This is a genomic window from Olivibacter ginsenosidimutans (genome assembly GCF_039542865.1).
Classification (GTDB): domain Bacteria; phylum Bacteroidota; class Bacteroidia; order Sphingobacteriales; family Sphingobacteriaceae; genus Olivibacter; species Olivibacter ginsenosidimutans.
Window position 1 is genome coordinate 1 of record NZ_BAABIQ010000040.1, and the last position, 57,671, is coordinate 57,671.

38 protein-coding genes are annotated in these 57,671 nt (G+C 42.7%); 12 read left to right on the plus strand and 26 right to left on the minus strand.

Annotated elements, in window-relative coordinates; all coding sequences use genetic code 11:
• Window positions 1-95: 95 nt before the first annotated feature.
• The 7 genes from ABD930_RS15050 to ABD930_RS15080 all read right to left on the minus strand — a co-directional run bounded on the left by ABD930_RS15050 (window position 96) and on the right by ABD930_RS15080 (window position 12,945).
• Entirely contained in the window at window positions 96-3,404 is a 3,309-nt protein-coding gene (locus tag ABD930_RS15050) for a DUF6443 domain-containing protein (protein ID WP_345232567.1), read from the minus strand.
• 14 nt (window positions 3,405-3,418) lie between these two features.
• Window positions 3,419-7,054, minus strand: coding sequence for a hypothetical protein (locus ABD930_RS15055; protein WP_345232568.1), 3,636 nt, complete (start codon window positions 7,052-7,054; stop codon window positions 3,419-3,421).
• A 129-nt stretch (window positions 7,055-7,183) separates the two neighbouring features.
• Window positions 7,184-7,876: a hypothetical protein gene (locus tag ABD930_RS15060; protein WP_345232569.1), complete on the minus strand. Its 693-nt coding sequence runs from the start codon at window positions 7,874-7,876 to the stop codon at window positions 7,184-7,186.
• A 14-nt stretch (window positions 7,877-7,890) separates the two neighbouring features.
• Window positions 7,891-8,805 carry a hypothetical protein gene (locus tag ABD930_RS15065; RefSeq protein WP_345232570.1) on the minus strand — a complete coding sequence of 305 codons (915 nt, stop codon included), beginning with the start codon at window positions 8,803-8,805 and terminating at the stop codon, window positions 7,891-7,893.
• 34 nt (window positions 8,806-8,839) lie between these two features.
• On the minus strand, window positions 8,840-9,637 hold the full coding sequence (locus ABD930_RS15070) for a hypothetical protein (protein WP_345232571.1): 798 nt from the start codon (window positions 9,635-9,637) through the stop codon (window positions 8,840-8,842).
• A 326-nt stretch (window positions 9,638-9,963) separates the two neighbouring features.
• Window positions 9,964-11,535 carry a glycoside hydrolase family 172 protein gene (locus tag ABD930_RS15075; protein WP_345232572.1) on the minus strand — a complete coding sequence of 524 codons (1,572 nt, stop codon included), beginning with the start codon at window positions 11,533-11,535 and terminating at the stop codon, window positions 9,964-9,966.
• 570 nt (window positions 11,536-12,105) lie between these two features.
• On the minus strand, window positions 12,106-12,945 hold the full coding sequence (locus ABD930_RS15080) for a hypothetical protein (protein WP_345232573.1): 840 nt from the start codon (window positions 12,943-12,945) through the stop codon (window positions 12,106-12,108).
• 430 nt (window positions 12,946-13,375) lie between these two features.
• On the opposite strand from ABD930_RS15080, the gene ABD930_RS15085 reads away from it, so the two are divergent.
• Window positions 13,376-13,849, plus strand: coding sequence for a ribonuclease H-like YkuK family protein (locus ABD930_RS15085; protein ID WP_345232574.1), 474 nt, complete (start codon window positions 13,376-13,378; stop codon window positions 13,847-13,849).
• Between the two features lie 23 nt (window positions 13,850-13,872).
• Here ABD930_RS15085 and ABD930_RS15090 read toward each other — a convergent pair whose 3' ends face one another.
• The 9 genes from ABD930_RS15090 to ABD930_RS15130 form a co-directional block, all read right to left on the minus strand.
• Window positions 13,873-15,120: a fascin domain-containing protein gene (locus tag ABD930_RS15090; protein ID WP_345232575.1), complete on the minus strand. Its 1,248-nt coding sequence runs from the start codon at window positions 15,118-15,120 to the stop codon at window positions 13,873-13,875.
• A 48-nt stretch (window positions 15,121-15,168) separates the two neighbouring features.
• A complete protein-coding gene (locus ABD930_RS15095; RefSeq protein WP_345232576.1) occupies window positions 15,169-16,338 on the minus strand; it encodes a DUF4972 domain-containing protein in 1,170 nt (389 codons plus the stop codon).
• Between the two features lie 11 nt (window positions 16,339-16,349).
• A complete protein-coding gene (locus ABD930_RS15100) occupies window positions 16,350-17,486 on the minus strand; it encodes a DUF4972 domain-containing protein (protein WP_345232577.1) in 1,137 nt (378 codons plus the stop codon).
• Between the two features lie 34 nt (window positions 17,487-17,520).
• Window positions 17,521-19,497, minus strand: coding sequence for a hypothetical protein (locus ABD930_RS15105; RefSeq protein ID WP_345232578.1), 1,977 nt, complete (start codon window positions 19,495-19,497; stop codon window positions 17,521-17,523).
• Window positions 19,498-19,528: 31 nt separating this feature from the next.
• A complete protein-coding gene (locus ABD930_RS15110; protein ID WP_345232579.1) occupies window positions 19,529-21,433 on the minus strand; it encodes a GxGYxYP domain-containing protein in 1,905 nt (634 codons plus the stop codon).
• Window positions 21,434-21,445: 12 nt separating this feature from the next.
• The gene (locus ABD930_RS15115) at window positions 21,446-22,138 is read right to left on the minus strand and encodes a DUF3823 domain-containing protein (protein WP_345232580.1); all 693 of its coding nucleotides are present in this window, start codon (window positions 22,136-22,138) and stop codon (window positions 21,446-21,448) included.
• A gap of 13 nt (window positions 22,139-22,151) precedes the next feature.
• Window positions 22,152-24,086, minus strand: coding sequence for a RagB/SusD family nutrient uptake outer membrane protein (locus tag ABD930_RS15120; RefSeq protein WP_345232581.1), 1,935 nt, complete (start codon window positions 24,084-24,086; stop codon window positions 22,152-22,154).
• A 10-nt stretch (window positions 24,087-24,096) separates the two neighbouring features.
• Window positions 24,097-27,231, minus strand: coding sequence for a SusC/RagA family TonB-linked outer membrane protein (locus ABD930_RS15125; protein WP_345232582.1), 3,135 nt, complete (start codon window positions 27,229-27,231; stop codon window positions 24,097-24,099).
• Between the two features lie 224 nt (window positions 27,232-27,455).
• Window positions 27,456-30,044: a hypothetical protein gene (locus ABD930_RS15130; protein WP_345232583.1), complete on the minus strand. Its 2,589-nt coding sequence runs from the start codon at window positions 30,042-30,044 to the stop codon at window positions 27,456-27,458.
• A 397-nt stretch (window positions 30,045-30,441) separates the two neighbouring features.
• On the opposite strand from ABD930_RS15130, the gene ABD930_RS15135 reads away from it, so the two are divergent.
• The 6 genes from ABD930_RS15135 to ABD930_RS15160 all read left to right on the plus strand — a co-directional run bounded on the left by ABD930_RS15135 (window position 30,442) and on the right by ABD930_RS15160 (window position 39,716).
• Window positions 30,442-31,038: an RNA polymerase sigma factor gene (locus ABD930_RS15135; protein WP_345232584.1), complete on the plus strand. Its 597-nt coding sequence runs from the start codon at window positions 30,442-30,444 to the stop codon at window positions 31,036-31,038.
• Between the two features lie 75 nt (window positions 31,039-31,113).
• Window positions 31,114-32,301 (plus strand): FecR family protein, encoded by a 1,188-nt coding sequence (locus tag ABD930_RS15140; protein ID WP_345232585.1) that lies wholly within the window; start codon window positions 31,114-31,116, stop codon window positions 32,299-32,301.
• A gap of 166 nt (window positions 32,302-32,467) precedes the next feature.
• A complete protein-coding gene (locus tag ABD930_RS15145) occupies window positions 32,468-35,866 on the plus strand; it encodes a TonB-dependent receptor (RefSeq protein WP_345232586.1) in 3,399 nt (1,132 codons plus the stop codon).
• A gap of 18 nt (window positions 35,867-35,884) precedes the next feature.
• A complete protein-coding gene (locus tag ABD930_RS15150; protein ID WP_345232587.1) occupies window positions 35,885-37,465 on the plus strand; it encodes a RagB/SusD family nutrient uptake outer membrane protein in 1,581 nt (526 codons plus the stop codon).
• Window positions 37,466-37,523: 58 nt separating this feature from the next.
• Window positions 37,524-38,660 carry a glycoside hydrolase family 99 protein gene (locus ABD930_RS15155; protein ID WP_345232588.1) on the plus strand — a complete coding sequence of 379 codons (1,137 nt, stop codon included), beginning with the start codon at window positions 37,524-37,526 and terminating at the stop codon, window positions 38,658-38,660.
• 66 nt (window positions 38,661-38,726) lie between these two features.
• Entirely contained in the window at window positions 38,727-39,716 is a 990-nt protein-coding gene (locus ABD930_RS15160; protein WP_345232589.1) for a metallophosphoesterase family protein, read from the plus strand.
• Between the two features lie 113 nt (window positions 39,717-39,829).
• Here ABD930_RS15160 and ABD930_RS15165 read toward each other — a convergent pair whose 3' ends face one another.
• From ABD930_RS15165 to ABD930_RS15180, 4 genes are all read right to left on the minus strand, one after another.
• The gene (locus ABD930_RS15165; protein WP_345232590.1) at window positions 39,830-40,891 is read right to left on the minus strand and encodes an ABC transporter ATP-binding protein; all 1,062 of its coding nucleotides are present in this window, start codon (window positions 40,889-40,891) and stop codon (window positions 39,830-39,832) included.
• A gap of 165 nt (window positions 40,892-41,056) precedes the next feature.
• Entirely contained in the window at window positions 41,057-41,935 is an 879-nt protein-coding gene (locus ABD930_RS15170; RefSeq protein WP_345232591.1) for an outer membrane beta-barrel protein, read from the minus strand.
• A 143-nt stretch (window positions 41,936-42,078) separates the two neighbouring features.
• Window positions 42,079-42,825, minus strand: coding sequence for a hypothetical protein (locus ABD930_RS15175; RefSeq protein WP_345232592.1), 747 nt, complete (start codon window positions 42,823-42,825; stop codon window positions 42,079-42,081).
• A complete protein-coding gene (locus ABD930_RS15180; protein ID WP_345232593.1) occupies window positions 42,806-43,372 on the minus strand; it encodes an RNA polymerase sigma factor in 567 nt (188 codons plus the stop codon). The genes ABD930_RS15175 and ABD930_RS15180 overlap by 20 nt, the downstream gene beginning before the upstream one ends.
• A gap of 305 nt (window positions 43,373-43,677) precedes the next feature.
• On the opposite strand from ABD930_RS15180, the gene ABD930_RS15185 reads away from it, so the two are divergent.
• From ABD930_RS15185 to ABD930_RS15200, 4 genes are all read left to right on the plus strand, one after another.
• Window positions 43,678-44,766 (plus strand): Ldh family oxidoreductase, encoded by a 1,089-nt coding sequence (locus ABD930_RS15185; RefSeq protein WP_345232594.1) that lies wholly within the window; start codon window positions 43,678-43,680, stop codon window positions 44,764-44,766.
• 193 nt (window positions 44,767-44,959) lie between these two features.
• Entirely contained in the window at window positions 44,960-46,066 is a 1,107-nt protein-coding gene (locus ABD930_RS15190) for an efflux RND transporter periplasmic adaptor subunit (protein WP_345232595.1), read from the plus strand.
• 54 nt (window positions 46,067-46,120) lie between these two features.
• Window positions 46,121-49,282, plus strand: a complete 3,162-nt coding sequence (locus ABD930_RS15195; protein WP_345232596.1) for an efflux RND transporter permease subunit — start codon at window positions 46,121-46,123, stop codon at window positions 49,280-49,282.
• A 4-nt stretch (window positions 49,283-49,286) separates the two neighbouring features.
• Entirely contained in the window at window positions 49,287-50,750 is a 1,464-nt protein-coding gene (locus tag ABD930_RS15200) for an efflux transporter outer membrane subunit (protein ID WP_345232597.1), read from the plus strand.
• 119 nt (window positions 50,751-50,869) lie between these two features.
• Here the strand turns inward: ABD930_RS15200 and lepB are convergent, their stop codons facing one another.
• The 5 genes from lepB to ABD930_RS15225 all read right to left on the minus strand — a co-directional run bounded on the left by lepB (window position 50,870) and on the right by ABD930_RS15225 (window position 55,706).
• A complete protein-coding gene (gene lepB, locus ABD930_RS15205; protein ID WP_345232598.1) occupies window positions 50,870-52,300 on the minus strand; it encodes a signal peptidase I in 1,431 nt (476 codons plus the stop codon).
• A gap of 117 nt (window positions 52,301-52,417) precedes the next feature.
• Window positions 52,418-53,161, minus strand: coding sequence for a 4-hydroxy-tetrahydrodipicolinate reductase (dapB, locus tag ABD930_RS15210; protein ID WP_345232599.1), 744 nt, complete (start codon window positions 53,159-53,161; stop codon window positions 52,418-52,420).
• Between the two features lie 87 nt (window positions 53,162-53,248).
• Window positions 53,249-53,992, minus strand: a complete 744-nt coding sequence (locus ABD930_RS15215) for a DUF5683 domain-containing protein (RefSeq protein ID WP_345232600.1) — start codon at window positions 53,990-53,992, stop codon at window positions 53,249-53,251.
• Window positions 53,992-54,912, minus strand: a complete 921-nt coding sequence (locus ABD930_RS15220) for a ParB/RepB/Spo0J family partition protein (protein WP_345232601.1) — start codon at window positions 54,910-54,912, stop codon at window positions 53,992-53,994. The genes ABD930_RS15215 and ABD930_RS15220 overlap by 1 nt, the downstream gene beginning before the upstream one ends.
• Window positions 54,912-55,706, minus strand: coding sequence for a ParA family protein (locus ABD930_RS15225; protein ID WP_345232602.1), 795 nt, complete (start codon window positions 55,704-55,706; stop codon window positions 54,912-54,914). The genes ABD930_RS15220 and ABD930_RS15225 overlap by 1 nt, the downstream gene beginning before the upstream one ends.
• A 265-nt stretch (window positions 55,707-55,971) precedes the next feature.
• Here ABD930_RS15225 and ABD930_RS15230 point away from each other — a divergent pair, with 265 nt between their 5' ends.
• On the plus strand, window positions 55,972-56,493 hold the full coding sequence (locus ABD930_RS15230) for an NADPH-dependent FMN reductase (RefSeq protein WP_345232603.1): 522 nt from the start codon (window positions 55,972-55,974) through the stop codon (window positions 56,491-56,493).
• A gap of 44 nt (window positions 56,494-56,537) precedes the next feature.
• Here the strand turns inward: ABD930_RS15230 and ABD930_RS15235 are convergent, their stop codons facing one another.
• Window positions 56,538-57,305: a DeoR/GlpR family DNA-binding transcription regulator gene (locus ABD930_RS15235; protein ID WP_345232604.1), complete on the minus strand. Its 768-nt coding sequence runs from the start codon at window positions 57,303-57,305 to the stop codon at window positions 56,538-56,540.
• Between the last annotated feature and the right edge of the window lie 366 nt (window positions 57,306-57,671).

Here is a 57,671-nt window from a genome sequence, read left to right on the forward strand (position 1 = left end):
ACTTTTGTTCATACTTTTTTGTGTCGTAACTCAAAAGTATAAATCTCGGAGCAGTTCGATTAATTTCTACTGCTCCTTTTTATTTTTCCCGGACACTAGTGATAATATATATTAACATTGAATGAACCAACGAATTGTTCAATCGGATCCAATCCTGCCTTAAAAAATTGCTTTATACCAAAAGGAGCCCGAAAATTTGTAACAGAGGCATTCCTTAAGTCTTTAGCTCCTTTATATTTAGCATAAAAATATTCTCTAGCTTTAGAAATTCCATCTGAGTTTCTCATGGCATCTGAAATCTCATCATTTTCATATCTAGCATAATTTATCATTCCCAAGCCACCCGTTAGCCATCGACCAAACATTCCTACAGTGGTTTTAGCTTTTTTACCCCAATTGTCAAAATCGCCCCCTCTTTCATTTTTATTTTTCTTATTCGGATCATCTTGCTCACTGGCATTTGCTTCCTTTTCTTGTAGAAAATCAGCTATTTCAGTCGGATCAGAAGTTGACCACCTATCCTTACTTTCTACCCACATACCATTCGGATCCAGCTTGCTAATCGGGTCATTAAGGGCATAATTGTAAGGAGAGTATGAATGATAACTCTCCGCCAACGGATCTACACTACCCCATCTGCCTATAACAGGATCGTAAAAACGTGCTCCGTAGTCATAGGTACCCAGCCCATCTTGTAATTCCTTCCCGTTGTAAAGATAGTTATTTGCAGGTGAAGGATAAACACCCCCATAGTCTTTTCCGAAAGGGTAGTAATCCGCTTTGAACTGTTTATCCAGCGTGCCGTCACTCTTCACCATGAATCCTGCACGAGCATTGCCCAAGTGATCCTTCAGAAAATACTCGTAATTGAACTTGTTACCGTTCCATAATATCCGCCCCTCTTCCATATGGATCATTTCCAGAGCTCCCTCTTTCCATTCTGTACCCATTAGATATTCCCTAACGATACCAGCGTTTACCATACGCAACTTTGTTCCGTTTCCGTCATAGGTGTAGGTGACGTTCCGTGTACCTGTCACCGTCTGTGGCAGGTTCAGGTAGTTATATGCGATGGTATTACTGTTCCGCCCATCCCTCGTCATGTTACCACTGGTCGCATCATGTGTATAGGTATAAACTGTGGTGCCGAACTTGATGGTGGAAAGCTTGTTTCCGTTGTATTCGTACACCCACTTTGCTCCGGCATCACGCGTCAGTCCTTTGATATTGCCCATCACATCATATTCGATCAGCTCCCGTTTTCCATCAGCAGCCACACCATTGGTCAGGCGGTTCTGCTTATCATAGATATAATTGAAGCTTCCCGACATCGCGCCGTTACGACTCCATTCCTGTCGGCTGATATTCCCGTTGTATTGCGCGATGGTCCCAGCGGGGGTATCATTGTAACGCAACGTCTGGCTAAACAGCGGCGAACCGCCAGAGCTCAACCAGCCACGTGCGTTGTAGGTATAGTTTGCCGTTTCTTTGAAACTGCCACCCTTATCCGTACTGTGCAATGCTTTACTCCGCAGCTGTCCTATTTCGTTATAGCGGTTCCGTGCAACCAGAATCTCCGGATCCGTTACCGTTCCATTCTTTACCTGCTTCCGGGTATCGATCAGTCGTCCCCTGTGATCGTAGTCAAACGATGTCGTAACTATCAATGTTGGTGCTCCTGCCGTAACTAGCGTCTGTATCGTTTGTGTTGGCTGTCCGCTGAAATTATAAGTATACACTATGGTATTGGTATTACCCGATACCGTTCCTCCTTTGTAGTGCTGGCTCCACTCTTTGGCTACCCTGCCCAACGCATCGTAATAATATACCGTCCACAGATAAACATTGCTCGAACCAATTACTTTGGTCTTCTTCGCGGTAAGCAGTCCCTGAACCTGTGCGCTGTAACTGGCTGATTCATTATTGGGCAATGAGGGAATACCTGTATATCGGTCATAATAGTTCACCTCCATTACCTCATATTTAGCCGGTGTGGTTGCGGGAAGCATCGGCATGCTCCGGTTAGTATATCCTTCAACATTACCGCTGGCTGTTGACGGTGCTTCCCAATGATTGGGATAGTCCTGCCCGTTCGCTGCATGCTGAGTATCCCACCAGGGGAGATCGCCATTCTTCTGCGTCCCTTTCATCACCAATCTTCCCAGTGCATCATACTTGTAAAAGATATTATATATCGTCCCATCAGCGGCTTTGTTACCGTCCTGATGGATTATCATCTGATCCATTGCATTGTAAATCATTTTCTGCCAATAATTGCTTCCAGGCATCTTTTTTTGCGATAGCCGTTGCCGCATGTCATAACGGTATTGGTAAGCATATTTGGCTAGCTCTGTTGCCGCTATGGGACTTGAGGGGTCCCGGTCGGGAGCCAGTGCCGGTGGCAATACATAGCAAAGGTTTCCGAAATCATCGTATACATAATAAGTACTTAGCATCTCAGTGGTGGTTCCCTTTTTATTAAAAGTACGTTTCAGTACCACCTTTCCTTGCTTATTATTATATTCCTCTGTGGTACCCAGCCTGCCGCTGTCGGGCACCCAGTTTTCATCCTTAGTTACCGTAACATACAATTCTTTTGCGGGGTAAGGGGTATTAATTACCAATGTTGGGTCGCCGTATTGGTCATAACCAACCGTGTATCTGGCTACCCTTCTTGTGGTAGCCAACGTCCCGAAGGCCACTGCATTGTTGGCTGTATATTCCGTAACCATAGTCCGACCTGCAGTGTTGGTTCGAGATGCGGACGGCTGCCAGACGGCGCCCGGAAAGCCCTGCTCCAATACGCGGTTCAGTGGACTGGTTTCGTACACCGGTCTGGCAAAGGAAGGTGTGGTACCGTTGACAGCGGGAATCGGAACAACGCTGTTAGCCGTCCCATTGTTGTAGAAAGATGCCTGTTCTGTCACTACTGCCGAACGATATTTGCCATTGCTGCCCACAACTGCTACATAAGGCAAATAGATTCTGTCTTCCCGTCCGAAGTTATCGTAAGTTTGATGGGTGACGATGTCACGGTAGCTTGGGCTTGCCTTCCCCTGCACCGTTTGGGCCAGGCGTCCTAAACCATCGAAATACTGAACGTCCTGCATTCTGTCCACCGTGGCAGTGCCACCTGTCTCTGATAGGTATGAGGTGTGCAATATATAATTTTGCACGACATCCGGTTGCAAAATCATTTGTTCCCCTGTCACACGGATAAGTACCGTCTTCCCAGAAGGGATATGAAACCCAGGCTTTAATGTCACGCTCCGTGTAGCCTCAATGGTTGACTGGTTGCTATAAGTGCTCAGTACTAAATCTTGCTGAAGTTGGCCATATGTCGTATTCATTGCCGATATAAGGGCGGCAAGTATGGCAATATTCTTTTTTATTGTTCTTTTCATGTTGCCTGTCCTCCTTACTGGTTACGGTAATGATATTCATAAGTATCAGTTGTTTTACTCTGCGTATTCTTCGTTTCTTTCAGACGCCCGAAACCGTCATAATTATAATACGTAGTCCTTCCCGACGGATCCGTGCCACTGCTTATACCTACCAATGGTTTATAGGTATACCAGCTAACTGAAGCATCTGGAAGGGCAGTCCTGAGCGGGTCCAGCTTACTTCTAACCACTGCATCTGTTGGTTCAGATGCAGTGAAGGTACTTAATGCGGTAGCACCACCAAAAACGGTCTGTACCTGTGCAAACGTAGCGTTGCGGACTTCCGCCACGGGGTACTGTCCCCTATAACTCCAGAGATAAGTTGTTATTGCACCTGCTTTCTTCTGAGAACTCGTAAGTTTGCCATTACTGTAACTAAAAGTCTCTCTTTCATCATACTTACTATCAAGGGTCAAACTAACATTTGTATTAGATGATATAGAGAAGGCAGCATTTGCTTGAGGAAAGTCCAGCACTAATAATCCAGAGAGATACGGATAGCTATCGCTTCCTATATTAAAAAATCCGTATCGATTAAAAACGGAATTAGTCACTTTTCCATTTTTCCGAGTTGTTATTTCTAAAGGTGTATTAATAAATCGGTCATGCAAATCCCATATCGGTTTAAGCATATTGTCTGCATTTTGTTTATTACTTGCAAAAGTGGTTTTATACAAACTGTTTGGCTCGCTGAAATTATTCCTTCGATAGGTAATATACCTTTGTCTTGCTGCTGCTTTACATGCGCGCATCTCATGAAAAGATCTAAATGCACAATTCCAATCATTTCCGCATGCTGCTGTTCGCTGTTGATGTTGAATATCGCAGGTCTGACAGTCAGAAAGGTAAGTGGCCCAGCCATCAGATATGGCCTCTGCTTGAGGCATCCGGAAATCAAAGGCGTACTTATAATGAGTGATGGTTCGCCCTTCACTATTCTCTACACTACTTCTTGTCATCTGCCGATGGTAGGGACTATCAAAAAGGATAGTATCAACTGTCATTACACTCTCCCCTGTCCCCGATCCATTAATGGTTGTAATAGTTTCAATTCTTTTCTTAAAGTATCCTCGTAATGTATATTCGGTAAACAAATCGCGTTCTACCTTTAATGCTGGAGTAAATACTTTTGTACTATCATAAGAATAAAGATAGGTTATTGATTTCCTTAATTTGCCACTGCTATCAAAATGGTCTTCATCCTTCAACTCACCGCGCTGGAACTCAAACGGGATAGGTGCAGCAGGAAAGTTAGGGGCGAATGGATCACATTGACCTGAAAAGTCTGTATAAACATATTTTGTTGTTTCACGTTCCCACGAATTTACATTATAGAACCGATATATTGATTTCCCTTGAGCATTGTTGTTATAGGTCAAAGTTACTTCATCGTATCCAATATGATTGCCTTGGTAATTTGACATTGGAGTTATACTATAGGGTGCTATCATATGCGGAACTCCAAGATTAGGGCCTTCAACAGCGATGCAACCGTTTGGATGAGGATTAGGTATATAATCCGGTCCTTCTCCCGAGCGAAAACCATAGATTTTAACGATATCATTCCGAATACTTTGAATATAACGAGGCCTTTCATACAAATATCCGGTGGATCGACCATTTGTTTCATATGAGTAGGACTCTACCATATCAGGTGTACCATTTCCTGCCTTTTTGGTAATCATTTTTATCCGCAAACCACCTACAATAGGATCCTGAACATCAGTGGAAACGTATTTTGAAAAGGAGAGATATGCACCCGTACTCGAATTTCTGCTATCTCTAAACATATTCAGTGTATAGATACCTTCCGGTATATTGTTAGTATAAGTAGCGGTTTTACTGGCCTCCAGAGAAGCACTACTCACAATTTGCCCGGTTGCTTTATTTTTTAGATTGAAACTCGCAACCTGAGACCCTCCAACCCCTTCACTTGGGCCATTTGTAAAAACTAGTTGATATTTTTCATTTCCCGTGAACTGGATATTGTCCCATACTTTCGAATAACTTCCATCCATCCCTACGTGAAAGTTATCAAAATATTCCAAGCCATGCATTACTATGTTGAGATATGCCTTATTTGGTTCAAAATCGAATATAACAGAACCTCCAGTGGGGTATACAATCTCTTTAAGTGCGCCCTCTTTCATTTCTGGCCATTTTGGCTCCCGATTGGCACCCCGATAAAATTCCGTATAGATATCTTTTGTAATCGTTGGTATTAATGTGGAATTCGCCGTTTCAGCATTATAAAAGCCCCAGTGATCCTGAGCTAAAGACAACCTTCGTGAAAGGAAATTACTTTCATAATAAAATTTATAGGGAGCAGAACGCTCTCCCGCAGCCCCATATTCAACTAGACTATCTAACTTTAACCTTTTCTTATCTGATACAATAGTCGAACTAGTATATAAATTCAGTCCAGAACCTAATTGACCGAAAGGATCGTCGAAATAGCTTGTATAAAATTTAATTTTTTTCAGCAGCGCGTTACCTGTTCGGACTTCTATTTCATCCAAGGCCTTACCTTCCGTATTCGCAGACTCGTTAAAACCATAGCCACCCGAACTACTATTTCCGGATAAGTCTAAACGAGCAACGCTACTTGGTTTAAAAATCAATTCACCATGGCTAAATATAATATCAGCTAAGCGTATACCATCGAAATAATCCCTCACCAATTCATGGCCTTTTTGCATTGCAATCTGGTCAAGATTAAAAACAGGAAAAAGTCCAATGTTGTAAACACTATATTTTTCAGGCATATAATTCAACTCGATCCTGTTAAGCCCATCAAATGATTCAATTTTTGTTAAATACCAGCTGGAAAACACCACATCACTTGATAAACCATTATTCAAAGTATATCTTCTAGTAACCTCAATAGGATATACATAACCTGTTTTAGGTAAATCTGCAGAGTATTTTCCGAAATAATATTTCGTTCCATCCTTTGTGGTTACGGTAAAACCCTGAATATTTTGCTGCATACCTAATACACTACCATTATTTGGCAATCTGAAAGTGGATTCAATTTTCAAATCGTCATTGTTTTCTATAATGACGATTGTCCTGTCATCATTAAAGAAAAATTTTCCTGAGTAACCGTTAAAATTGAAAGTAAACAAATCCGGTTCCCCATCTCTTTCGCCCGTAGAAAAAAGATGATCGTATGTTCTTCCTCCTTCGCCTGTCAATGTAAGATAATTGCTATATCCATAATTAGCATAGTGCCCGTATTGGCCCTTCTGTGTATTAGCCGCTTCATCCGGAAGACCTCTTACCGTTCTGGTAATCATACCTCCCGCATTCAAGGCCCAGCCAGTTCCTACCCAACTGGCAGATTCAATTACTTTGATCCCTCCCGCGTGATAACTTAGCGAAATAGGAAGTGAGAGTACGCCATCAGAAATAGTGTAGAGAGGAATGTTAATCGAGGGTATTCCCGTATGTTTGTTGACGGGTATATCCGTAAACTTGCCCAGCGATGCTGAATTTGGAGACGAAATGCTCACTTTCGTATAGTCAAGCCCTTGTGCTAGGGAACTAAAACTAACAAGCATAACTATACCGCATAAAACCATGAGTTTATAATTGGCTCTAATCTTCATAATTAGTTGAGTAAATGATTGTATAAAATAACTTATTTTTACAGTTGGCTTCTAAGAGGTAGCCGCCTTACGATTTAAATCGTTATATAATTGCACGCTTCAATGGTGTATATTATAATGCTGTTTCGGTTAATGGTAAACAGCTTTTTTCAGACTTGTAAGTTCTCTTTCCATTGTTATCCAAGCTTTTCGCTCTTCAACCAAATGCAATGTCAACTCCTCCACCTTCTTCAACAAGAGTAAATTCATCTTCGCCAAATCCAGCCCTTCCTCACCGATTTCCTTTGCTGAGGGGATTTCCGGCAGATGTTTATGTTCCTTAACATAAGCCTCCACTTCGACTAAAGAAGGCAACTGGTAATATTTTTCGAACACATAATCCGGTACCGTGATATCGGTTTTCACCTTGATCTCCTTGGCCAAGATATTGCCATTAACGGCCAGTTTGGCTTGGGGGCTTGTAGTGCCGATACCTACATTCCCTCCCTTAATGATCAGGTAGGTACTGTTCCCGTTGCCCCACGACTGGATGTTGTTGTAGGGGTCGCGCTCCCACCAGGTACGGGAATCGACCATTGGCGTCAGAAAAGACGCATCGATACTGATCCCATCATGCAGGCGTGCCGTCAGCCAATCCGTGCCATCGGCATCCCGCACCAGCCAACGCTTGTTATAAAAGGTATTGGTTGATTTTCCATTGATCGAGTTGATCTCCAGATAATTCCCCTTGGTGCCGCCCAATACCTGGGCACGGCCCTTAAACTGCATGCCGCATACGGCTGCAACAATCCATAAAATGGTAATCTTTGTGATCTTATTCATATCCTGATATGGGGTTATTTCTTTTCCAGTGCCTCTACTTTTCTGTTCAGGTCGATGATGTGCAGCGTCAGCTCCTCTACCTTTTCCAGCAGCTTCCGGTTCATCTCCCCCAAGTCCACCCCATCGGCTGCTACTTCATCTTGGTTTGGTATACCCGGAAGGTGCTGATGGACTTTAATAAATGCCTCCGTCTCCTGCAGCGATGGCAATTGGTAGGTATCGGCAAACACATAATCCGGCCAATTCCCTGCATCGACCTTCACTTCCTTGGCATGTACCAATCCATTTACCTCTATCCCACCCTTATTGAATATGGCCTGCACGCCACCTGTGGCATAACCCCGGATGATCCAGGCCTGCGTACTGCCATTGTTATCGTACTGGCGCAGGTATTGCCCACTGGCATTCGAGGCCACTTCCGTATAGCTCGAAGCATTACCGCTCCACACCCCACGACCGGAAGCATTGACCGAATACACCTCTTCGTTCGCCGCATTTATCCAGCGGAATTTCATGGTGGATTTGTCGGTCTTGAAGACCAGGTCGGCATTGTTGTAGATCCGGGCAACACTGCTTTCATCCAATGTGGATAAACGAAGCATGCCCCCTGTGGTGGCACCTTTACCCCTGACGTCAACTATCCGGTACCCCGTGCCTCCCGTTACACTTGATTTACCGATGGCCACGCTGCCGTCGTTGGTGACCACAAAACGCAGGTTAGTCCCGGCTGTTGCCGTTTCGGACGACAAGCCCAGAATCGCATAGTTTGCCGAAACCTGGTTGATCAGCAGTGCTGCTCCGCCACCGTTCCGAACAAACTGGTTATATTCCGTATTGTCCAAGGGGGAGCGCCAGATACCCGTCTGTACCTGGGCTTCTGCTTTCCATAAAAAAAACATCATACAAAAGAGGATCAAGGACTGTTTCATGCGGTCTGTTGTTTAAGGTAAGAAAATAGGTTTATTATTGTTTTAAGCCTTCTATAGCGGCTTTCAGGTTATTTATGGTGACTATCTGGCTGTCCACTTTGCTTTCCAGTGCCTTCCGTTCTTTGCTTTCGCGTACCAGGAGCAGCGTCAATTCCTCCACCTTCTCCAGTAACTTCCGGTTCATCTCTCCCAGACCGATGCCCTCCTCGGCAGCCTGCCGCTTATCCGGTATGCCGGGCAAATGCCGGTGCGCTCGGACATAGGCCTCAATCTCGTTCAGCGTGGGCAAGGCATAACTCTCTTCAAAGACGTAGTCTGCCCAGTTGGCTGCCTCCACTTTGATCTCTTTGGCACGAATCGTCCCGTTCACGGCCAGTTTCTCCGCCGGTGTGCGGATACCGATTCCCACATTGCCATTGGTCAGGATGGTCATCCATCGGTAGTTTTCCAGTTGGCTATTATTTAGGGTATAGGAGGAGCCGGTAGAGCCCCTGCTGAAAAAACTGATGGTTCCCAAATTCTCCAAGCGCAGCAGACTGAAATCGGATGAGGTGCTTGAACCCGCGACCGACCAATTCTCATTGGTTACATCCCAGTGTATCCCCTGGGAAATGACGCCCCTTGTCCAACTGTTCAGCTCCTTTGCCGGATACTGCATGTATACCCGGCCACCGGTAGTGAAATAGTTGAAGCCTCCTACCAGCGCGTTCCCGCTGGATGGAAAGGAATTGGACTGGGCATGAACGGCCGTCATGGCCGACAGCAGTAGAATGATCAGGGAGAGCGGCCCGGCCGGTGCCAGGCTGTACGGATTAACGATTGATTGTTTCATCTTGATATGCTGTTTCTAGGGCAAAGACTGTTCTACCATCACCATAGATGGCGCAGCCAAACTATAAAGAATTTTCACAAGAAAACAATCCCGAATATTGCCATAGCCCACGGTTATATTTTTCATAACCCACAGTTATATTTTTCATAACCTGTGGTTATAAAAGTTATAACCACAGGTTATAATTTAAAAAATCTTTCGATTTAGGGCCATTTAAAGGCTTTTTATTTTTTTTAAAATATTTTATCCCATCAGACAGTTTTGTAACAACCTATAATTGGCACGATAAATGTTAGGTGGCACACACATAAAGAAAATAAGATAGGTCAGTGGCCTCTGGGAACGGTCTTTGCTCCTTTACTCCCATACCAATAGGTGGTAGCCGAAACATCAGCGGTACCGTTCTCCCAGCCGAGCATTTCTACGCTGAACCTAAAGTGCGTCTGAAAAGGAACAGCATCCAAGTTTCGGGTGCGGGTGAAGGTATTCTGTCCAAATGAATCAGCATTATCTGCTCTTGGCGCATTGGCAAAGGGGGTTTGGTATAACACAACAGGTGCCCACGAAGTATTGTAATAATCTTCCAATCCGGTACCGTATTCCGACGGAAATGTTTCTTTATCGACCCAAAGCTTTTGATCGCCTTCGCCATACCATTTATGCATATGGTTATTCACCGCCATGGTTTCACCAACAAATACTCCTTTTCCTTGGATCACGTTTAAATCCCATTCGATAGGGTGATCAGCTTCGGACTGTGCAATACGCACCTCACGTTCCGAGCGCCAATCGGCATGAAAATATAAACTCCTATGATCCCACTTCCAAGTGTCAAGCTGTACCTGCAAAGAGGCTGCTATGCTGCCGCCGCTCTTATTGACTAGCGAAATACTGGCACGACGGCGATAGGGCATAATCCAATAACAACTAAAATTTCCTCCTGGAATTACATTTCGATACCAACTGGCTATTGCGTGGTTACCGGCACCACTGCCAAAAAAATCGCTTACTGGGCAATAAATCGTTTCTTCACCGTCAAACGTGGCTTTAACGTATAATTGTCGTAATAGGCTATCGGTATAGTGCCGTTTATCTTTTAATTGAAGTACAATGGCTTGAACAGCTGCCGATCCTTTCGGAAGCGATAGAGCTAATGCACCACCCGCAGAAATTTTTCCCTGTTTAATCAGCTGTTTTCCGCTTCCAGCAGGTGATGGATGTAGTAACTCGTCATTAACACGATGAATCAGCTCCTTATTTGCCTGAAAAGAGTCCTCGCTAAACGTTTCTACTACAGTTCCTTTTTCATATTTTCTAAAATTCAGCTGATAATAACGTGGCTCTTTGATTGGGTCGTCTGCATCTTCCCAAGTCACTTTACAATGTTTCGCATAAGGCAAAGGAAGATACAAGGTACTCCCCCCTTTTTCCAAAGGCTCATAGCTGGAATGAGGAATTAAAAGCGCCTTACCCAAGGGATATGGAAACTTCATCAAGTCATAACCTGGTATCACGATCCGTGGATCAGCTTCGTTATCGAAATAAATACGGAATACACCGGGACGTTTAAAAGTGGTTTCCCAAAAGCGCACGATCACTCCGGGGCCTTCCTCGTCCATCAATATATATTCTTTTCTCCCCTTTATCATCTCCTCGCCTAAAAATTGGGAACGATCATCATTAGCAAACCAGCCTGCCTCATGGGGTGAAACAGCATGCCGATCATAACTGCTTACCTGCTTTAAAACATAGGCGGGTTCGGACAGCTGAGCTACCGACCTACGGTCAACTAGCTCGGATAAGAGAGACGATAGGGTAACTGTTTGTTGGGCAACGCTACAGTTAACCATGAACATGAACATCAAAAACAGGTATTGTGAGCGGATTGCTGATCGCATAAAATGATGGTTTATTTGTCAATAATCAGTTTGTCTTCAATGCTTAGCTATTGCAGACGGCTCAAATTTAATGTAAAAAACCGTTCACCCCTCCTAATGCTGTATCAAAAATCTTTGAAATCGTATTTTATTGCTTAACGGAAGTTGGCCAGACACACCGCTAATCAATACCTAAGCAAATTCGCCCTTTCTACTCCCGTTTATCGGGATGTGATCGTGATCCGATCGTGCACCGATCGGGATTTTCCCGATCAGGACATGATCTGCGCATGATCCAAAAACGATCGTTGGTAGAAGAAAGGCAGAAGTTAGTCCGAATAAAAGGGGTATATATTATCCACCCAACCTTCTTTCGAGTCCAGTTAAAGATGAATCCATGAAAAAAAGGTTAGCTACCGATTAACCATGAATAAAAGGTGAGTTAATGCTATTAAAATAGAACATTCATATCGGATCGAATACGTGGGAAAATCGAATAGGGAAAATTAGATTACGCTAAAATCACGCATAAAAAAATCCCGAACGTAATTGATGAACGTTCGGGATTTCAGATCTTGCCTGGTACCGCGACTACTCGCTTAACTTGACATCGCGGGTAATGGAGGTATTATCGCCTTTTAATTCATTACCGTCAGGACCAACCAATGTTAATTTTACTTTTAAATCGCCTTTCGGTGCTCCGGTAATTTGATAGGGGCCCCATTTATCCAGCGTAATGGTCGTATCACCAACATCTACTTTCACTTTATTGCCTGAAGCGGATAAATCGGTATTAACTAAATAGAAATCCAATAATAAGGCTTCCGTATCTTTACCTTTATATTCGCCTTTCGGACGGCTATAAAACAAAGCGGCATCAGAAGGAATAGGTAATTCTTGGTATTTACCATCCTCTGTAATTTTAAAATGCTTTAACACATAAGCCTTAGGCTCCTTAATAGACTCATGATAGGAGCGTGATAAAAATGACAATAAGTAGTGTTCACTCCCTTTTGCCAAGCTTACGCTGTTTTCTGGTTTATATAGCGCTACATAAGGTGTGTTATCTAAAATAAAATGGATGTGTTGTCCTTCAGCAGAATTAGCCATGTGATCCGCGTTGTGATCCATGGTATGCTCGGTCAGTTTAAAATTTTTCACATCATACTTCACCGCCAAGGTTACGGAATCTTTAGCAGCACCAGCATTGGCGGTAATAGACGAAATGGCCAATGATGCGCCAGGGAACGCCTTAGAATCTGCAACTGGCGTAATAGAAATTGGAGTCGACGCGGTTTCTGTTGTCGTGGTACTATCCGCAGTGCTGTCTGCACTACTTCCACCGTTATTTCCGGATTGGTTACAAGCCGACAGGGATGCTGCTACCATTGCTCCGGCAGCCCATGCCATTAATTGCGTTTTAACGTTCATCTTTTTATTTTTTTGCATTTGTATGATTAAACTGATATCTAATCTAAGAATACAGCTAAGTAACGGAATTGTTTAGAATTTTTCTAACCTTTCAAAAAAAACAGCAATTTGGAACGAAAGTGTTACGTTTAAGCTTTAAAAACGCTGTAGGCTACAAGCAATAGGCTATAGGCTGTAAGCAATAACAAACAAATAAGGCATGAGGTTGGAAGGTTTAAGGTGGAAGGAGGTTTTATCTTATCCTTGTCTTGGAAAGCAACGCACAACTGACAACTCGTAACTCGCAACACTAAACGTTGATAATTAGCACAATGTTAACAAAAAAACCTTCCAAAATTCACAACCTCCTAACATAAATGCATTAAATTAGTGCCGAGCAGACGTAAAGACAGGCAATTCGTTTTAACAAGTACATCCTATTAATAACAATATGACCTGGAAAAAATTTAGCGGCGAACCCATTCGCCAATCGCTTTTAGAAGAAGTAAGTACCGCAATCTCCAAAGAATATGCTTTAGGAAACAAACTCAAGGTTTGCATAGGCACCGACTCTCAAGTAAAAGGTAGTATCACGGATTTTGCCACTGTTATTGCCTTTATCCGTGAAAAGAAAGGTGGTTTTATGTTTATACATCAAGAACGTTCTTTATTGAAAATGAGTATCAAGGAACGGATGTTGGCCGAAGTACAGCGATCAATAGAGACGGCTTATACCTTATGTGACCTGTTGGACCAATACCATGTCGACTTAGAAGTGCATGCGGATATTAACACCAATCCGATGTTTAAATCCAATCAAGCACTTCATGAAGCGATGGGGTATATTCTGAGTATGGGTTTCGTTTTTAAAGCAAAGCCTGAAGCCTTCGCTAGTTCAACCTGCGCCAATAAGATGGTGCAGTGATGAACTAACGATGGTTTATAGTTCTAATCGCCAATCCCAGATAGACAATATATGTCATCGTGTAGGGGTTTATCTTGTATATTCGAGTAATGTACCCAAGGACCTATCCCATTATGATAACCGACGATACCGTAAAGAGGGGAAAACACACCAATTGAAGGCCCCAAATCATAGACAAAATATTCCTCACCCGTTTTATAATGGAGGTTAATTACCCAACGTGTGCCCATATTTTCCTGCGAATTAACATTGGATAAATCCAATAGATATCCATCCGAGTTGGATCCGAATTCGGTTACTACACCTAAATTCGTTTTTGTACAGGTAGATAAATTAAGGGTGTATCGGTTTTTAGAGATAGACGGTGAAACCGATGATGTAGGCTCGAGATATCGCAAACAACGCGGAATAGACCAAGCCGAAGCCGGATTGTCTGCCGGACTATATTTTGGTTGGGTTCCATAGGACATTAACACTTCCCAATCTCCAATCCACGTCAAGCTATATGGGTTCCATGTGGGATGTTCATTTCCTGGATAGCGGCTATCTGTCCCAAACAATTCGAATTGCCATAAATAACTTCCATTTCGCTGCTCGTCGGTATATTTTATCCAGTTAACCGCTGTCCCTACACCGTAATACTTGCTTTTCGTCGGAAAATGATCAGCAAAAGCCGTCATAACTTTCCACATATCCACCACTTGCTTCATTTCAAATGTTTCCCAAGTATTAACCGCATCTGCGAAGGCTCGAACAGGCATGTTCACGATATTTTCTACATTCAGATATTTACTATTACCTTTACATTTAAACGCAAAGCTACCATTTATTTGCTCTTCTGGTAAAAAGCGCTCCCAATCGCTGTCGCATTGGCTGCCTCCATTGGCGTAAAGATAATGGTTACCGGATGCGGCAGCCTTTAGGAATTGTCCATTTTTCTGAGACAAAAATCCTACATATCCATCGCCTGCATCTACCACATCATATACTTCGTGGGTACCAACGCCGTCTTTTAATGCTTCTGCACCATTATAATTTTCCAAAACCCCAACATATTTACCTGTAACTGTAAATTTGATTTTTACCATTCCGTTTACGGGAATAGCGAACGTTTCCAGCGGTATTGTTTGATTAGATGTAGATACTTGCTTGGTATCTATACGTTCATCTTGACAACCACTAAATATCAAACAGTTTATCATTAAAAATAAGCCGTTGATCAACACGACTATAATGTTTTTCAATTGTTGCAATTTCATTGTATTATGCATAATTTGATTTATTTTCTTGACCAAAATTTCGCTATCTGTACGCTTAACTTACGGCTCTATCCATTGATAGTCACCCATAAGTTTAGCTTCATATTTCCCCGTGAGGTCTGCTATATGTTGATGATCAGAAACTGTTTTATCTAGTGTCCAACCGCATACCAAATCGTTTTCCGAACCTGTAACAGTCTCGGGATTGTTCATGATGGTTTGTATCTCCTGCAGGGTTTTTGCTGATTTCCAGAGGTGCAAATGCTTCAAGCGCCCATTTATTCCTTTATCACCGAGGCGTTCTCCTTTTGCACTCAATTGGGTGAAGGCAACCATCGGAATGTCTTTACCGTTCGGCGTATAAGGCAATTGGTCATCACGTCCTTTTTCAGCCAAAGCCAACACGCCGTTGATGTAAATTTTCGTCATCACAGGTATATCCCCATTCATCGCCCCATCAACACCTGCTTCATTCGTTACGATAGCAATATGCACCCAACGATCTGCACTGGGTTTGAAGTCGACACCCGGTTCAAACAAATCGTTGAAAGATATCCCATAGCTCATTCGTAATTTACCGAAAAAGTTGTTTACGAACCATCCCTTTCGCTCATGGTCGTTTGTATCATCATCGGTAAAGGTTGATAGTAAACTGGTGAAACCTGTTGACAGATGATCTACATCAGCCAATTTAACCCAAAAGTCAATGGTGAAGGCCTGCTTCCCACTTTCACCGAAAGCAGAATATTCTGGGTGTGCCCCAAAATCGATGTATCCACCCGCGGCACCATTTACCTGTAGCTCCGCAGGTAAGGCTAGAAAATCAACGGTTCTGACGGATGAGGTGAACTGTTCGGCTATGGCTTTGGTATCCAATATCATGCGATCCAAATCACTTGCCAGCAGTTTTTTACTTCCTGCCTGCAAGCCTGTGATCGTATTGGTTAAATAGGCAATTTGCTCTTCCAGCGAAGTTTTGCTGGAAAACGGATAGTCACCTTTTTTATCGCCAAATACAGCGCCTTCGAGCAAGGAATTCAGCTCGCCGCGTAGCTGCTCCAACCGATCGAGATAGATGTCGGTTTTATCTGTCACGGGTTCAATAGTTGTACGATTATCGCTATCTTTAGCGCAACTGACGAGTGCAGCACCTAAGCAGATGTGGCAAATAACGAGTGCCACGCGAAGCGATCGAAATGATTTCATAAATTCCATAACGTGTCTTTGCATGTTTTTAGGTATTAATTTAGTTCCAACCAGCGATAATCGCCAATGAGTTTGGCGGTATATTTACCTGTTAAATCTAGGATCTGGCTATCATCCTCAACAATATTATCGAACGGCCAACCACAGATCAGATCGCTTTCGGTACCGACGATTTGACTCGGTTGGTTCATGATCGATCGCAACTGATTGGCTGTTTTGGCCGACTTCCAGAGGTGGAAATGCTTGATACTGCCATTTCCTCCCTTATCACTAATGCGGTTACCGGCAATATCCAAACCCGCAAAAGCAACCATAGGGATGGCACGGTCGTTGGCATTGTACGGTTTTTCGGCCGACTGGTGTGAAATGGTTTTTAACCGGAGTTCGCCGTTTAGGTAAATTTTGGTCATAACCGGTCGGCCATCTACCGACTCATCGTCCACACCATCTTCATTGGTAACGATGGCAATGTGTACCCACTCATTCACCGTATTAAATGGGATGGCGGGCTCCATGAGATCATTAAAACCCATACCATACGTCATGCGCAAATGATTGCCACCATAATTATAGCTGTTCACCGCCCATCCTTTCCGCTCATGATCATTAGTTTCATCGTCTATAAACGTTGATACTAAAAAGAAAAAGCCTTCCACATCCTTCAGTTTTACCCAAAATTCAACCGTGAAGGTCTGATGCCCCAATGCTCCGAACGATGCATACTCGGTATGTGCCCCAAAATCTATATAGCCACCGTTTTTACCATTTATCTCCAGTTCAGCCGGTGTAGCGAGATTTTCAAGACGTACAGAAGCTTTGAAGGCCTCCATCTGTTCATCGGCATGTTGCAAATGATGGTTCGTTTCACTCATGACCTGTTCGTTGGTAATGGTTTGCTCTTTGATCTGCTGCAAAAGGTCTCGCAGATCGGCATAAGCTGCTTCTAGCAATGACCTGCTTTCTTCAGGGTACATCCCTTTCTTCACGCCGAAAACAGCGTTGCTTTTCAGATCGTCTATTTCTTTCATTTTTTTTCCGATCTGTTCCCGGTATTCGTAAATTTTGATGGTAGGGCTATCCTTTTTGGAGCATGCTCCAAAAAAGAGTAACAGGCAAACCAATACCGGTGCCATTGGGTATCGCCGTTTTGTTAAATATATGATGCGTTGCATGATTTCTGGATTAGTGTTGTAATGATTTGAAAACTCAGTAAATTCCTCCATTGGCTACGTACTCCTTGATAGATGCTGCTAAATCCATCGGTAGCATGAATTCGAAAGTATTTGGACTGTCCTGTTCTGCACGTTTTAATTCGCGTATCAGCCGTTCGTACAGCACCACTTTCTTGCCTTCAAACCCGTAATAATTGGTAAGGAGATAAATATGATGGAATATAGGGCGTCGTGGACTAGGTGAAACCGACATCAGATCGCGATAGACATCACCTTCAGCCCTACAATGCGTACCTTGATCGGCACGTACTACACCGTTTACCAGTTTATAGGCACTGCCGTTCGTACTGGTGCGGTCTGACCCATCGAGCACCAGATCAACACCGCTGTTTTCCATATATTGCTTGAAATACATTTGCTCATCTGTATTCCATAAATGCACTGTATGAAATCCTGCCGTTTGCAGCCATTTGCTGTTCATCTGCAACCACTCGGCATACTGGCCGCTCTGTGCATATTGGTCGCCATAAATAAACTGGAAGCCTGAAGGTCCTGCTGTAAGCTCTTCGTTGGGTGTACGGTGCTGATAGTAGAATTCCAACAGCTTGGGGTTCAGTTCCTGCAAACCTGCAGCCAGCGTTACCCCAAGCGGTACTTCACCACGATGGGCATCTTCTTTGAAGATCTGATAGAGTGAGTTGGCATCGAACTGAATATTGTCGCCATCACTTAAGCTAATAGCCACATAGATTTTGCCAGATTGTACATCGCCGGCAATGCCTTGCCTTTGCTGGAAGGCCTTGCCTGGGAAGCTACACCAATAACTGCCATTGGCATAATAATCACTCACTACAAAACCAACGTTGTGCGTATTGGTAAAGCGGTTAAGTTCATCGCCGTTTTCATTCATGCCATAGCCCATGACAGATGAGCCTACCGGATAATTCATTTTATCGAATATACTACGCATAATGGTTTGGTCTGCTGCATTCGTTTCATCTAACCAAAACACAAAACCTTTGGATGCTGCGGCATAATCATAGAGGCGCCAGGGATTATCCTTATAGTCAGACCGAAGGCCACCTGAGAAACACAGCGTAGGATGGCAATGGGGGGCCAGTTGAGCAATAGCCCAATCGTAAGCATCTTTTTTTGACGCCCAGCGACCACGAATATCCATGACCTGCAATGAGCCTAGACCAAGCTCCTGCTCTATAAAATCTTTCATAGTTGCCGTTACAGGAATACCTTTTTCCTGTGCAGCGATCATTTGAGCTAAACTCCATGACCACGACTCGTTTTCATCCCATACTATCAGGTATTTAAACTGGTCGCGATATTTTTTGTACAACGACGCGAAGCCGGGGTTTTTACTGGCAGTAGCTCCAGCTACAAGGGTATGTGGTGCCCCAGCATCGACCAACTGGTTGAGGTGCTGATCTTCCCAGAGCAGATAACAGGTTGCTTGGATTTGGTTAATCACCCCCTGCATCACGGCACTGCTTAATTTGGAAATGTTATCGTCTTTTCGGATATCAAATACATTTACCTGCGATGCGGGCTTATTACGGAAAAATAAACCCTGTTGAGGTGTTGCCGTACTGTGGTAATCGATTGCATCATGTACCTGTTGCGCCCAATTTTTAACCAGGCGGATGATGACACCCAGAGAGATCGACTGCGCTTTGTTGACTACTTTGAGTTCAAATTGATAAGCAGAAGCGTCGTTTTGAGGCATTTCGAATACTGCTTTTTCCACACCGCTTTCTATAGTTTGCGCTTCGCCCGTTTGCAAGTCTTTAACCACCACCGCTTGAACATCAGCCGCATAGGGATCTATCCAGGTAACAATGGCCTTGCCATCGATTTCGATTACGCGGGGAGCGCGCACTTCGTCTACGTTGTTGAGCTGATCAGCTGCTGCTGCCTCCTGCTCTTTGCAAGACAGCGTAAGCAGGGTTAAAAGCAGCAATGACATTATGCTGATACGTTTTGTGAAGGTTTTCATCATGTTCGTTAATTAAAACAGGTTGTTCATTTCGTTAGGGCATATTGATATTTCCATTTGCCGCATCGGGATGTTGCTCCAAATAAATGCGGTATAACTCAAAAAAAGTAGGGCCATCGAGCCAAGTAACAGCAGGGTTGTCGGCTTGTAATTGCTCATGCACTTCTTTATACCAAGTGGGTGATTTTAAAATCGCCCTGAACCAATGGAAAGGAATGGGCCGTTTGGTTATACGCTCTTCTATTGTTTTTGCAGCCAACTGCGGGTCTGTATCGGTAATATCGTAATCGGCGCGTAGCACGGGCATATAGCCATGCAGCAAGGTAAGCGGCACTTTCTGCGGCACAATGCCATTCGGGCTGAAGGCCGCATAGCAATCCAAGCCAGCAGTATTCAGCCCAGGAGCTTCACCATCAATCACAAATCCCGTAATGCTCAGTCCCCATTGTTTGTAATAGCGGAGACAATGGGCTTTCCAGGCATCAAGCCCGCTGGGCAGGCCCGAAATAGGCCTCGGCTCTTGCAGCATACCCGGCAGGAGGTATCCCGCACCATTATCTGCTGCGGCAAAATAATCATTGTTCGTGGCCGTTGTACGATAATTGTGCATCACCATGGGTACCCGCTCGGCCAATACTGGACTAATACACCACATTAAAGGCAGGCTTCCGCGGTTGGGGTCATCCCAGAGATACGGTGTGGTCTGTGTGATCCACGACGACGAATCGTAATCGCCCACATAGAACAACAGGAACTGTTTCCCAGCAATATTCAAGGTACCATCGGCATTTAAAAGTCCTTTTTGTTTGAGCGTTTCCCTACTTACCCAAGCTTGGGGATAGGTTTTCTGAAGGGGAAAATGCTGCCAAAAAGATGCATTAGCCAGGGCTCCCAGTCCAATGGCATCGGCATCTTTAAAAGCATTGTAAGCGCTGATAATCCGCGAAAACTCCCATTCGGTGGCTACATCAGGATGCCTTCCCTGCGCATGCTGGGTATACTTGAATGCCCAGCTGGGGAAACCGCCGATATAACAGAATTCACCTTTATTCTGCTGATAAGCATATCGGAGCAACTGTTGCAGAACAGACCGGTCTAAACCCGGTGTCTGTTGGGGATCGTCAGTAGCCGCTTCATCGTCCCAAGGCGACAAATCAAAGAAAAAACCCTTTTTGCTGACAAAGTAATCGTGATTGGTCAATTGGTGATGATTAGCCACTGTCCGTGTCGGGTTTGTTAACCAATATTGGTCAATGTAATAGGCCGCATAATGGGTATTGCACTTTCCTTTTTTGAGATAGTGTTCCATGAACCACAAATAAGGATCTATTTTGCACGATCCACTGGAAGCTAAGTTCGTTTGCCAAACCTTTCCCTGACCGGTAAAAACAGAGGTGCCATTGGGATTCACGAGCCAGCAGCGTACCGGTAACTTGGGCCCTTTCAGCACCAATTGGGTGTAAAGGCTGTTGGGCGAAAGATCGTAGCGAATAGCTAATAGATCGTCTATTCCGGCAACCGAAGAGGCGATATTGCTGGTAGAGGCAACGGTGGGGTCATATACCACGACTCCCCGAATACTGTTGCGAAAGGCAACCACTGCATCAACAATACTGCTGCACAACAAGGTATCCCTATTAGCCAACCATTGGCCTTTTTGCCGGTACTTTTTCCACCAATAATCGTCTACATTTTGCTTCCGTTCGTTTACCACGTATCGGATATATAGGGATGGCTGATCGCGATTGACGATACCCTGAAGCGTAGCCGTTGTGTGCAAAATATCCCATAGTTGGGCAGCTTGCGCTTCCTCGTGGAGGTCTAACTGGTTCAGCCAGCGCAAATCGAGCATCCGAATGGGTACCTGCTGTGCATATAGTCTAGGATATACCGCAATGCACAACAACAGCATGGTAATTATTTTCTTCTTTACGTACATGTTGTTCACCTTTTACAAGTCGATCTTTACAGATGCGGCGTAGTTATATTTGGTTTCATTTCCATGCGACTGCGCACCAATGCGGAAATAATAACTATTACCAGCCACCAAGGTAGACGAATATTCATCTAGGTTAATACTGAGCTGAAACTGTTCGCCATCGCTGATGGAACGGTTAAGCTCTATGGTTTTGTTAACCACATTCAGTTTATTGGACACATCGATATGGGAGTGCGCAAACAATGAAATGCGGTATACCTGATTGCTCGTTACCTGTTCTAATTTAAACGTGGCGATGATGGTACGATCTTTTTTGACAATTTCCGGTTCGAGTATGCGCAGGTAGGGATTCACTTCAAACACCTGAAAATTTTCTCCCGAATGGATGTTCATATCTAGGGTGTCAAGCGGTACATAGTTGCCACGATCTAGGATAATTTTATAGTTCCCGGAGAACATTAGGCCATTCTTGAATGTTCCGTCGCTTTTGATCACCGTATTTTGAACAGGTGGATTTTCCCATCCTTGTTCGATGTAATACACGCGGGAGCCATCCGAAACTTCCTGAGGGATAAGCTCGCCCGTTTTTCTATCGCGTAGTTCACCGTAAAATGTGGCATCGGGCCTATCGAGATTATCTTTCTGACAGGAAGTACTCAAGAGACCACATAAGATTAAGATATTGAATGTTAAGCTACTTTTCATCTTTAAACGTTTATTAAGGGTTTTGGATCAAACCATTGGCACTGGTACCCGGAATATCTTTATAATACCATAAATAATCAAAGGTCTTTGCTTCGATACCTAAAGGATTAACGCGTACGAAGATATAACGAGCCGGATTGCTGCGTAAATCGAGGAATGGAACAAGACCTTTACGCACCCGATTTTCAAATGATTTATGAAAGGTACGCCAGCGTACCAAGTCCCACCGTCTTTTATTCTCAAAAGCGAGCTCCACAAAACGTTCTTTCCGTACGTTCTGTTGAGTGAGGGCAATTTGATCGGTATGTGCCGCTCTTCTACGCAGGTTATTGAGGGCTTCTTTGGCCGTTTGGCTCTCAGCGCCTGTGGGAGAAGATTTTTCTACCACAGCTTCGGCGTAGTTCAGCAATATTTCGCCATACCTGAAATCGATCCAGCTTTGCGTGCTTCTTTCCCAAGCCTGCTCTACCGGGTGATCGATCTGCATGAATTTCTTAAACAGAAATCCACTGCGGGTGTAGTGGCCCAAGGTAGGGTCAAATCCCGAATACTGGGTGCTTCGTGCCGCACCAAAAGTATAGTAGGTTTGCCCATCCTGGCCAACTTCTGAGGTTTGAGTGCGGTAGTAAAAGCCAGATCCGTTAGCTTTTACCAATCCACCTTGAATAATGATCTGCGTGCTGCCCCATGTCTCTCCCGGAAATAGTACCATGGCCCTTAAACGAGCATCCCGGCCTTCGGCGATCTTATAGGGAGCATTTTGGGGGTAGGCAATGTAGTTGGTACCAAGATTGAAACCGTTATAATCATTCTCATTTCCGTCTGCTCTGGTTTTCAAAGGCTTCACCTTTCCCGTTCCATCGTCTGTATAATCTTCAAAGGCATCTACGAAATCTAGTGTAGGATTCATACGCCCAGGATAAAGATTGGGATCGAGCACCATTTGCCGAGGGCTAAACCAGACGTCATAGTTATGTGCCAACACCGTGTTTGTTGCATAACTTTTAATAAATATAGGTTCGCGTACACCATTTAGGTATTGATCAGGTTGCTGGAAAAACTGCCGGTAGTTTTCGGCTGCCTCTTCCGGGGAAGCAGGTTCTGCTTGATAAAGGGCAAATTTACCGCTCTTCATCAGTGCATCTGATGCAGCAATACATTGGTCGTAATAGGTGTCTGCAAATTTAGTCTCTATACCTACCAAACCTTGATCTACCGCCGGGCCGGAGAAAGAAACATAGGGTTGATGCGAAAATTTGGCAATCGATGCGGCAAAAAGTGCAGCTCGCGATTTGAGCGCCAGTGCTACCCACTTATCGGCCCTACGTGGTCCATTTTCGACCTCACCAAATAGTTCAGTAGCCCGGTCGCAATCGGCTAAAATAAAATCCCAGGTCTCTTTTTCCGTATTCCGAGGCACTTTTAATTCCGCTATGTTGCCATTATATTCCTGTGGACTTTCGATCAGGGGTACACCGCCATAGCGTTTGGCTAAAGCAAAATAGGTATAGGCACGAAGAAAATATGCTTCAGCATTCAACTTATCTTTAGCGGCCTGATCGATACTCGCTAGTTGCGGTACGGTTTGCAGTAAGATGTTAATATCGCGAATAAGCCGATAACCATCTTCCCAATAGTCAAACCACTCTTCCCCAAAATCATTGTATTCGGGATGGATCGCTTCATCGCTAAAATGCGCTGCCATAAATCCGGCATTGTTCACATCGCTCCCTACGCCAATATTAAAGCCGCGATTGGGCGAATAGTTGAAATCCTCGATCGGTAGGCGGCCATATAAGTTAGCCATCTGGGCCTCTACACCCTCTTTACTGGCAAAAAGATCCTCGGGAGAAACCCGGTCGTTCGGTTCAATATCTAAAATCTTCGTACACCCCACCCCAAGACATAGGATAGCAACGAAAAATAGATGACAAATTATTCTATTCATAATATAGTTTTTAAAAATCAGCGGTTAATCCAAAATTGAAACTTTTGCTAATCGGATAATTTAGTCCGGCGCTATAGGCACCTTCAATTTTTTCGGGGTCAAAAGGTTTGACAAATGGGTCACAGATGGTTAGCAGGTTATTCCCATTTGCATATACGCGTAATTTAGCAATGCCAATTTTTTTAAGGAGGGCAGCATCAAATGTATAACCAAGCTCCACGGTTTTTAGCCGCACATAAGAAGCATCTTTACGCCAGATTTTAGAATCGCGTGTGTAAAATGACCCCATATCCTGCTCAAGCCGTATGGCAGGCCACTCCCCAGCGATCCATTCGCTATTCGGATCATAAGGATCTGCCAAATGCCATCTGTCATAAAAATAAGCAGGTGTGTTCCCACCCTTAAAAGCCAGCATCTTGGCATACACCTCATCAAACTGAACGGTGTAAAATGCCGCGCCCTGGAACAACGCATAAAAATCAAAATGTTTCCAATCGGCCTGAATATTGAAGCCGAAATGCACCTGTGGGGTAGACGACCAGAACAAAGGGGTCTTATCCAAATCGTTTACAATACCATCACCATTAATATCTTTAAGGATATAGTCTCCCGGAAGTTCTTTGGAATTGCCATTATCGCCATTCTGGATAGGTGAAGCGTTGATCTGCTCCTCGTTCAAAAAGCGTCCTTCTACTTCATAGCCCCAGATAAAATCATTCCAGCGGTTGGCTGCCTGATTGCGCCACCGATCCCAGCTACTGTTAAAGGGGCCCCGTTCTACGTACAGGTTCTTGGTACGGGCCAAGTTAAAATTACCGCTCACGGAGTAATGAAAGTCGTTTATACGATGATCATGGGTAAGGGTAAACTCGACACCTTGGGTACGATCACTGTTGAGGTTTTCCTGCGGCAGTGAAGACCCAAAGGTATTGGGTAGAGATCCATAACGGTCTGCCAAGAGGCCATATCGTTCACGCTGATAGACATCCAGTTCGAGAGAAAGAGCATTATCCAAGATAGCTAAGTCCATCCCTAAGTTGTACATATTTACTTTAACCCAAGTGAGCTGATTGTTAATCAATGCAGGTGAAGACACGCCCGTTGTATACTGATCGGATTGGAAAACATATCCGCCATTATTAAGACCATAATACGCTAGGTATTGAAATGGGTTACCCGCATCTTGCCCGGAACGTCCGGCTGAGGCCCTGATTTTCCAGCTGTTCACGAAAGGTAAATGCTCTTTCACAAAATTTTCTTCGGATAATCGCCATCCTAGGGAACCGGAAGGGAAAAAAGCCCATCTACTCCCCGGCGCGTAGCGGTAAGAACCATCGTAACGAAATGCTGCTTCCGCAAGGTACTTCCCTTTAAAATCATAGGTTAAACGTCCGATGTGGGATAGGTAGGCTTCATGACTGGATGATCCGGAAACAAGCTGATCTGACGAACGGCCATTATCCAATTCGCCCACAGAGAAAAAGTCGAACTTGCGTTCGCCATTCATCCAGTTGGCCATTTCTTCGCGTCGTTCGAACACATAAGTAGCACCTATGTGATGATCTTGTGCAATATACCGATCGTAGGTAGCCTGTGCCTGTAGGTCGAGCCGCTCAGACTCTCTCTTATTGTTTTGCACCAAAGAAGGTGCATTAGCCGTAACTGCTGTGTAAGCACCGGTATATTCACCATAGGTGTAGGTATCAAAAGCTTTTCGGATACCTTTATAATTATAGTTGTTATAATCGTAAACCAACGAACCTTTCACTCTTAACCCTTCAACGAAAGGAAATTTGTATTCGAGCGTGAACTGGCTTTGCAGATTTTTATTTTTGTCTAACACAGAGCCAGTGTAATCTTTATCGATGAGCGCCGCTGGATTAGGCACATACGAAAAGTTATTGTAATATTCAGGATTGTCATTGGCATAAATCGATGTGATGGGTGGATTTACGCGTGTACTTTTGAAGATATCAAAAAAGGGAAACCACGGTCTGTCGGTTTTATCCATACGGCCACCGATGTTCATGCTACCGGTCAGATGTTCTGTAATTTTAATGCTCACATTACTGCGAAAAGTATACTTGTCATAGGTTAATGCGCTGTTTTTAAGAATACTATTATCTGTTGCATAGCCCAAGCTTCCAAAATAGCTAACTTTATCGGTACCGCCATTCAACGAAAGAGTCGTTTGGTTTTGAACAGCATTCTTGTTGGTAATGGCCCCCCATAGATCCACCGTTTCATAACCAGGGGCACCTGCCTGCCATTTAGCCAGCTCCTCTGCGGTTACATAGGGCGGTTTCCCGGAATTGACTTCTGCATCGTTACGCAGGGTCATGTACTCACCGGCGGTAGCCATCAGCGGAACATTAGTCGGTGATGAAATCCCCAGATTACTCGTGACGGAGATGCGTGTTTTGCCCTGTGCTCCTTTCTTTGTTGTGACAATGATGGCTCCATTGGCCGAGTTCATCCCATAAATAGCGGCGGTAGCATCTTTCAGAAAAGAAATGCTTTCAATATCTTCCGGATTGAGTCGCTGAAATTCACTGGCGCCATCACGCACAACACCGTCTATGATGAATAGCGGGGTACCCAGTCCACGGATATTGATGTTGGAGCTGAAATTACCCGGCTGCCCGTCTTCCTGTCTGATCCGTACACCCGATACCTTGCCCTGAATGGCTTGGGCCAAGCTGGGTGCTTTGGTTTTAATGATATCGTCGTTTTTTAAAGATGCCACCGATCCGGTTAAGCTTTCCTTTTTCTGTGTTCCGTAACCAACAATGACAACATCTTCCAGGTGAACGCCTGCATCTTTTAACCGGATGGTTAAGAATGTTCCGGGAAGATTTACCTGAACGGTATCCGTTTCGAACCCCAGAAAACTGATCTGTAACTGCTCGCCCTTTGCTGCTAATAAGGAGAATAGGCCTTCTTGGTTTGTGGCTACACTTTTTGATGTAGATAAGACACGTACCGTAGCACCGGCGATGGGATTACCCGTATCGTCTATAACTTTGCCATTAATCTTTGGTTCCTGGGCAAGAGCGGGTTTGCTCGCACACCACATACCCAAGATTAATAGCCAGCACGGTAAATGCACGTTGCGCCCTAATGGGCTTCGCTTTCGAATATTCATGATAAAAGTTTAAGGTTTATATAAATAAGCTTTGTTTGTTTCTATTGATGCTCTTATCGGGCTAAGGTTATTTGTTGGTTCCATGGCATTTTTAACAATTGATTTTTGATTAGCATGAGCGAAACTAGGCTCACGACATTAACGCGACATTAATTTGACCTTAATATCTCTTCAATGATTAAAAAATTGTAATTATTCGTTTTTGGTGAGCTATTAAAAGTGATTTAATTCAGGATGATATCATCGTAGGTGAAGTGAGGAACTGCATCTAAGATGCGCTTATAATCAGCATAAAATTTATCAAAGGTTTGTTTGGACAATCCCTTTTGACCCGTTTGATAGAGTATACGGCATTTTAACCTAATCGCATCTTCTTCGATACAATCATGAACCAATATAACATCAACGATCTTTAAGAGTAATTTTGGATCACTTTTTATATCGGTTTGCGACAACACATTCAATAAGATTTCTACTAGTAAGGTCTGGTATTCTGATTTGAAACGATCAAGCCATTCGGCACTGATGTCAGGCAACAGTTCATCTGTAGCTAAGTTTACGAGCTTAGCGAGTTGTTCCTTATTCGCTATCTTTTTCTGTTTAATCTCATGAAGCAATAGCATGATCTCCTTATAATCGCAGAAAATGTGGTGATCCATTTGAAGTTTCCAATAGCCATTTTTATTCATCAAATCTATACTGTCTAATGTTTTAAGCAGTAATCGCAATTTCCGAATATTGACTCCTCGGTTATTCAAGGCTTTGCTACGCTCCATATCAAACCAGAATGTTTCATCCAATTGCTGTGAGGTTGTACCCTTTTGATCTTTCAGTGTATTAAACAACAGCATTAGAAATATATTCCGCACAATAGGCGTAAATTCGGCGGTCATATTCTCTCCATTTTTTGCAAAAACCTGAAACCCGCCTATTAATAAGACAGATGGGTATTGGACTTGTTTAGATTTCGTTACGACAGGAACTATATGCTCAGCTATTGCTTGCTGTATGAAAGAACTATCCGTTTTTGGTTCGATCGAAGTGTCCGTTATAGCCCGTCGTCTTTTTATACGCCAACGAATAATTAGAGCGCTCATGACTAGTAATAAAAGTACGCATGCCATCAATATCGCTATGTTAACATAGTGGCTGTTTTGGCTTACCTGTATAATCGCATCTTCGGCTATCGGAGGGAAGGCCAAAGCGTATATTTCAACCATTTGCTGCCCAGGTTGCTTTTCATGCGAAACAAGCGCATAGAGCGTGGAAGTTTGCGCGTGCAGGAAAAGGTCGCAATACGATTTGACATCTAAGAAATGATAAGCGATAGAGTCGCTCACCACCAATGGTTTCGGGTGTTTGGTTACCAAATCAAAAGCACATAGATATAGCTTGGAATGATAACTGTCGTTATTATACGCTAAGGCATAAAGCTTATTTTTCGCTTTGTCGACAACCATCGAATTACTGAAAGTAAAATGATTGCTATCATTCGAGAAAAACCATAGTTTAGCTGTTTTGCCTGTGCGCAGGTTAATCCGATATAGATCATAAAAATTACGCGGCGATTCCTCTTGTTTGCCCGAGATACTACCATATCCGCCTAATAACAAAACATGATTATCGTCTTCCACTCCGAGGGCAGCGAGATATCTCGGGGCGATCGGCGGATCCAATACGTTAGTTTTCCACTGCCCACTGCCATCCAAACTTCTTTCTAATAATGTTCCATCATATTGGTGATATCCATACCCCATTAGCATAATGAGCTTATTTCGTTGACGGTCTATCGTATGATTATGATGTTGCTTCGCATCGATAATCCTCGTAGGCGATAGAGACCATTCGTTCGTTTGAAAATTGTAGGTATCTAACTGCGGAAACATATGGGTATAGGAGATGAGCTGCTTACTCACCTGATCATAGATAAGTTGACGGGACACCCCCAAATAGGGATTGCCTTTGGCAACCCGAACGGAATCCATTTTCTTTTCAGCGATAGAGAACGTATAGATGTTATTGGCTGTAACGGCAAAAATACGACCACCCAAACTATCAAAAGCCACCTGTGCTTGTTGATTCGCTAAGTTGAGGGAGGCGACTTTCTCCCAATGCGCGTGTTTATCAATTTCCCAAGAGCCATTAATCACACTAGCCCGTGTACCTTTTATATCGTCGAGCACCTCTGTACGGTTATGATAAGCCAATTTCCACGAACGGATAACCTTACCTTGAGATTGGATGACAATATTGCGGATGGTCATGGGAGGAACATCAGCAGTGTAATAATAGGCATGTTTATTTAAACCAAAATAAATTTTTATATGCTTGAAATCATGGAATGAATGCGCAAGAGTAGTACTGTAATTTCCGATCTTCAACCATATATGGTGCTTGTTAAACGTAACCTTAACCGGTATCCACTGTTCGTTAACAAAAAGTAATGAATCGACAAGGCCCTTACTCTCCACAACCTTCTTTCGTTCATTTAAAATAAAACTTACTTTTTGCTGTAGTAAATTGGATACGAGGTCAAAGCTGGATTCATCGTTCGCAATCACCTTAAAAACATAACCGTATGTATGGTATTCCATACAGAGTTTCAAATCAAAGGCCATAGAAAAACCATCGTCAGGAAAAGATAAGTCGCCGTCTGCAGTCAAATTTAGTCCGGTACGCTGATCCTGATTGACATCGTGTGACAAAAATTTTAAGCCATAAAATTTTGGTTCTATTTCTTTTTCAGTAGCAAAGACACCTAGGCGTGTGAGGGACAACAGAATAAGCAAAATCAACCGCGAGGTACTACACATATTTAGGTTATAGCTATCGATTGGTCAAAAATAAACATTTGTAATGGAGATCGGTATAAATATTTACGAATCAGTTAAAATAGCCTTCCTTAAGCAATTCGCTTTCGCTTTAGATATAGTTAGTAGTATAATCGTTAACCTACCTACTAAGGTGCGTTTTGCCGACATGCAGAAAACCACTATCTTTGGTACGCAATATTAACCGATATATTCGCACCTAATCGTTCGTCTTATTTCAACATTTCAACTAACGGAAAATATGGCCTATGAATTTGCACTATATTATAGATTATAGAACACAAGAGCTGGCGTCTTAGCTTACTGATGGCCATTAACGATATAGAATTAATTTTAACTTAATTTTGGATGATTACTTTTACGCCTACGAAGAATCAACATGATGCCACTTGAACCGATTGTAGCAGATGAACACCTGATCCATCGAATCATCGATGGAGATGAGCGTGCCTTCACCGAACTCTATCAGCGTTATCATCAACGGCTAGGGGCTTATCTTTTTAAGTTAACAAAAGCGCCCGAGCTAACACAAGAGCTGGTACATGATGTATTTCTGAAAATCTGGCAAAACCGCGTTACTCTTGCTCCCATCAAAAATTTTAAAGCCTATCTTTTTGTCGTTTCCAAAAACATGGCCATCAACCATCTTAAAAAGTTGGCGAAAGAATTCAAAGAACAACAAGAATTGATACACTTAAATGAGGATTCTTTTGACGAGCTTACTGATGAGGCGAACCGCTATATCTTGATGTTAGATGAGGCCGTTGATCGTTTACCTCCTCAAGGTAAACAAGTATATATGCTGTGTAAACAACACCGATTAAGCTATGCTGAGATTGCTAACCAATTAGCCATATCCCCAGAAACGGTAAAAAAACACCTGCAACGCGCAGTAAAATCGATTACCGAATACTTGAGAAGCCATGCAGATACTGCGGGGATAGCTTTACTCTGTTTTTTTTATTTTTTTGATTAAAGGTGTACCCCTTTTTCGGCTTTTTTTTGTCTTCCTTTTAAAAATACACGCTACCATAAATTAAAAGGATCACCAATGGCCGTAAATGAACGCCTGCATTATTTGATGAAAGCCTATTATCAAGAGGGGCTCAATGCTTCAGAAAAAGAAGAATTGTTTACCTATATCGATACGGCAGCAGCGGAAGATATAGCCGTGCTGTTGCATGGGCTTTGGCAGGGGGAAATGGAAGAAGAGCAGGCGTATTTCAGCGCAAAACAAAGCCAAGAGATGTTGGAAGATATTTTATCATCCCATAGACTTCCCGTACAGCAACTCCCGAAAGATCGCTGGAATGCTCGCCTGAAATGGGCGGTTGCAGCGTGTCTTCTGCTCTTGTTAGCCGGTGCAATATACTATATCGAGCAGAAAGATTCAAGGAATGAGATTATGCACGCGAACGTAATAATCGATGCTCAACCGGGGACGAAACAAGCTATCCTGTCCTTTGATGATGGTACACAGTTAGCGCTCGACAGCCAAACGCAGGTGGGGGCCATCGAGCATAATGGTATAGCATTAGCTCAAGTTGATACCACTGAGGGTCTACGCTATCAAAAGTCGGCTCAACCAATCATGAATACGATTCGGACCCCATTAGGGGGTGAATATCGTTTAACGCTAGCCGATGGGACAAAAGTTTGGTTAAATGCGGCTTCTTCGCTGCGTTTTCCTGCTGTTTTTACCGGTAATGAACGACGGGTAGAGGTGAGCGGGGAAGTGTACTTCGAAGTAGCCCAACAAGCTAAACAACCCTTTGTCGTCTTAACGGATAATGCACAAATACAAGTATTGGGTACAGCCTTTAATGTCAACACCTATGACAACAAAAAACCGTTGCAGTTGGCATTGGTGGAAGGAGCGGTTAAGGTATTGGCATCGGGTATGAGCAAGGTGTTGAAACCAGGTGAACTGGCCACCTTGGATCTAGACTATACATTAAAGGTATCCTTTGATGAGCATATAACGGATAGAAAAGCATGGGTAGATGGCTTTTTTAAATTTGAAGATCGCGAGATTGCTTCCGTGCTGAGTCAGATGGGCCGTTGGTATAATATCAGCGTCGTGCACGAACCGAACCTCACCTCAAAAAAGTTGTCGGGGACAATAGCCCGCAAAAGTCCACTTTCTGCCTGGATCCAAATTTTAGACTATTATGGCATGACCTGCACGTATAAAGACGGAAAATTAACAGTAAGTAAAACAAAAAACGCTAATCAATGAAAACAAATAAACGAGAAGATTCCGGATAAACGCAAACAACCATCATTGATCTGGCCGAACAAAAAGGGGCGGTGTTTGCCGCACCTCCCCTTGAAGTAGCCTGAATCAATAAACAGCGTAATTGACAAAATTGAAACTGAATTTTAAACCCAGACTTTGCAAATATATGAATTCTGATACGAAGGTAGGAAACGCTTTTACCTATCCCTACCAACTATTTCGCGTAATGAGAATAGCTCTTTTTCTAACGGTATTGACCATAACAGGTCTACATGCCAAAAGTTTTAGTCAACAGGTAACCTTACACGGTAAAAAACTACCACTACGTACCCTGATTAGACAGATTGAAGAACAAACAGCGTATCACTTTATTTATGATAAAAGCGATATTGAAGATCGCTATGTCGATGCTGTTGCTTTGAATGAGGTTCCACTTAAAGAAGCGTTGAATGAATTGTTGGAGTCGACAGCTTTGACCTACAAAATTGTGGACCAATACATTTTACTGAAACCGACAGCTAAGGAAAAGGGGACATCCCCCCCAGCACAGGATAGAACCATTAAAGGAAAAGTGGTTAACAGTGCCAATGAACCGCTGCGAGGTGCCGTTATTACGGTTAAGGGGAGCACCCGCAGCACAGCTTCCGGTGAGGATGGAACCTTTTCTTTGCAAGTGCCTCCTACCGGGCGACAATTGCTTGTACGTTTTATGGGTTATGATTCCCGGGAAATCACCTTAACGGAGACTAAAAGTTACCACATCGTATTACAGGAAGCCATCGGTAACCTGGACGAAGTAGTCGTAGTAGGTTATGGTACGCAGCGCAAATCAGACTTAACCGGATCCATTGCCAGCGTAAAGTCGGAAGACATTTTGGCTGCACCGGTCTTTAACCCCTTATTGGGGCTCAAAGGTAAAGCGGCAGGAGTAAATGTATTTAATAACACCGGTAATCCCCTTGGTGTAGCCGAAGCCCCACCACGGGTAATCATTCGTGGGATTAACTCCATTAATACGAGTACGAGCCCCTTATATGTTGTCGATGGTGTTCAGATGAATGACATCCAGTTTGTCAACCCCAATGACATCGAAAGCATGGAAGTGCTAAAAGATGCTTCTGCGACAGCAATTTATGGAGCAAGAGGAGCAAATGGAGTGATTTTGGTTACTACCAAACGTGGAGCAAAATCGGCAGACGGCCATAGCATCGTTACCTATAACGGAACGGCCAGTGTAGGAACGTTGGCGAGAAAGATCGACGTCATGGATGCTTATGAGTTTATGCAGATGGAGGATATTGCCTTTGCAAATATCGGAAAATATCCAGAAGGCAAAACCTATTTGGCGAATAACGGTATTAGCGAACTTTTCGTAGATCGTAGCGATCCTTTATTGTTTGATGCTCATGGAAATCCGTTGTATAATACCGACTGGCAGGAGGAGGCGACAAGAAATGCATTTTCCATGAACCATCAATTCAGCGTACAACAGCAAAATGACCGATCTGCTGTCGGTGCTTTTTTTGGCTATTCGGATCAACAAGGTTTATTGCTTAATAACTATGCAAAACGTGTCAATGGCCGCTTAGCCTATGATACGAAACCATTGTCTTGGCTTAGCATAAACAGTAACCTCTCCTTCAATCACCTATGGGGAAATGGCATTGACGATACCGGTGGTGGCCAAACAGTGCGCCGGACGATGTTGGAAATGCTCCCGATTTTACCGGTTAAATTTCCGGATGGTAGCTGGTCTAATACACAATTTGAAGGGAATAAGCTCAATCTTGTTCAGGAAGCTATGACCAATCCCGTACATGAATTGACTGAGCGGAAACGAACCCGTTTAAGGTCTAAAGTTTTTGGTAACCTAGCATTAGTCTTCAATTTAGCAGAGGGACTTGACCTGAGGACGCAATTTGGTGTCGATGGAAACTTCCGTTCTAACCGGGATTACATCCCCAATAATATGATCAACATTTCTACAAGAGGAGAAGCTTCTGTTTATAACGATCAAGATTTGTACTGGCAGGAGGAGACCTACTTAAATTATAGGAAAGATTGGGGAATGCACCATTTTGAGGGTATGCTCGGTCTAAGCTGGTCTAAATATCATATTTTTTCTTCAAATACCGGGACCGTTTATGATTTTGATGATAATTATTATAACTATACTAATCTTGGTGCAGGAGCTACACCAACAGCCCCCTCTTCGAATACCAATAATTGGGCGATGAATTCGTATTTCTCCCGTTTCAATTATAGCTATAAGGATCGGTATTTAGCTACCTTGACTTTTCGTGCAGATGGTTCATCGAAGTTTGGCGACAATAATAAATATGGCTTTTTCCCATCAGCAGGATTGGGATGGGTGGTATCCAAAGAACCTTTTTTTGGTCAGGACGGATGGGTGAATTATTTGAAGCTACGCTCAAGTTATGGTGCAACGGGTAATTCAGAAATTTCTTCCTATTTAAGCTTTGCTACCATCTCGAGTGGCACTACGCTGCTTAATGGCGGAAGGGTAAGCATCAATCAGTTAACACGTATGCCTAATCCAGACCTAAAATGGGAGAAAACCAGTCAGTTTGACATCGGTATGGAGCTTCAATTGTTCCATAAACGAATCACCTTAGAAGCAGATTATTATTACAAGAAGACAACAGATCTGCTCTTGGACAGACCACTTCCGCTCACCACAGGTTTTTCAGGTGTATTTTACAACATTGGAAGGGTAGATAATCAAGGGGTCGATCTATTGATTCAAACGAACAATATCCAAACACCGAACGTTCGCTGGACTTCTACCTTTAATGCGAATTACAACAAAAATGTCATTAAGCAGCTTGGCGAGAATAATGAAGATATATTGATGAACCCTGCTTTTGTTAATGGAAATATCATCTTGCGAGTAGGCGAACCCTTAGGTTCGTTTTATGGATATCAACGTTACGGAATATGGGGAACAGCGGAAGCGGAAGAAGCGGCCGCTGTGGGGGCAGTTCCTGGTGTAGCCAAACGATCGACAGACCGTCAAATCATCGGTAACGGGATGCCTAAGTTTACCGGTAGTTTTATCAATAAGGTTAATTGGAAACGATTTGACTTTACCTTAGACCTCCAATTTGTACTTGGCGTCGATACTTGGCAACTGGCCTATCTGATGGCTGAAGATAGGGCCGGTATCGTCAATGGCTTGACATCGATTCTTTATAATAGTTGGACGGAAGCCAATCAAAACACCATGGTACAGCAAATCCGGCATCGCCAATATGCCGGACAGAGCGTAGTGGCAGATTCTCATGCGGTTACCAATGGCGCTTATCTGCGGGGTAATTTGGTACAATTGGGTTATAGCTTTGACAACGAAAAGATGGCAAAATATCATCTGAAGAACTTCCGTGTCAACGTTAGCGTCAATAACGCTTTTCTGCTGGTTGGTAAAGATTTTATCGGTTATGATCCGGAAGGTGCTTCAAACACCGATACCTTTGGGCAGAATGTTTATTTCTACCAATATCCTTCCGCAAGGACCTTTTCTTTAGGTGTAAACTTTAATCTATAATCTACGCATACGACGACCATGAAAAAAATCGCAATAGTAATTTTAGTATTTTCTTTTTTCTCTTGTACGAAATTTTTAGAGGAAAATCCAGCAAGCGAACTGGCAACCACTAATTTTTTTGATTCGGCAGACGATGCTTATAGTGTCGTCAATATCTTGTACCATAAAGGAGTACCTTCTTTTTATCAACTGACCGTGAATCTAAGTGCCTTACAGATGTATGGTGGATATAGGTCAGGTCTTTTTGATAACGAATATAAAAATCAGTTTATGTCGAGACTCCAGATGGGAACGGTAGATGCTGGATTGGACAACGCTGAACTGTTGGCTCTTTGGCAATCTTGTTATGAGGCGATTGTTCGGAATGCTAATTTCGCCATTACCCATATTCCAACCTGCCCTGGATTGACCGACACGGAAAAAAATCAACTGATAGCGCAAGCAAAATTTTTCCGAGGTCTGAATTATTTTTATTTGGTGAAGATGTTTGGTGCCGTACCGTTAATCACGGAAAGTTATCAATCGCTTGATAATATTTATGTAAAGCGTTCATCGGAGGCGCTCGTTTATGCACAAATTGTGCAAGACTTAAACGACGCGTTGGCTAATGGAGAATTGGCTGATATTCCAATGCCTCAAAATGGTTTTCGGATATCCAATGGAAGTGTACAAGCACTCTTGGCAGATGTATACCTCAACATGGCAGGATATCCGCTACAGGATACCGAGAAGTACCGTTTAGCCGCAGAAGTGGCAAAAAACTTGCTTGCTAATGCAAACTATGCGCTAATTAGCGGAACCGACCAATCAACCAACAGTGCCTTTAATATATTAAAGAAATCGGATAATGAGAAGGAATACCTCTATTCGGTGGAATATGATGGTACAATATTGGACCCCGGTGCTTATCCGATGTTCTGTTTTCCACAGGAGGCTGCCACTTGGGGGGAATTCCCGAAATACAACATCAGTAACCTGGGATATAATCCGGTAGCCAAGTTACATGCCATTTACGATAAAAATGATGATATCCGTTATCAGGAAGGTCAGTACTTTCACACGAAGTATACGCAAAAAAACGGGGCAATGGCAGGTACAAGCAGAACCTTTGCAACACCCATTCCCTTCTTTTGGTGGGAAGAAGAAGCCGCTTTATCCACGGGGGTATCAAAAAAAGACAAGGTTCATTATCGTTTGGCCGAGATATACCTGATTGGTGCAGAAGCATCAGCCATCGCTAATGGAAGCGTTACGGATGAAGCAGCCACCTATTTAGCAACCATCATGCATCGCGCTTCGTTGACACAGTCGGCCGAATCTATAAAAAATCGCTTGCTATCGCTTTCCATAGACCAATTTGTTCAGGAGGTATGGAAAGAAAAGATGCGTGAATTGTTGTTTGAAAATAAAATCTGGAACGATATCACGCGCACACGTAGGTATCCGAACTTTAATACGAACGGACAAGTTACCTTCACAGACTTGATTGGATCTACCAATAGCTTTGGCGGCACCTATACGGAAGAAAACCTTTATCTGCCTATCTGTTCACAGGAGATACAGCGTAATCCCATGCTTTTAGAAGATCCGATTCAGTAATGGAAAATTAGTTCGTCTACCTTAAATTATTTAAGTACGATTAAAAATTAAAATCAACATGAAAAAATCAACATTTATTGCACTTCTAAACTTGACGGTCCTTATTGTTTCCTGTTCGAAATATGAAAGAAACGAGCTGATTACGGCCGAGGAAAAAAATACGAAGCTATCCACGTTAGCTTTACAGACTAATACGTTGGAAAAAGAAGTATTTTGCTTTTATTATAACTGGTATGGAACGCCTGCACATGATGGCACCGATCAACATTGGGCACATAGCGTTGAAGGTTCGCCCGATGGTTTACCAGGCGGGACAAATATAGGTTCTAATTTTTATCCAGCCCTCAATCCATACAGCTCTTACGATACCACGCTACTGGCAACACATATGGACATGTTAACGCAAGCTGGGGTTCAGGCGATTTTCCTAACTTGGTGGGGAGTAAATGATTTTACAACCGGGAACATCGGACTTATTCTGGATGAAGCAGTGAAGAAAGGCATCAAAGTGGGTTTCCAAATAGAACCTTATGCCAATCGCAGCGCCACTTCCGTACGTAGCGATATGAGTTATATCCTGAACACTTATGGTAATCATGCCGCTTTTTATCGGACAACGAATGGTTTACCACTGTTTTTTATTTATGATTCCTATCTTATTGAAGCTTCAGACTGGGCATCTCTATTGACGACTACCGGTTCGCAAACGATCCGAAACACAGCTGTAGACGCTGTCATAATCGGATTGTGGCGAGACCAACAGGATGAGAACAATCAATTACAGGGTGGCTTCGATGGATTTTACAGTTATTTCGGATCTAAAGGTTTTACCGGAGGATCCGATCCCAATAACTGGTTAGACATGCAAGCTTGGGCCAGTCAAAATGGCAAGCTTTTTATTCCTTGCGTAGCACCGGGCTACATAGATGAGCGTATCCGACCCACCAATTCGGCAACTACCCGTGAGCGTGATGGAGGTGCGTATTATGATGACTATTGGCAAAAAGCGATTGCTATTAATCCAACATATGTTGCGATCACTTCCTTTAATGAGTGGCATGAAGGTACGCAAATCGAGCCTGCTAAGCCATTTGCTATTCCGGAATTTACTTATCTGGATTACGAACCCAAGGCACAGGATTTCTACCTTGCCAGAACAAAATATTGGAGTGATCTGTTCGTAACAACCCCTTAAAATTTCATTGTTCCGGCCGCTTTTCGATGGTGACTGGAATACTATAATACAATATAAAAACCCGAAATGAAAAGACGTTCTTTTATCCATTCTGCTACTTTAGGTTTAGTTGGTGCTTCGATGGTAGCGCCACATACCGCATTTGACATAGCACCACAACCGTGGTCCTGTACACGCCGGCAACAAGGAAAAAGCATCAAGGTTTTATTGGATGAAGTAGTAAAACCGTTTAAAATCATGCAAGTATCCGACAGTCACATCAGCTGTGATAGCGATGCCGACCAATCTTACGAAAAATATAGCGCCCGAATGGCACATGCCTTTGCCAAACAACGGCACTGTAAAACCGGAGAAATGGTATCGCCTATTGAAGCGTTCGCAGCCCTGATGGATTTGGCGGTAGAAGAGCGTGTAGACCTGATAGCGCTCACCGGTGATATTGTGAATTATCCGTCAGCTACTGCTGTAGAAAAAGTTACCGCTTTGGTCAAAAAAACGAATATACCGCACCTGTATACGGCAGGGAACCATGATTGGCATTATGAAGGAATGAGCGGTTCCATGGAAGACCTGCGTAAACATTGGATCGCAGAACGGTTGATGCCACTCTATTCATCTAACCAGACAAGGTGCTCATCGACTGTCTGCAACGGCATCAATATCGTGACCCTAGATAATTCGATCTACCAGATAGGTGCCGACCAATTACAGTTTTACAAACAACAAATAGAAAAAGGGCTACCGATGCTATTGATGGTCCATATACCGCTTTATATGCCCTCCATGAATATCATTACAACGGGTAATCCTACTTGGGGATGGGATACCGATCAGAACTATGCATTGGAACGTAGGGTACGGTGGCCAAAGTCGGGAAATACATCGGTAACCAACGACTTCCTAAAGATTGTTTACAACACACCAAAACTAGTTGGTATTTTCGCTGGGCACCACCATGAAGATTATACGGTAAATACAGGAAATAATATACAATTCGTTGCAGGACCAGCTTTTAATGGGGAATACAGAATGATTGAATTAGCTCCTAAGTACTAACTTGAGTTCGACTATTCTTTATGAGCTCGGGTTAATAGTCTGCCGACAATATACACGGGTGCACGACAAACATCGGATGGAAATCTGTTGTGCACCCTTATACAAAATAGCAATTAAGTAAACACTTTATAATCGACTATTTCGATCATTACGCGTTGTCCCACTTGATAACGATTGGGAAAGTGGTTGATACACCGCAGCTCAAGTGTATTCCGGGATAACACGATTTCCTCATAAAATCCCTTGAAAAGAATAGCCTGAATAGTAAACATTGCTTCATTTTCGCTTTCAATGATTTGTATCCATTCTGGGTGAATGATCATTTCTTTCCCCTCTATTGTCACCTCTGGTAAAAGAGCAGCCATTTCTTCTGCGACTAGCACATTACTTTTGGCTAGCAATCTGGCGGTGTAACCATTAGGTGGATCGTTATATAGCCTTTTTGGACTGCCGGAAGCCATCAATTGACCATCTTTTAAGACCAATAAGGCATTTGCCATGGCTAAGACCTCCGCTGGATCATGCGATACCATAATGACGGTGAGTCCAATTTCATCGACAATCTTGCGAATGTCGCGCTGCAAATGATCCCTAAAAGAAGCATCCACCTGGTTAAACGGTTCGTCCATTAACAATACCTCCGGACCGGTAACCAAAGCCCGCGCAATAGCTACCCGTTGTCGCTCACCTCCACTAAGGTCGGCTACCCGTTGTCTCGCCAAGCGAAGGATATTTAAGCTACTTAAGGCAATTTCTGTTTTTTCCTGCTTCTCCTGCAAATTGGTATTGGATAGACGAGACGCGACGTTATCCCAGACATTGGCGTAAGTATTGAGGTCATCAAAATGCTGGGATACCAAGCGCATAGACTCGTGCCCCGGAATAAGTTTATCCTCTGGATTAGGAATTTTCCGCCCCTTAAAATAAACCATTCCGGTATCTGGTTTAAGTAAGCCATATATTAAGCGCAATAAGGTGGTTTTCCCGCTACCGCTCTCGCCTATGATCGCGGTAATATTGCCCTCCTCTAGTTCAAAAGATAAGTCACGTAGCCCGAGACTATCAGGCTTATCTGAAAAACGCTTAGATAACCGTTCTACGTGAATATATGCTAAACCTGGCTGCTGTTCATCGGGAAGCGGAATACTGCAGGAAGCGGAAATATTGTTTGTCATGAAAAAATCGCCCTTCGCCTATAAAAAATTTAATCAACCAAATTAAACCCAGCTTTCGAATTAGGAATTTAAACGAGCCGGAATGAGCTCATGCACCATCTGGGTTAAACAGGTTCTTACACAAACGAAGATATAAAAAAAGCGGAAAGCACCGCTCAATTTTCCCTAGAAAAAGAACATTAAACCAAAAGACATATTCCGTAATCCGTCTTGATCCGGACTATTTTCAAACATATCATTAAAGTAGTATTTCGCGTAGAGCCCTACCCATTGGTAACCTATCCGTGCAAAAGCGCCGTAACGAAATTTGGCATAATTAAAGTCGTCTTTTACTTTACGTTTCCCTTCTTCCTCGCTTTTGAATTTTTGGCTACCATTCAATAAAAATCCTCCAATGGGCCCATAAGCAATACGTAAATCGCGATCGGGACCAATCCGATGTTCAAACGTAATAGGAATTCTCAAGTAACTAGAACTGAAACGGTTTTTATCATAGTGGATATCCGATTGTTGCCATGAAAGTGGACTCGTATTGCGGTCAAAAATAATATCATTCTTTAAGCGGATATGCGTCCAGTCGAAACCGGCCGACATAAATAATCTAAATTTCTCATTAAAACGATAACCAAACTGGAATACATCAAAGCCCACATTAATGGTTTTCCACGTCCGGTTTTTTAGGAAATCATTTTCAGGACTTAAGGTAAAACTTCCGTTATCCATTAAGGTGGCTAAGCCTAAATCAAATCTGGAAAAGGTAATTCCGACAATAACTTTAGGTTTTTGTCCATAATCATGTGAAGTACCGCCATTAGCTGCACTATCCGCTTTATTTACCTGGATCGTATTGTCCACGCCATTACCAAAACTAAATTTGACTGTCCTTTTTTTATGGCTGGACTCTTTTTTCACCGTATCCATCAATGTGGTGTCTTGATGTGCTGGTATAAAATAACCATTTTCTGAAGCTTCTTGGTTTTCGTGGCCTAATGCAGTTCCGCCCAAACAAACTGCCGCCAAACAGGTTAATAAAATATGTTTCATTTTTGTTAATTGTTTTTTTAACGTATCAGGACATTAGTATCAAGATCTTTCTAAGCATGCATGGCTTTTCGCTTTCTGCTCATCAATCTTATCTCTTGCTACCTATGTCTATTTTAATTTTTACTTTTGACTTTTTAACTATATTACAACCGCGTTCGCAACGCCTTTAAATTAACCGCTACTTTAATGGTGCCTTCGCTATCATTAGTAAATGAGATGATGCGTTCTTCTCCTTGATCGACGGATGAAATCACTGCATTTAACAAATTACCCATACCGAATGGCTTTTTGCCTTTTGGAGCTTCTTGCATTTCTGTTTTTACGTGCGCTGGCAAATTCACCTCCTGGGCAACCCCTAGTTCCGCTCTAACCATTTGCTGTACATCCGGTGTTACCATAGTCGGTTTTTGCTCAACGGCTACAATAGCGGTCTGCTTTACTTCGTCGTTTATTGCGTTATGCATAACGGTAGTCACTACAATCGGATATGCTTGCTCCGTTGATCGAACTGGCCTTACCCTTGCTTTCGTAACGGGCCGTCCTACGACCTTCTCTTGTTGATTTCCGACCAATGTTTGCACCGTTTCCATTGGCGGATGTTTGACCTCAACGGCTTGTCGCGGCATATTTTCTGCCGTCTTAGCGGCTCTTAGGTAAATGATTTCCCTTGGTTGGTTTCTATAAAATAAGGACATCCCAATTACCGCGCTAATTGCCGCCGCCACTTTCAGCCATAAAAATTTTGTTGACTTTTTCTTCAATGGAATAACCTGATGATCATTCAACTTATCCGCAATATTTCCCCATAAATGTGCCGGCACCTCCGGTTCATAGGTATTAAATTTTGCTTGCAACTGCTTATCAAATTGCTTATCCTGTATAGGATCCATAATTTCCCTCTCTTTCTAAATTGACCAATTTGCTTTTTAACCACGACCGCGCCCGCGATAATTGTGATTTAGATGCCCCTTCACTAATCTGTAAAGCCTCCGCAATTTCCTTATGGGAATACCCCTCGATCGCGTACATATTAAATACCGCTCGATACCCATCAGGTAATTGCTGAATCAGTGTTAAGATATCCTTCACTTCTAAACTTGCTATATCGACTGTTTGCAACGCATGATCAAACACTTCATCTATCGTTATCGTCTGTTGTTTTTTTGCTTGCTTTCGATACCCTTCAATGGCAGTATTGACCATAATCCGTCTGATCCATCCTTCAAAAGAACCTTCTTCCCGAAAATGAACTACAGCCTGAAATACCTTTAAGAAACCATTCTGCAATACATCTTCCGCCTCGGTAGCATTAGCCGTATAACGTAAACATACTTGATACATTTTAGCCGCTAAACTGCGATAAAGTGCCTCTTGCGCTTTACGTTCCCCGCGTTTACAACCTGCTAACAAATCATCTATTACGTATACCTGCTCCAATTGCTTCTGTTTTTTAACGTAGATGTGAAAGTAAGGAAAAAGGTTGCTTCTTGTTGTTACTTTTTCCCACAAAAAGTAACCAAAAGCTCTCGACTACAAATCTTCTTTGAAAATTTCTACCATTACTTAGCCTGTACTATCCGAAGATTTGAAGGCCGATTTATTGCTTACGAATGGCCTTTCCTTCGATAATTCCCTTTCCACTAGCCATTAAACTTGAGGCTTTAAAGCTTTATCCTTTTCGCTTTAAGTTTTTTTACTTTTTAATTTTTAATTTTGACTTTTTAATTTTTGGACTTTTTAATTTGGAAAATAAATTCTACACCATCGCCGAAACCGACTTACGTCAATTCACCGAGCAGGTATTTTTGGCTATTGGCTGTTCAGCAGCACACGCAAGCTTAGCAGCGGATGTATTAATACAAGCTGATTTAAGAGGAATTGACTCGCATGGCACAGCAAGGTTGAGTGGCTACGTACGCCTTTGGCAACAAGGGCGACTTAATCCAACACCAAACATCACGATCGTGCATGAAACGGCTACCACAGCAACAGTGGATGGTGATAAAGGATTAGGTTTAGTGGTAGCACCATACGCCATGGAAATTGCTATTGCCAAAGCAACGACCTACGGTTCTGGATGGGTTGCCATACGCAATTCCAACCATTTCGGTATTGCAGGCTACCATGCTCTAATGGCGGTAAAAAAAGACATGATCGGTTATGCCATGACCAATGCAAGTCCGTTAGTAACCCCTACTTATAGTAAAGAACGGATGTTAGGTACTAATCCGATTTGTTATGCTTTTCCGGCAGGCAAACACCTACCGGTGGTGGTAGACATGGCGACTTCTGCCGCAGCCAACGGTAAACTAGAAATTGCTCAACGCAGTGGCAAGCCCATTCCAGATGGTTGGGTGCAAACGGCTGATGGACAACCTTCGGTCGATCCGCATGAACTAAAACAAGGAGGTGCACTACTACCTTTAGGGGGCGACAAACTTCACGGCAGCCACAAAGGATTCGGGTTAAGTGCTACGGTGGATATTTTAAGCGCGGTGCTATCCGGAGCCAACTATGGTCCATGGGCTCCACCCTTTGTTGCCTATTTGGAACCCCACCCCAACCCGGTAGGTGAAGGACTGGGGCATTTTTTAGGTGCCCTACGGGCCGATGGCTTCCGACCTATTGAAGAATTTAAAACACATATGGACAATTGGATAACCCGATTTAAACAAGCCACTCCTATCGATCGTGAGCAACCAGTCGTTATTCCGGGGGAGCCTGAATTTATAGCAGAAGCGCAACGAAAAGCATCAGGCATACCGATCATTGACCGTGTGTGGGACGATTTAAAAAAACTTGCCCAAGATTTGAAAATAAACACGCTATAAGTTCGTTTTTATGTTTGGCACCAATTCTGAAACCAAATAGTTAAGTAATTAAGCCCTGCCACACAAACTAATTGTGTCGTGATTTGTTGAGAAGCAAGAACTGGCTTTACCCAAAAAAACATAAAAATTTTAAATGATTAATTACAACAGAAAAAACGTCAAAACCCTCCTAACGTTAATTACGTCCGCTTTTTTGATACCAACACTGTTTGGATGCCACCAAGGTTCTTCTACCGCGGAGGATGCAACTAAAAACCGTCTTTCTTTACCCGTTTTTCAAGTCGATACTGGCACGGCTTTAACCGTACGTGATTATTTAGGCACCATCGAAGGTAAAGTAAATGTAGAGATCCGTCCACAGGTTGAGGGCATGCTTGAAAAAATATATGTAGATGAAGGAGCCTATGTTAAAAAAGGGCAAGACCTCTTCAAAATTAATGAACAGCCCTATCTAGAAGCGTTAAAAAATGCTCGTGCAGAGGAAACCGTTGAAAAGGCGAAACAAAAAAATGCACATCTTGAAGTGGAAAGCCTAAAACCGCTGGTTGAAAACGATGTCATTTCACCGGTTCAGTTACAAACTGCTCAGGCAAATGATGAAGTAGCCAAAGCATCAGTAGCCAAAGCTGCCACAGCAGTAGCTACGGCTAATATCAATTTAGGGTTTACGAATATCAAGGCTCCTGCTAGCGGATATATTGGCCGAATCCCTAAACGGATAGGAAATTTGGTGACTAAAAGTGATTCCCAACCTCTTACCGTGTTGTCGGATACCCGTGATGTCTATGTTTATTTTTCGATGAGTGAAGCCGATTTTCTGCATTTCACCAAGGGCGGAAGGAAAAATGATTCGCTTGCCCATAACGATAAATTGATTCCTTATGTGCGCTTAATGCTTGCCGATGGATCGGAATATGCTGAAAAAGGTGTTGTCGACGCTATTGATGGACAAGTGAACCGCACTACTGGAGCCATCTCTTTGCGGGCCACCTTTCCGAACCCAGACGATGTATTGCGTCAGGGAAATACCGGAACCTTAAAGATGGAAGAAAGAAAACCAGGCGTATTATTAGTTCCACAAGTAGCCGCCATTGAATTGCAGGATAAAACCTTTGTTTATATTGTAACGCCAGATAATACCGTAAAAATGCGTGCAGTAATATTAGATGGAGTGAGTGGTACAAATTATATCGTAAAAGATGGTTTACAACCCGGTGATCGGGTGGTACTCGCTGGTTTCGACCGCTTGGAAGATGGCCTAGCGATAAACCCACAATTACAAAACCCAAAACGAGGATAGTTTCCGTAACAGCGATGATATGCTGATGCTTTTCGTTATCCAAAATCAAAAACTATGCTAAAAACGATCATAAGCAGACCTGTACTAGCTACCGTAATATCCATTATTTTGGTTATGCTAGGTATTGTTGGTATGCTTCAATTACCAGTAACCCGTTTTCCCGAAATTGCCCCTCCGAGCGTAAGCGTAACCCTTTCTTATCCAGGAGCTAATGCCGAGACGGTGGCACAAAGTGTGCTATTGCCAATCGAAGAGGCTATTAATGGTGTGGATAATATGACCTATATACGGTCTACCGCAAGTAATACGGGTTCAGGAAATATTAATGTCTTTTTTAAGGCCGGAACCAATCCGGATCAAGCTGCTGTAAACGTACAAACACGTGTATCAAAGGCCGCCAGCCAGATTCCAGCAGAAGTTAACGAATCTGGTATCAGTGTCATGCCCAAACAGAATGGGGTTATCATGACTATGAATATTTATAGTGATCAGCAAGACACCATATACGATGAAACATTCCTTCAAGCCTACGCACAGATCAATATCAATCGTGAATTGCTGCGGGTATCCGGTGTTGCCGCTATTACCCGTATCGGTGCACGGGATTACTCCATGCGTACTTGGTTGAATCCTGAAAAATTAGCTGTATATGGCTTGGTTCCCCAAGATGTCATTGATGCGATTAAAAGTCAGAACTTTGAAATTGCACCAGGAAAATTTGGAGAAGGTTCTGATGAGGTTTTTGAAACCGTATTAAAGCACCGTGGCCGTTTCAGTAAACAAGAAGACTACGAAAACCTTGTCATTAAAACGAATAAAGACGGTTCGGTACTTTATTTAAAAGATGTAGCGCGCATCGAATTAGGAGCCACCAATGTAGGGGCCGATAATAAAGTCAACGGATTTCCCGGATTAACGCTTAATATCGTTCAAACAAGTGGTTCTAATGCTGTAGAAATCGATGGGCAGGTCAGGAAGGTGATGGAAAGGTTGGCGAAATCTTTTCCTGAGGGCATTAAATATGAAATTACCTATAGTGTGCGTGATCAGATCAATGAATCTATCAGTCAGGTTAAGCATACCCTATTCGAAGCCTTTTTTCTGGTATTCGTGATTGTATTTATTTTCTTACAGGATCTTCGTTCTACCTTGATTCCTGCTATTGCTATTCCAGTATCCTTGGTCGGTACCTTTTTCTTCTTGCTACTTTTTGGTTTTTCGATTAATGTGCTCACCATGTTTGCCCTCGTGCTAGCTATTGGTATTGTGGTGGATGATGCCATTGTGGTTGTTGAAGCCGTACATCAGAAAATGGAGCGTACAGGTTTATCACCACGTAAGGCAACTTTTTCTGCTATGAGCGAAATCACGGGTGCGATACTCTCTATTACCATGGTCATGGCAGCGGTATTTTTACCGGTCGGATTTATGCAGGGTCCAGCAGGTTTATTTTACCGGCAGTTTGCTTATACCTTAGCGACAGCCATTTTAATTTCCGCATTAAACGCATTAACCCTTAGTCCGGCACTTTGTGCTTTATTGCTCAGAAATACCCATCACGACGAGAAGGAAAAAGAATTAAAGGGAAATAAAGTATCTAAATATTCCCGGAAATTCTTTGACGCCTTTAACGTAGCGTTTGATTCCTTAACGAACAAATACATTCGTTCCTTAAATTTCTTATTGAATAAAAAGTGGTTAGCCATATTTGGTTTGGTGGCACTTTCCGGAATAGGGATGCTATTGATGAACCGAACCCCGTCGAGCTTCATCCCTACAGAAGATGATAGCTTTATTACCTTCTCTATGGCTATGCCTCCAGGGGCATCTCTGGCTAGAACAACAGAAGTACTGCGACGGGCAGATAGCATTATCCGGAAGCACGATGAATTGTCAGGCATGACAACTATTTCTGGTTACAATACGATAGACGCTGCTGCCAGTCCGGCTTTCGCTGTTGGCTACATTAACTTAAAAGAGCATAGTGACCGCCCCCATATTAAAGACGTCAATGATTTTATGGACACGATCCGCAATGATTTGTCCCAAATTTCTGAAGCTACATTTAGTGTTTTCCCCCGCCCTACTGTTCAGGGATTTGGAGACTTCAGCGGACTGGAATTTGTGTTGCAAGATCGTTTGGGGGGGACTTTTTCTTCATTCAGCAAGGTTGCCGACAATTTCATACAGGAGCTCAAAAAGCGCCCTGAAATTGCCAATGCCTTTACCCCATTCAAAGCTAATTTCCCGCAGTATCAATTGGATATCGATTTTGTGAAAGCGCAGGCCTTAGGGGTTACAGCGAAAGACCTTATGACAACTGTAAGAGGCTACTACGGACGTGTCCAAGCGGGTGATTTTAGCAGGTTTGGTAGGCAATACCGGGTATATATGCAAGCAGATGCCAAATTTACCAATGATCCCGAATCGTTTAAATCCATATTTGTGCGCAATAAAAAAGGAGAAATGGTACCTGCAAATACGCTTATTACCTTACGCAAAGTATTTGGCCCGGAAACGGTAAACCGATACAATTTATTTAACGCCATTGCGATAAATGCAACACCAGCCAAAGGCCATAGTACCGGAGATGCAATGCGTGCCGTAGAGGAAGTAGCAGAAAAGGTTTTAACGGCTAATTACAGTTATGAGTGGACGGGAATGAGCTTAGAAGAAAGGCAATCAGGAGGACAAACGATTCTTATTTTTACATTAAGCATTCTTTTTGTCTATTTCTTACTTGCTGCACAGTATGAAAGCTACATTCTACCCCTCGCGATCTTGCTGTCTGTACCGGTAGGTCTATTGGGTGTATATACAGCCGTTAATCTTGCAGGATTGGAAAACAATATTTATGTCCAAGTCGGTTTAATTATGCTGATCGGTTTGTTGGCCAAGAATGCTATTCTTATCGTCGAATTTGCGGTACAGCAGCGTAAAAGTGGATTGTCCATTTTTGATGCGGCTATAGAAGGTGCCCGTTTAAGGTTACGACCGATCTTAATGACTTCATTGGCTTTTGTTGCGGGCTTAATTCCTCTCATGTGGACAGTTGGGCCTTCTGCGCAAGGAAACCACTCCATCAGTATCGGCGCCGCCGGCGGTATGTTATTTGGTGTAACGATTGGTATATTCATCATACCGGTACTGTACATGCTGTTTCAGCAATTAGATGAAAAAGTTAAATCAAAGATGATTCAGGAGGAAGATGATTAAACCTATGAGAAATACAGTAAGAACGACCAGCGTCGTCTTAATCATAAGTTGTGCGTTGGCCCTATGTTTAAATGCCTGCAAGGTAGGTAAAAACTATCAACGTCCACAACTCAATTTACCAGACAAATATCGGAATGAGATCACTCCGGCAGACTCGGTTGGAATAGGAAATATCTATTGGAAAGATTTCTTTGTCGATTCTACTTTACAGACGCTGATTGACACCGCTATTGTATACAACTATGATATGCGCAAAGCGCTAAAAAATATTCAAATAGCCAATGAACAGGTGTTACAGGCCAAAGCGGAATTCTTACCCGAGATCAATGCCAATATTGCCACCATAGAGCGGAATTTCCGTTCAGAGAACTTCTATTCCACTCCTACCGCGAAATGGTATGATGGTCGAGGTAAAACAGCTCCCAAAAACATGTATACCTATACGCCACAGCATAGTAGCGGTTTAAGTTTGAGTTGGGAATTGGATATCTGGGGCAAAATGCGCCGGCTTAACGAAAGCACCTTAGCCCAATATCTGCAAACCTATGAAGCACGTAAATTGCTACAGACACAATTGGTAGCGGATGTCGCTGAAGGCTATTATAACCTCTTAATGCTAGACGCCCAACTGGAAGTAGCCCAAAGAAACTTACAGCTTACCGATAGCACGCTACGGATTGTACAATTACAACGCGATGCCGGAAAGGCTACCTCTTTGGCTATTCAGCAAACTAAATCACAACTTTTAGCCGCTAAGGCACTTATTCCACAATTGCAACGGGAAGTCGTTATTCAGGAAAATGGTTTAAGGGCACTTGCCGGACAACTGCCAGACAGTATTCGTCGTAGTGCTTCGTTAACCGATTTTCTGATTGAAGATTCTGTGTCTGCGGGCGTTCCGCTATACATGGTTAGTCACCGACCAGATGTAAAGGCTTCGGAGTTGGCCCTACGAGCTGCGAATGCCGATGTTGGTGTGGCTCAGGCCTACCGTTACCCTACCCTTATGATTGAAGCCGAAGGCGGTGTAAACAGTATGTTACCGGCCAACTGGGTAAAAATTCCGGGTTCTTTATTTGGAGGCCTCGTGGGAAGTCTTACCGCTCCGATTTTAAATAAACGCAAAATAAAAACTGATATCGAAGTTGCGAAATTAGAACGGGATAAAGCAGAGATTGATTTTCAACAAACGGTGTTAGATGCCGTTAATGAGGTAACCAATGCTTTAGTGACCATCAAAAAATTGCAGGAAGAGTATGATATTGCCGAAGAGCGGGTAAAAGTAACCCAGTTGGGTATCAGGCAAGCACGTTTACTCTTCAAAGCCAATTATGCGGATTACTTGGAAATCATTACAGCACAACAAAATGCTATTGACAGTGAGCTGGAATTGGTTAGCCTGAAGCAACAATTGCTCTTGGCAAGAGTAGAGTTATATCGAGCGCTTGGTGGAGGATGGCAAGGGTAGATTTGCTATTAGTTACTCGTTATGGGTTATTAGCGCCTTTAGGAGAGTCACCATTACAAAAAAAGCCCAGTGTTAAACTGGGCTTTATCAAACAACGAAGAACGATCAACGAATAACTACTAATGGATACCCATAAAAATTCTATTCCATCGGATTTTATCGAAGAATGAACCTTTATCATCCAAACTCAACCAAACAAATAACGCTTTGCCTACGATGTGATCTTCGGGTACAAAACCCCAAAAGCGGGAATCTAGGGAATTATGGCGGTTATCGCCCATCATCCAATAATAATCCATGTTAAAAGTATAACGTTCGGCCTTCTGACCATTAATATAATAGCCATCTGGTTTTTTCTCAAACGTATTTCCTTCATAAACCGTAATGGCTCGTTCATAGCGAGGTGCTGTTACGCTGTCTAACGTAACCGTCCACCCTTTATGCGGTACAATGATCGGTCCGTAATTATCGTGGTTCCATTTATTCCCGGCTACATGTGGAAAAATATCATCGCTTGGTTCTGGTGCATCTTTGGGGAGAATATAGGGTTTTACCTCCTTTACATTTGCCCAACCGGCTATTGTCTTGGCCAAGGAAGAGGTTAAATAAAACATATATTGACCTGGTAAATTGGTTTGCCCCCCATCAATACGTAAATCCCGAATACGATCCGGATTCAAATCGGTGCCATCTGTGGTTACCTGATACAGCAGTTGTCCTTCTACCGGTGTAATTCCTTTCTTGCCATTAACATATACTTGTGCTTGCTCAATGGCAATGGTATCGCCGGGAATACCAATGGCTCGTTTAATATAGTTTTCTCGTTTATCTACCGGACGATTAAAAGGTGCATCAGCCTCCATGGGGTAGTTAAACACCACCACATCATTGCGCTTGATCTTCTGCAAACCCGGTAGGCGACGATAATCCATCTCCAACCCATCCCAATAAGCCTTAGTACCAATAATAGGCATGGTATGATGGGCAAAAGGAAAAGCGACAGGTGTCATGGGCAAACGTGGGCCATAATTAATCTTACTAACGAATAGAAAATCGCCTGTTAATAAACTATGCTCCATTGATCCAGATGGTATCATATAGGCCTCAATCAAAAACGTACGGATTAATGTAGCTGCCACCACAGCGAAAACAATAGCATCAGCCCATTCTCTCGCCGCCGTTTTTTTATACGGATACTTCTTTTTGAATTCTTCTGTTGCCGAGGCCCCCCAATACGTTATCTTTTGATCGCTTCCCCATAAGGGAAAAACGATAAAGGGGATAAAAATCGTAGCCACCTGATCCAGAAACGACCTTCTACCAAAACAGCGAACAAAATCAATATATAGACCAATACCAATAAATAAATTAACGATCGGTACCAACAACAAAATAACCCACCACCAAGGCCTGCCTGTTAATTGTGTAAGGACATATTCCCGGTAAAATGGAATTAATGATTCCCATCCTGGGCGACTAGCTTTTACAAAGAGTAACCACAATCCTACCTGGGTGCCTAAAAAAAATAAAACAAGAAACGCTGTTAGCATACTGTAATGAATTCAAAATTAAAAAGTCAAAAACCCGAAGGGTTCATTGATTCCAAAAAAATTAATACTATATCAATAATTAAAAAGCTTAAAGCGTAGAGCCTATAGCTTAGAGCCTTATCCGTTAAAATCAAACATATCCGTTACAGCATAAAAACCCTCCTTGCCTTGTAGCCATTCGGCAGCAATCACCGCACCTAAAGCAAAACCTGATCGACTGTGCGCCGTATGTTTAAATTCTATTTGATCAACTTCTGAGCTATACAATACAGTATGCGTACCTGGCACTTCTTCAATACGGTGGGATTCTATCAATAATTGGTGTTTCTTAGGCACTACTTCTTCGCCCTCTCCCACCAAATCATTCACCCATTCGCTTTTCTCATCGATATGATCGATAATACCTTCAGCAATCGTGATCGCAGTTCCACTAGGTGCATCCAGCTTATGCGTATGATGAATTTCTTCCACCTGTACGTCATATTGTTTATACGGATTCATGGCTTTCGCCAGCAATTTATTGATGTGAAAAAAAACATTCACACCAATACTAAAGTTAGACCCATATAATAGGGTTTTGTTACCCTGCAAACATTTTTCTTTTATTTCTTCCAAATGATCATACCAACCCGTAGTACCCACCACTAGGGGTAGATTTGCTTCGAAGCACAGTTCAATATTTTCGATTGCTGCATGTGGTGTGCTAAAGTCAATGGCCACATCCATTTCCTGTAAATCATCGACACCAATTTCATCGCGATTATTTTCATCAATGATTAAGGCAATCTGATGTCCGCGTTCGGAAGCTATTCTCTCTATGATACGGCCCATTTTGCCGTAGCCAATTAACGCTATATTCATTGTATTAGCAGTTGATTATGTATTTAGGTTGCAATATACGATTTTAGTTAGAATGCCAACAGCTAAGCGCTTTAAATAACACATGGCTTATCGAATGGTAAATGTTGCCTTTAATCCGACCACAGGCATATTACCAGAAGCAAATAGTCCCATACGTGGAGGTTCCAACAACGTAGGTTTTAACTGAAACGTTAAGTCTTCACTAATATCGTAGCGCTTAAATTTAGCATCGATATACGCATCGATAATATTCAGTGCGTACCATCCTACGGTAAGCAAGATCGTTAAATCCCTATTTCGTCGATAAAAGTCTTTTGCGCCGATAAGCCAATCGGTGGGAGCGGTTTCGTATTTTGGATTTAACGGAATATCCTGATTTTCCAGTCGCTGCCTGACCTCAGCTAACGTTTCCTGATAATTGTTATTGGCAAACACAAAAGAATAGCCCAAACCTCCGAAACCAGCCCAAACAATAGGAGCCTTTACATACCCCCAGCCCCCATTAAACAACTGCCCCCAACCGGGTAAGACTGCTGAGCGCCGCGCGGCTTGTTTGGTTAAATTTTCCAGCGCCAAACGGGCAGAATCTTTATAAATTTTAGGTTTAGTGGTATCTGCTTCCGCCTCATCCGATTTAAAAAGTCCTTTGAAGAGTCCTTTTTTCTTTTTTGGCTGTTCCTTTGAAGGTAAATTGGTTGTATCCGTCATATTAAGACTATCCTTGCTAATTTGATCAGCAGGTGTTCGTATACTATCAGGTACCTGAGCCAAAAGCGGAAAACCAGATACTGCCAGCAAAAGGAAAAACAAGAAAAGGCGAATACTTAACATTACCAGTCTAATAATTCCAAGATCCGACCAAGATCATCTGCTGACGTAAAAGGGATTTCGATAGACCCTTTACCTTTTTTATCTTTGACGTTTAGCTTAACCCTGGTGGCAAACTTTGAAGCGAGATCATCCTGAATCTTTTGAAATTCAAACGTCAGGGGCTTGCGTTTAGTATCGCCTTTCCCTTTAGACCGATGTCCTTGATCATTTACTAATCTTACCAATTCCTCCACCTTACGTACAGAAAGCCCTTTATCAATGATCTCCTGGAAGATGTATAGCTGCTTATCAATATCAGCCACGTTAATGAGTGCACGTGCGTGCCCCATACTCAATTGATTATCTCGAATAGCGGCCTGTATAACCGGGGGTAATTTTAACAAGCGGAGATAATTGGTTACTGTAGACCGGTTTTTACTTACACGATCACCAAGTTCTTCCTGCTTTAAATGACATTCATCAATCATGCGCTGAAAACTCAAGGCTACTTCTATAGCGTTTAGGTTTTCCCGCTGAATATTCTCAATGAGTGCCATTTCCAGCATTTGCTGATCATTGGCGGTGCGGATATAAGCAGGTACCTCCGTTAAACCGGCTAATTTAGAAGCACGTAAACGCCGCTCACCAGAAATCAGCTGATACTGTTGCTGATCAACTTTACGGACGGTAATGGGTTGAATAAGTCCTTGAAGTTTAATAGAATCCGCCAATTCATTCAAGGCTTGAGCATCGAAATCCGTCCGTGGCTGATAAGGGTTTACCGCAATGGCTTCTATTTTTATCAAACTTACCGATCCTAACGGCGCCTCGCTATCCAAACTTGTTCTAACGGGGTGTTGATTGTTTTGTTTAATGTCCTCCGTATCATTCAGCAGGGCACTTAAACCTTTTCCTAATCCTATTTTTCGCTGATGCGCCATTATATATTAGCCTCCTCTTGCACTTTCTGTAAACCGTTTTTAATTAAAATCTCCCGAGCCAAATTTAAATAATTTATGGCTCCTTTAGAATTGGCGTCATGCATGATTACAGAAATACCAAAACTGGGAGCTTCGCTTAAACGGGTATTCCGTTGAATAATGGTATTAAATACCAGATCGTTAAAATGCGAACGAACCTCTTCTACTACCTGATTAGAAAGGCGCAAACGCACATCATACATGGTTAACAAAATACCTTCAATCTCTAAATTGGTATTCAACCTATTTTGTACAATCTTAATGGTATTTAATAATTTGCCTAAACCTTCTAAAGCAAAATATTCGCATTGTACCGGAATAATTACCGAATGCGCAGCGGTTAAAGCATTAATCGTAATCAAACCAAGCGAGGGAGAACAATCAATGATAATAAAATCATAGTCGTCAATGACTTCATTCAATACCGACCGCATTTTAAACTCACGATCACTTAAATTAATCATCTCAATTTCTGCACCTACCAAATCGATATGTGCCGGCAGTAAATCCAAATTTGGCGTTTCTGTTTTCTGAATAGCCTCTCTAGGGTTCAAATCATTAATAATACATTCGTATACGCTCGACTTGATTGTACGGGGATCGAAACCAATGCCCGATGTAGAATTCGCTTGAGGATCGGCATCTACTAAAAGTGTACGATATTCCAATACCGCAAGGCTTGCTGCTAAATTAATTGAGGAGGTTGTTTTACCTACCCCTCCTTTTTGGTTGGCTAACGCGATGATTTTGCCCATTTTCTTCTATAGTCGTAATTCATAAATCAGCAGTTAATGGCTCATGCACTTTTGCTGTCTCTTATCCATTAAACTGAGAATGATGAAATAATATTGTGCAAAAAAAATTAAAAACACAAGGCTTCCTTACATTTTGATGTATTAAAAACACACAGTAATTGCTAACTTCGCAGTTTTAACACCTCATGATTAAGGTTGCTAAGATACAAAATTTACATGGCTTAAAGACCTCTACAGGTTTAGATTTTACACATTATTATCCACAATGATTACGATCATATCTGGTACCAACCGCAAAAATAGCAATTCCTTAAAAGTTGCTACGTATTATCAAAAGCAATTAGACCTAAAAGGCCTGGGCTCCGAAGTACTTTCCTTAGAGGAATTGCCACACGATTTTATTTCGAGCGATCTTTATGGAGCAAGAAGCGAAACATTCCAAGGCATTCAAGACCGAATTACCCTAACAACGAAGTTCATTTTTATTATTCCAGAATACAATGGAAGTTTTCCAGGCGTTCTTAAAACCTTTATTGATGGCTGTCTGTTTCCGGATAGCTTTATGGGGAAAAAAGCTGCCTTAGTCGGGATTAGCTCTGGGAAATACGGAAATATACGCGGTGTGGAACATTTCACAGGGGTATGCCATTACCTTAATTTACATACCTTACCTTTACGTATCCATATTCCCTATATTAGGCAGGAGCTCGACGAAACGTTCAATTTCTACAAAGAGGACACCTTGCATTTCACCAATCAGCAATTGGAGGAATTTATTCGGTTTTGATGTAGCGGATAGGCTGGCAATGCACAACTCGTAACACACAACGCTTAAGAGGCCACAATTACCTTAATTCCCCGTTTTTCCAATTGCTTAATTAACAACGGTGGTGCGTCGGTATCGGTAATGATATACTGCACATCACCTATATCGCAAATTTTACCGATACCTCTTTTCCCGAATTTAGTACTATCGGCCAAGACGGCTACATTTTGTGCTGATTTTATCATCTTCTGATTTAGTCCCGCTTCGGCTAAGTTACTGATGGAAAATCCGAAATCAACATCAATACCATCAACCCCTAAAAAAAGCAAACCACAGGATATATTGTCCAAGATATATTCGGCATGAACCCCAGCCACAGAAGAAGAATTGGGTCTTACCAGACCACCCAATTGCAATACCTCGATATTACTTTTGCCACTTAATTCTAAGGCAACCTTAATTGCCGGTGTAATAACGGTAAGGGTATTCGTTGGCTGCAACAAGCGAGCTAATTCAAACACCGTTGTACCGGAGCCGATCATGATGGAATCATTTTCTTTAATCAATTCCAATGCAGCTTTGGCAATTTTTTGTTTTTTTTCTGGATTGATCAACGCTTTTTCCACAATAGGGCGATCATTGGCATAAGGATTGGTCAGCGATGCGCCACCCCGTGTACAAAAAAGCAAATTTTTATCTTCTAGAAACTTTAAATCTTTCCGAATAGTAACGCCAGAAACTTTTGTCATTTCTATAAGTTCTGGGATGGTTGCGCTACCATTCGCTTTAATCAATTTGATGATCGATTCATGTCGTTTCGTAATGTTCCTCATAATCACTATTTATGTTACAATACTAGGCAATATTTCTGAAATATCCATCACGACCTAATCTGTATTTACTTTTATTTCATTTTGTTTTATTTTTTGTAAAATTTTATTTTATTTTGTTAAACAAAATTAAACTAGTGTTATTTCTATTAGAAAAAACATGCCCTATACTAACCAAAAAAACAGAACCAACACCCTAGCAACAGGGTGAAAAATCAACATAGTAATGAATTTAAAGCAAATGATGAAGAAATTATCGGCGTTTTAAACACAAGCGTTCCCAAATTTCAGTTAGACCAGCCAGGACATTAACCATCCATTTTAAACTAAAATAAACAACGCTCAACCAAATAAGAAGCTATAACATGA

What these genes read in the sequence shown, in the direction of transcription:
- ABD930_RS15070 (WP_345232571.1), bottom strand. Translation starts at nt 9,637, where the DNA reads ATGAAACAATCAATCGTTAATCCGTACAGCCTGGCACCGGCCGGGCCG.
- ABD930_RS15160 (WP_345232589.1), top strand. Translation starts at nt 38,727, where the DNA reads ATGAAAAGACGTTCTTTTATCCATTCTGCTACTTTAGGTTTAGTTGGT.
- ABD930_RS15195 (WP_345232596.1), top strand. Translation starts at nt 46,121, where the DNA reads ATGCTAAAAACGATCATAAGCAGACCTGTACTAGCTACCGTAATATCC.
- ABD930_RS15065 (WP_345232570.1), bottom strand. Translation starts at nt 8,805, where the DNA reads ATGAAACAGTCCTTGATCCTCTTTTGTATGATGTTTTTTTTATGGAAA.
- lepB (WP_345232598.1), bottom strand. Translation starts at nt 52,300, where the DNA reads ATGCTAACAGCGTTTCTTGTTTTATTTTTTTTAGGCACCCAGGTAGGA.
- ABD930_RS15080 (WP_345232573.1), bottom strand. Translation starts at nt 12,945, where the DNA reads ATGAACGTTAAAACGCAATTAATGGCATGGGCTGCCGGAGCAATGGTA.
- ABD930_RS15050 (WP_345232567.1), bottom strand. Translation starts at nt 3,404, where the DNA reads ATGAAAAGAACAATAAAAAAGAATATTGCCATACTTGCCGCCCTTATA.
- ABD930_RS15115 (WP_345232580.1), bottom strand. Translation starts at nt 22,138, where the DNA reads ATGAAAAGTAGCTTAACATTCAATATCTTAATCTTATGTGGTCTCTTG.
- ABD930_RS15105 (WP_345232578.1), bottom strand. Translation starts at nt 19,497, where the DNA reads ATGATGAAAACCTTCACAAAACGTATCAGCATAATGTCATTGCTGCTT.
- ABD930_RS15140 (WP_345232585.1), top strand. Translation starts at nt 31,114, where the DNA reads ATGGCCGTAAATGAACGCCTGCATTATTTGATGAAAGCCTATTATCAA.
- ABD930_RS15175 (WP_345232592.1), bottom strand. Translation starts at nt 42,825, where the DNA reads ATGGATCCTATACAGGATAAGCAATTTGATAAGCAGTTGCAAGCAAAA.
- ABD930_RS15220 (WP_345232601.1), bottom strand. Translation starts at nt 54,912, where the DNA reads ATGGCGCATCAGCGAAAAATAGGATTAGGAAAAGGTTTAAGTGCCCTG.
- ABD930_RS15130 (WP_345232583.1), bottom strand. Translation starts at nt 30,044, where the DNA reads ATGTGTAGTACCTCGCGGTTGATTTTGCTTATTCTGTTGTCCCTCACA.
- ABD930_RS15155 (WP_345232588.1), top strand. Translation starts at nt 37,524, where the DNA reads ATGAAAAAATCAACATTTATTGCACTTCTAAACTTGACGGTCCTTATT.
- ABD930_RS15225 (WP_345232602.1), bottom strand. Translation starts at nt 55,706, where the DNA reads ATGGGCAAAATCATCGCGTTAGCCAACCAAAAAGGAGGGGTAGGTAAA.
- ABD930_RS15095 (WP_345232576.1), bottom strand. Translation starts at nt 16,338, where the DNA reads ATGCAAAGACACGTTATGGAATTTATGAAATCATTTCGATCGCTTCGC.
- ABD930_RS15235 (WP_345232604.1), bottom strand. Translation starts at nt 57,305, where the DNA reads ATGAGGAACATTACGAAACGACATGAATCGATCATCAAATTGATTAAA.
- ABD930_RS15165 (WP_345232590.1), bottom strand. Translation starts at nt 40,891, where the DNA reads ATGACAAACAATATTTCCGCTTCCTGCAGTATTCCGCTTCCCGATGAA.
- ABD930_RS15085 (WP_345232574.1), top strand. Translation starts at nt 13,376, where the DNA reads ATGACCTGGAAAAAATTTAGCGGCGAACCCATTCGCCAATCGCTTTTA.
- ABD930_RS15125 (WP_345232582.1), bottom strand. Translation starts at nt 27,231, where the DNA reads ATGAATATTCGAAAGCGAAGCCCATTAGGGCGCAACGTGCATTTACCG.
- ABD930_RS15135 (WP_345232584.1), top strand. Translation starts at nt 30,442, where the DNA reads ATGATGCCACTTGAACCGATTGTAGCAGATGAACACCTGATCCATCGA.
- ABD930_RS15120 (WP_345232581.1), bottom strand. Translation starts at nt 24,086, where the DNA reads ATGAATAGAATAATTTGTCATCTATTTTTCGTTGCTATCCTATGTCTT.
- ABD930_RS15090 (WP_345232575.1), bottom strand. Translation starts at nt 15,120, where the DNA reads ATGCATAATACAATGAAATTGCAACAATTGAAAAACATTATAGTCGTG.
- ABD930_RS15170 (WP_345232591.1), bottom strand. Translation starts at nt 41,935, where the DNA reads ATGAAACATATTTTATTAACCTGTTTGGCGGCAGTTTGTTTGGGCGGA.
- ABD930_RS15215 (WP_345232600.1), bottom strand. Translation starts at nt 53,992, where the DNA reads ATGTTAAGTATTCGCCTTTTCTTGTTTTTCCTTTTGCTGGCAGTATCT.
- ABD930_RS15145 (WP_345232586.1), top strand. Translation starts at nt 32,468, where the DNA reads ATGAATTCTGATACGAAGGTAGGAAACGCTTTTACCTATCCCTACCAA.
- ABD930_RS15200 (WP_345232597.1), top strand. Translation starts at nt 49,287, where the DNA reads ATGAGAAATACAGTAAGAACGACCAGCGTCGTCTTAATCATAAGTTGT.
- ABD930_RS15075 (WP_345232572.1), bottom strand. Translation starts at nt 11,535, where the DNA reads ATGCGATCAGCAATCCGCTCACAATACCTGTTTTTGATGTTCATGTTC.
- ABD930_RS15230 (WP_345232603.1), top strand. Translation starts at nt 55,972, where the DNA reads ATGATTACGATCATATCTGGTACCAACCGCAAAAATAGCAATTCCTTA.
- ABD930_RS15100 (WP_345232577.1), bottom strand. Translation starts at nt 17,486, where the DNA reads ATGCAACGCATCATATATTTAACAAAACGGCGATACCCAATGGCACCG.
- ABD930_RS15060 (WP_345232569.1), bottom strand. Translation starts at nt 7,876, where the DNA reads ATGAATAAGATCACAAAGATTACCATTTTATGGATTGTTGCAGCCGTA.
- ABD930_RS15110 (WP_345232579.1), bottom strand. Translation starts at nt 21,433, where the DNA reads ATGTACGTAAAGAAGAAAATAATTACCATGCTGTTGTTGTGCATTGCG.
- ABD930_RS15055 (WP_345232568.1), bottom strand. Translation starts at nt 7,054, where the DNA reads ATGAAGATTAGAGCCAATTATAAACTCATGGTTTTATGCGGTATAGTT.
- dapB (WP_345232599.1), bottom strand. Translation starts at nt 53,161, where the DNA reads ATGAATATAGCGTTAATTGGCTACGGCAAAATGGGCCGTATCATAGAG.
- ABD930_RS15150 (WP_345232587.1), top strand. Translation starts at nt 35,885, where the DNA reads ATGAAAAAAATCGCAATAGTAATTTTAGTATTTTCTTTTTTCTCTTGT.